Here is a 56801-nt window from a genome sequence, read left to right on the forward strand (position 1 = left end):
GACCCCGACTGCGGACCGGTCACCGGTGTCCATGAACAGTCCCAGTAGTGACTCGGGAATCGTGGCGTAGACCAGTGCGACGACGCCGGCGACGCATGCGCCCTGCCCGTAGGCCAACCATGCGACCATGCGGGTCCGCGCCGTTTCGCCGAGTTCGACCAGCCGGCTGACCAGAATGGATGCGGCGTGCGAGATGCCGACCGAGACCTGGAACACGATGTAGCTCAATTGGTTCACCACCACGTGGGCAGCCAGGGCGGGCGCCCCGAATGTCCCGATCACGATCGCGGTGACCGAGAACAGACCCGCTTCGCTGCCGTACGTGCCCGCGATCGGGAAACCCAGCCGCAGGATCCGGCGGACTGCGGCCGCAGGGGCGCGGTGCATCGCGATGCTGAAGTACGGCGACAGCTCGGGGTCGGAGCGCACCATCGCGGCGAACGCCACGAAGGTGAGGAGATAGACGACCGACGTTGCGAAGCCGATGCCCGGGAGCCCCAGCTCGGGAAGCGGACCCGGACCATAGGCGAAGGCCGCGTTGAGCACGATGTTGACCACGACCGACGCCAACGTGATCAGCAGAAGCGCCTTCGGCTTGCGCATCCCCACTGTGAACTGCCGAATGACCTGGAACCACAGGCACGGAACGAGCCCGGGCGCCAATGCCACGAGCATCGGCAGTGTGTCATCGAGGACCGCGGCATCCTGCCCGAACCACCGCAGCACGTACCCGAGCCCGACCAGAACCAGGCCGCCCACGGTTCCAGCGGCGGTGGCCACCAGGAGGCCGGCACGCACCAGATCACGGACATCGGCGACGGCCGCCTCACCCGTGGCTTGCTGCCGTTCGGCGCGGCCTGCGGCGGACGAGACCAGGTTGCCCACCGAGGTCAGAAGCCCGACGCCCATCGTGCGCAGCTGGTTGAACAGCGTGATCGACAGGCCGCCCGCGGCCAGTGCGGCGACGCCGAGCGGCCCCATCATCACCAGATCGGACGTGGTCAGTGCGACCTGTGCCAGTTGTGTCAACGCGATCGGCCCGGCCAGCCGGGTGAGTTCGCGTCCTGTCGCAGCGGCCGTCATCGAACACACCGTATCGCCCACCGTGGCGCCGGCGAATCACCCGATCCCCATGCGAAGGTTAGGCGAACCTTAAGCTGTTCAGCGTCGGGAGAAGGGGGCAACTCTGTGGCGGAGTTCAACCGAAGGATGTTCCTCGGGGGTTCGCTCGGCTTGGGCGCCGCCGCGGCTCTCGCTGCGTGCGGCGCCAACGACAGCGTTCCGGCAGCCGGCGGGGGAGAGCCGAAACCCGGCGGCACGTTGCGGGTGGGCGCGCTCGGTCAGGCATCCAACGTGGTGTCCGATCCGTTCGGGCTGCTCTCCAACGATTCCGACATGCTGATCATGTCGCTGGTCTACGACCCGCTCACGGTCCCCGCGAAATCGCCGAATGTGGCTCCCCGGCTGGCTGCTTCGTGGTCGGCCGACGCACGGCAGCAGACGTGGACCTTCACGCTCGTGGACGGCGCGACCTTCCACGACGGCAGTCCCGTTCGCCCCGCCGACGTCGTGTGGTCGCTCAAGACACTCGGCGGGCTCACGCCGTGGAAGGTGCCCGTCGACCTGGATTCGATCCGCCCGTCGGGGCCGAACGCGGTGACCCTGCGGACCCCGACCCCCAACAGTCAGTTGCCGTTGTTGCTGCGCCTGATGACCTTCACCGTCAAGGAAGGCAGCACCGACCGTTCGGGTTTCGTCGGGACCGGGCCGTTCCGGATGGAACGCGACAGCTACCGCGACGGCAGTGCCACGCTGGTGCGCAACGACAACTGGCACGGCGGTAAACCGCTGCTGGATCGCGTCATCGTGACAAGGTTCGAGTCCACCGATGCGATGGCCAACGCCATCCTGAGTGGTCAGATCGACGTGGCGTCGAGCGTCGGTCCACTGGCTGCCCGCAGTGCCTCCGGCAGAGGCGATCTCATCCTCGTCCGCCGCCCCAACGACCTGTCGATGCCGATCGCGATCCGAACGTCCGACGGACCGTTCACCGACCCAAGGGTGCGGGAGGCCATCCGGCTCGGTGTCGACCGCCAGGCGATGGTCGAGCAGATCCTGTCGGGCTACGGCAGCGTCGGCAATGACGTCCTTGGCACCGGCGACCCCACGTATGCGCAACGACCGCAGCGGAACCGGGATGTCAGCCGCGCGCGGAAGCTGTTGACCGAGTCCGGTTTCGATACGGGCCGAAGCTATCCGCTGATCACCAAGCGGGAGGTGTTCAACGAAGTCGAGGCCGCCCAGTTGTTCGCCGCCCAGTTGCGGGACATCGGATTGCAGATCGCCGTCGAGATCAAGGAATCGGCGGATTTCTACGACAACTACTGGGCGAAGCCGTCGGCGCCGCTGGCGACCGCGAGCTGGCCGACCAACGATTCGGTGATGTTCTTCGCCAGCAAGGTGCTGAACTCCGAATCCACCAGCAACGAAACCGCGTTCAAGCATCCCGGATTCGACGTCGCCTACCGGGCCGGTCTCGCGGCCGCTCCCGACTCTGCCGCCTACCGCGATGCCAGCGCGGATCTTCAGCAGATCCAGTTCGACGAGGGCGGTTACGTGCTGTGGGGGATGGCCGACGGGCTCGATGTCGCCCGGTCAACCGTCCGTAACCTCCCGGAACTCCCGGGATGGGGCCGGGCCCAACTCGAGCGCACGTGGATCGAATCGTGAAGCGCGGCGGCCGGATGGCCGCCGACCTGCTCAACCGTGTCGCCATGCTTCTGGTGGTGTTGTTCGGGGTGACGGCGGCCATGGCGCTGCTGCCGGGCAACGGTGTGCGCGCTGTGCTGGGCCGCGACGCCACCGAAGCCGAGGTGCATGCCCGCACGCAGGAACTCGGACTGGACCGGGCGGTCCCGTTCCGATTCTGGGAGTGGCTGTCCGGACTTGCGCAGGGCGATTTCGGCACCACTCTGCGTGGTGAGCCCGTCGGCGCCCTGCTCGCGGCCAAACTTCCGAACTCGTTGATCCTCATGGGTGTTTCGATGCTCGTCACCGTGGTCGGCGCGAGCGCGCTTGCCGTGTGGTGGAGCAGCGGCGGCCCGCCGGGCGTGCAACGCGTCTTGTCGGTGGCCACGATTGTCGTGATCGCGCTGCCCGAATTCGTCGTCGCGACGCTCGCGATCCTGGTGTTCGCGCTCGTACTGGACGTGCTGCCCGCGGTGACTGTGCAGGATTCCTCCGGTGCCCCGCGCAATGCCTCGATGTACGTGTTGCCGGTAGTCGCCCTTGCATTACCTCAGATCGCCTGGAATGCACGGGTTTTCGTCGCGGCAATTGACGAGGCGCGGGCGACGCCGCATGTCCACGCCGCCGAGGTCGACGGCGTCGGTGAGACGGCGCTGTTTCTGCGGTACATCGTGCCACGGGCTCTGCCGACCATGATCGCTTCGCTGGCCACCACGGTGGGGATGATCGTCGGCGGGTCCGTGGTCGTGGAGTCGCTGTTCAATTTCCCAGGTGTCGGAGCTGTGCTGGCGGGATCGGTCGGAACCCGGGACGTCAACGTCGTCGCAGCGGTGGTCGCCGGTACGGGTGTGGTGATCCTGGTGCTGCTGTTCGTCGCCGACGTTGTGCGCGACTGGTCGAGGGCGCGCATCTCATGACCCGGCGCCGATGGTTGCCGGTAGTGCCCGCCGTCGTGGTGCTCGCGCTGGTGGCGCTCGGCCGGCTGGTGGCACCCGACGTGACGGGTGGGGGTGTGCCGTTCGCTGCCCCGTCCGCGTCGCATTGGCTCGGAACCGACGCGCGCAGCCAAGACGTGCTGGCCAAACTGGTCAGCGGCGGCTGGACCCTGGCGCTCGTCGCGGCGGTGATCGCCGTTGGGGTGACGGCGTTTTCGGCGGCACTCGGTGCCGTGGCCGCGCTGCGACCCAAACTCGCCGCCGCCGTCAGTTGGGCGACCGACGCCACCATGCTGGTGCCGCCGGTGCTGCTCATGCTGCTGGTGCTGGTGTCCTGGCCGGACGGTGGACTGTGGGCACTCATCGCGCTCGCGGTGCTGGTCGGCATCCCTTACACCACACGTGTGCTTGCCGGCGCGGCCGCGCCGGTGGTGGCCGGCGGGTACGTCCAGGTGGCGGAGGCGGCCGGGGAACGGCTGCCGTATCTGGTGTTCGCCGAAGTGCTGCCGAACTTGCGTGACACCATCGCGACCCAGTTGGGCCTGCGGTATGTCGAGGCGATCTACGTGGTGAGCACCGCGGCCTTCCTGCAACTCGTCCCGTCCGTCGGGTCGGCGAACTGGGCTGTGATGGTGCGCGAGAACGCGTCCGGAGTGCTGCTCAACCCGGCGGCCGTCGTAGGCCCCGGATTGGCGATCGCCATTCTTGCGGTGGCGGTCAACGTCGCGGTTCTCGGTGGTCGATCGGAACCCGGGGCGCCGCGATGAGTCGGGTCAGGGCTCGCGGTCTCACGGTCACCGCGGCATCGGGAAACGTGCTGGCGGGCCCGGTCGACCTCGACCTGGCGGGCGGGACGGTCACGGCGCTGGTCGCGCCGTCCGGCGGTGGCAAATCGCTGGTGTGCCGCAGCCTCGTGGGCGACCTGCCGACAGGGGTGAGGCTGTCTGGTGGCCCATACGTCGACGGCGTGGAGGTGGCGGCGCTCGGCCGCGGGCAACTTCGGCATTTCCGCCGGGATCGCGTGGCCTACGTCGGCCAGGATCCCGGGTCGGCGCTCAATCCCGCTGCGACAGTAAGCGATCTGCTGACCGAGCTGGCGCGACCCGGCGCGCCGTCGGTGCCCGCCCTTCTCGAGGTGATGCAACTGGACGGCGACCTGGCCAGGCGTCGCGCTGCCAGACTCTCGGGAGGACAGCAGCGGCGGGTCGCGCTGGCACGGGCCATGTCGCGACTGACACCGGTGTTGCTGCTCGACGAGCCGTTCGCGGGGCTGCATGCCGCGCTGCAACGCGACATCACCGAGATCATTCGGGGGTGGGCGGCCGAGCGAGATGTGGCGATCCTTGTCACGACCCACTCTGTCGAAGCCGCCGCGGCGGTCACGGACCGCATGATCGAACTCGGCGAACAAGTTTCGGCCACCCCCGCGCGTCTGAAGGCCGAGCGGCCTGACGAGGGTTCAGAGATCCTGCGCGTCAACGGGCTGACCGTGGCGTTCGGTGAGCACCGGGTTCTCGACGACGCGAGTTTGTCGTGTCGGGCGGGCACCGCGATCGCGCTCATGGGAAATTCGGGCGCGGGCAAGACGACGCTTGGTCGGGCCCTGACCGGGCAGGTGGAGGCCGCGTCTGGCGAAATCGTCGTCGGCGGAAGGGTTTTACCGCAGTCCCTCCACAAGCGTTCCCGTCGAGAAAAACTCGCGATCCAACTCGTACCGCAGAATCCGATGGCAACCCTGAACCCGCGACGCACGGTCGGCGCAACCCTGACCCGGGCCCCTCCGCACGGCCCACGACCGGCCGCCCGCCCGCAGCGTCGAGAGTCTGCTCAGCCGCGTCGGGCTCGGGGCCGACCATGCGCGGCACTATCCACACATGCTCTCGGGCGGCCAACGCCAACGTGTCGCGATCGCCCGCGCTCTCGCATACGGGCCCACGGTGCTGGTCTGCGACGAGATCACCTCGGCGCTCGACCCTGAGGCCGGCGAGGTGGTGATGGACGTGCTCCGCACCGAGATGCGTGAGCAGGGTCTCGGCGTAGTGTTGATCACCCACGACCCCGGCCTGGCCGAGCGCAATTGCGTCCGGACCCTCTACCTGGTGGACGGACGGCTCATCACAAGCGGGTGCGTTCCCTGATTGCGTTGACCACCCCGCGCACCGCGTTCTCGGCGGTCGCCAGTGGTGAGGCCACGGCCTCGCCGATGTCGACCATCGCCTCGACCCGGCTCACGATGTTCTCAAGGCGCTCGACCATGCTGATGAGCCGGGGCGCAAGTTCATCGATGCTGGTGATGGTGCTGTTGAACCGTTCGAGCGTGACGTCGAGGTCGCCGATCGACGAGTTGAGTTTGACCACCGTGCGGTCCAGGTCGATCAGCAGCGTCTCGACCTGTTCGACGGTGGCGTCGGCGTTGAGGGCCGCCTGCGTCAGGGTCTTGATCCGTCGAGCGGCCGGACGCCCGCCTCTGTCAGCCATTGGCCAATTATGTCCGGTCGGGAACCGATCGCCGTGCACCGGCGTCTGAATTGGTGTGGGGAAATTCTGCGGCTCGGGCTGGCGGTCGTGCCGCATCACGACCGACAGTCAGGCGGTCGCCGACTATCTGGCGGGATACGCCGAGGCGCTGGCCGACATTCGCGAACAGCACCCCGGCCCCGAGGATTGAGCGCCTACAGCTTGGCGGCCGCGGCCTCGTCGAGCAGCCACACCGTGCGCTCCTGGCCGACCGCACCCGCCGCGGGCACGTCGTCAGCCGAAGCGCCACCGATCGCCGCCGCCACCGCGTCGGCCTTCTCCGCGCCGGCCACCACGAGCCACACCTCGCGCGAACGTGCGACCGCGGGCAGCGTCAACGTGATGCGGCGTGGCGGCGGCTTGGGGGAGTCCGTCACACCGACCACCAGCCGGGTGGTTTCCCGCACGGCCGCGCTGTGCGGGAACAACGAATTGATGTGTCCCTCACCGCCCATGCCGAGCAGGTGTACGTCGAACTGCTCAGGCAACTCCTCGGCGTACGCGGCGGCCGCATCGTCGATGGCATCGCCGAACTCGCCGTCACTGGTGGCCATGCGGTGCACGTTGGCGGGTGGGATGTTGACCGACTCCAGCAGCGCGTCGTGCGCCTGCTGGTCGTTGCGGTCGGCGTCGCCCTGCGGGACGAAGCGGTCGTCGCCCCAGAACAGCTGAACCTTGGACCATTCGATCTCCGCGCCCGCGACGTGCCGCAGCAACGCGATGCCGACGGTGCCGCCGGTCAGCACGATGTGCGCCTCGCCGCGGGTGGCGATGGCCGACGTGATGGCCCCCACCAGGCGGGCCCCCGCGGCGGACGCCAATTGTGTTGCGTCGGCGTAAGTTTCGATCACTCGCTCAGACATATTTCACCTTGTCGATGCCCTGCAGGGCCGCCTGGTAGATCTCGTCGGCGTCGAGCCTGCGCATGTCCTCGGCCAGGCAGTCGCGGGCCTCCCTGCGGGCCAGCGGAATCGATGCTTCCGGTTTGCCGGTACGGGTCAGCTTCGCGGTGACGCCCGTCTGCGGGCGGCTCAACGTGATGGTTTCGCTGGGTCTGGTCAGTTCGACCTTGAGTTCGCCCACGGCACGCGTCACCGGACCGTCGATCCGGCTGGCCAGCCAACCGGCCAGGACGTCGAGCGCGGGCTCCTCTTTGAGCCCTGACACCAGGGCCGACGTGATCGGCTCGTATGGTGCCTGATCCACGGCTGCGGCGAGCAACGCGCGCCAATAGGTGACCCGGCTCCACGCCAGATCGGTGTCGCCCGGCGTATAGCCCTGCAGCCGGCTCTTGATGGTGGCCAGCGGATCCTCGACGTTGGTGGCGTCGGTGATCCGGCGAACCGCCAACCGGCCGAGGGGATCCTGCGCGGGCACGGCCGGTGCGATGTCCGGCCACCAGGTCACCACGGGCGTGTCCGGGAGCAGGAACGGCATCACGACGCTGCTCGCATGCCCGGCCAGCGGACCGGACAGCCGGAGCACCACCACCTCGTTGGATCCGGCGTCGCGGCCGACCCGCAACTGTGCGTCGAGTCGTGCCTCGGAGGCCAGCCGGTCACCAGGGATCACCACGATCACGCGACACGGGTGCTCACGGCTCGCGGCGTTGGCGGCCTCGATCGAATCCTCAAGCAGCGCTTCGGTGTCCGGTGCGATCACCAGGGTCAGCACGCGCCCCAGCGTGATGGCGCCGCCCTCTTCGCGCAGTGCGACGATCTTCTTGTTGATGGTCCCGGTATCGGTGTCGGGCAGATCGACGATCATAGTGTTCCGTTCCTCGCGCTAGCGCTCGTCACGGCCGCCTCCATTCCCGGCCTGTGCGGCGCAGCATCTCGAACGCCGAATCAGGGCCCCATGTTCCGGATTCGTACGGGTCGGGCTTGCCGTGGGTGGCCCAGTACTCCAGCGCGGGATCGAGGATCTTCCACGCCAATTCGACCTCGGCGTTGACGGGGAACAGCGATGGTTCGCCCAGCAGCACGTCGAGGATCAGCCGCTCGTAAGCCTCCGGCGACTCCTCGGCGAACGCCGAACCGTACGAGAAGTCCATGCTGACGTTCCGGACTTCCATGGCGTTGCCGGGTACCTTCGAGCCGAAGCGCAGCGTGATGCCCTCGTCCGGCTGTACCCGGATCACCAGCGCATTCTGGCCGAGCTCCTCGGTCATGGTCGCGTCGAACGGCAGGTGCGGTGCCCGCTTGAACACCAAGGCGATCTCGGTGACCCTGCGGCCCAGGCGTTTTCCGGTGCGCAGGTAGAACGGCACCCCGGCCCAGCGACGGGTGTCGACGTCGACCGTGATGGCCGCGAAGGTCTCGGTGGTCGACGTCTTCGAGAATCCTTCTTCGTCGAGCAGGCCCACGACCTTCTCGCCGCCCTGCCAGCCCGCGGCGTACTGACCGCGGGACGTGGTCTCGTCGAGCGGCTCGGCCAGGCGGCTGGCGGAGAGCACCTTGATCTTCTCGGCCTGCAGTTCGGCTGGGGAGAAGCTGACGGGCTCTTCCATGGCGGTCAGCGCGAGCAGCTGCAGCAGGTGGTTCTGGATGACGTCACGCGCTGCCCCGACCCCGTCGTAATAGCCTGCGCGGCCGCCCAATCCGATGTCCTCGGCCATCGTGATCTGCACGCTGTCGACGTAGTGCGAGTTCCACACCGGTTCGAACAGTTCGTTGGCGAACCGCAGCGCCAGGATGTTCTGGACGGTTTCCTTGCCGAGGTAGTGGTCGATGCGGAACACCGACGATTCCGGGAAAACGCTGTTGACCACGCCGTTGAGTTCCTCGGCGCTGGCGAGGTCGTGCCCGAACGGCTTCTCGATCACTACGCGGCTCCAGCAGCCCTCGGGCTTGTCGGCCAGGCCGGACTTCGAGAGCTGTTCGCACACCTGTGGGAACGCCTTGGGCGGAATCGACAGGTAGAACGCGTGATTGCCGCCCGTGCCGCGTTCCTCGTCGAGCTTGTGCAGGGTTTCCTTGAGCCGCTCGAACGACGCGTCGTCGTCGAAAGTGCCCTGTACGAACCGGAATCCCTCGGCGAGGCGGTCCCAGACCTCCTGCCGGAACGGCGTGCGCGCGTGTTGCTTGACCGCGTCGTAGACGATCTTGCCGAAGTCCTCGTCGGCCCAGTCACGCCGCGCGAAGCCGACGAGCGCGAAGCTCGGCGGCAGCAACCCGCGGTTGGCGAGGTCGTAGATCGCCGGCATCAGCTTCTTGCGGGCCAGGTCGCCGGTGACGCCGAAGATGACCACGGCACACGGACCCGCGATGCGGGGCATGCGCTTGTCGCGCTTGTCCCGCAGCGGGTTGACCCAGTCGACCGGCGTGCTGCTGCAGTCGCTCATTTCTTCGCGGCGTCGAGCTGGCCCTGTGTCGCGTCGAGCAGCTCCTGCCAGGACTTCTCGAACTTTTCCACGCCCTCGTCTTCGAGCACCTTGAACACGTCGGTCAGGTCGACGCCGATGGCCGCCAGCTTGTCGAACGTGTCCTGCGAGGCTGCGGCGGTGCCGCTGATGGTGTCACCGGTGATCACGCCATGGTCGGCCACCGCGTCGAGCGTCTTCTCCGGCATGGTGTTGACCGTGTTCGGCGCCACCAGCTCGGTGACGTACAGGGTGTCGGAGTACTCGGGGTTTTTGACGCCCGTCGAGGCCCACAGCGGCCGCTGCACGCGGGCGCCGTCGGCCTTGAGTGCGGCGTAGCGCTCGCCGCCGAACACCTCCTCGTAGGCGGCATAGGCCAGCCGCGCGTTGGCGACGCCGGCCTGGCCGCGCAGCGCGAGCGCGTCGGCCGAGCCGATCTTCTCCAGCCGCGCGTCGATCTCGGTGTCCACGCGGGACACGAAGAACGAAGCCACCGAATGGATCTTGGACAGGTCGTGGCCTGCCTCCTTGGCCTTCTCCAGACCGGCCAGGTAGGCGTCCATGACCGCGCGATGCCGCTCGACCGAGAAGATCAGGGTGACGTTGACCGAGATGCCCTCGGCGATCACCGCGGTGATCGCCGGCAGGCCCGCCAGCGTCGCCGGAATCTTGATCAGCAGGTTGGGCCGGTCGACGATCTTCCACAGCTCGATGGCCTGCAGGATCGTCTTGTCGGTGTCGTGGGCGAGCCGTGGGTCGACCTCGATGGACACGCGGCCGTCCACGCCGTCGGAGGCCTCGTACTGCTTGGCCAGTACGTCGCACGCGTTGCGGACGTCGTCGGTGGTGACGGTGCGGATCGTGGCATCCACGTCGGCGCCGCGTTCGGCGAGCTCTTTGACCTGAGCGTCGTAGGCCGTGCCCTTCGACAGCGCGGCCTGGAAGATCGACGGGTTGGTGGTGACACCGACCACGCTCTTGGTGGCGATCAGATCGGCCAGGTTCCCGGTCTGCAGCCGGTCACGAGACAGGTCGTCGAGCCATACGGATACACCAGCGGCACTCAGCGCCGCGAGGTTCGGGTTCTGAGTCATGAGGAAATCGCCTCTCCTGATTAGTTCTCTAGTGATCGTTGCGCGGCGGCGACGACGGCCTCCGCCGTGAAGCCGAACTCCCGGAACAGGGTCTTGTCGTCGGCCGAGGCCCCGTAGTGCTCGATCGACACGATCTCGCCGGTGTCGCCGACCAGCTTGTACCAACTCTGCGCCACGGCGGCCTCGACGGCCACGCGGGCCGACACCGACGGTGGCAACACCGAGTCGCGGTAGGACTGTGGCTGCGATTCGAACCATTCCACACAGGGCATGGAGACCACGCTCGCCTTAACGCCCTTGTCCGCCAGGATCTTCCGGGCTTCGACGGCCAACTGCAGTTCCGAGCCGGTGCCGATGATCACCACGTCGGGCGTCTCGTCCGGAGTACCGCCGAGCACGTAACCGCCACGGGCCACACCTTCTGCGCTGGTGCCTTCCAGTACCGGAATACCCTGCCGGGTCAGGATCAACCCCACCGGGCCGCTGGTCGCGCCGCGCTCCAGCACGGTCTTCCAGGCGTAGGTGGTCTCGTTGGGATCGCCCGGGCGCACCACCGCGAGGTTCGGGATGGCCCGCAGCGCCGCGAGGTGCTCGATCGGCTGGTGCGTCGGCCCGTCCTCACCCAGCCCGATCGAGTCGTGCGTCCACACGTAGATCGGGTCGATGTCCATGAGGGCCGCCAACCGCACCGCTGGCCGCATGTAGTCCGAGAACTGCAGGAACGTGCCGCCGTAGGCGCGCGTCGGACCGTGCAGCACGATGCCGGACAGGATCGAACCCATCGCGTGCTCGCGGATGCCGAAGTGCAGGGTGCGGCCGTACCAGCTCATGGTCCAGTCGTGCGTGGACTGCGACGGCGGCCCGAACGACAGCGCGCCCTTGATGGTCGTGTTGTTGCTGCCGGCAAGATCGGCCGAGCCACCCCACAATTCGGGCAGCTTCGGGCCGACGGCGGCCAGCACGGCACCCGACGCCGCGCGGGTGGCGACCGGCTTGGAATCCAGATCCCAGTGCGGCAGGTCGGCGTCCCAGCCCTCGGGCAGCTCGTGGGCCAACAGCCGGTCGAGCAGCTTCTTGCGCTCCGGTTCGCGCTCGGCCCAGGCATCGAACGAAACCTGCCACTCCTCGTGGGCCTTCTTGCCGCGGTCCACCAGTTGGCGGGTGTGTGCGATGACCTCGTCACGGACCTCGAAGCTCTTGTCCGGGTCGAAACCCAGCACCTTCTTGGTGGCGGCGACCTCGTCGGCGCCCAGCGCCGAGCCGTGCACCCCGCCGGTGTTCATCTTGGTGGGGGCGGGATAGCCGATGATCGTGCGCAACGCGATGAACGACGGCTTGTCGGTGACGGCCTTGGCGTTCGCGATGGCCTCCTCGATGCCGACCACGTTCTCGCCGCCCTCGACCTCCTGGACATGCCAGCCGTATGCGCGGTAGCGGGCCGGGGTGTCCTCGGTCAGGGCGATCTGGGTGTCGTGCTCGATCGAGATCTTGTTGTCGTCCCAGAACACGATCAGGTTGCCCAGCTCCTGCGTGCCCGCCAGCGACGACGCCTCGCTCGTGACGCCTTCCTCGATGTCACCGTCGGACGCGATCACGTAGATGTAGTGGTCGAAGGGGCTCTCCCCGGGCGCGGCGTCCGGATCGAACAGGCCCCGCTCGTAGCGGGCCGCCATGGCCATCCCGACCGCTGAGGCCAGGCCCTGTCCGAGCGGCCCGGTGGTGATCTCGACGCCCTTGGTGTGATGGAACTCCGGGTGGCCGGGGGTCTTGGAACCCCACGTGCGCAACGCCTCGATGTCGGCCAACTCCAGCCCGAACCCGCCCAGGTACAGCTGGAGGTACAGCGTCAGACTCGAATGGCCGCAGGACAGCACGAACCGGTCCCGACCGAGCCAGTGGGTGTCGCTCGGGTCGTGGCGCAGCACGCGCTGAAACAGCGTGTACGCCAGGGGAGCCAGGCTCATCGCGGTTCCCGGATGGCCGTTGCCGACCTTCTGCACGGCATCGGCAGCGAGCACCCGCACCGTGTCGACGGCCAGGCTGTCGACGTCGGTCCAGTCCGCCGGGTGATTCGGCCGCGTGAGAGCAGAAATGTCTTCGACGGTGGTCACTACCTCACTCCTAGGTTCTGCGATTGGATCGGGCGGCAGGCCGGGTTGGCGGGCTGCTCCTTCAAACACCCTAGTGCCGGGGAGTCATCCGGTGCAGGCTGGTCGCGCACGATTGGCGCACCGTTCACGCAGCGTCATTCACCCGATTCGACCCTGCGGTGCAGCGCCGGTTCGGCTGCGGTCTACCATCGTGTGTAGTAGAAGCCGCGTTGACGCCATCCCCGAGGAGTTATTTGCGTGAGCATTCGCGAGCGCCGTCTCAGCGGGGCGCCAAGCCGAATCCGCTCCACTCTTTTGGCGTATCTGGCGCTGACCAAGCCGCGTGTGATCGAGCTGTTGCTGGTCACAGCGATTCCGGCCATGCTGTTGGCCGATCGCGGCACCGTTGATCCACTGCTGATCCTCAACACGCTCATCGGCGGCATGATGGCCGCGGCCGGCGCCAACACGCTCAACTGCGTGGCCGACGCCGACATCGACAAGGTGATGAAGCGGACCGCGCGGCGACCGCTCGCCAAGGCCTCGGTGCCCACCCGGCACGCGCTGATCTTCGGCCTGGTGCTCACGGTCGCCTCGTTCGCGTGGTTGTGGTGGACGACGAATCTGCTGTCGGGCCTGCTGGGCCTGGCCACCATCGCGTTCTACGTGTTCGTCTACACCCTGTTGCTCAAACGCCGCACGTCGCAGAACGTCGTGTGGGGCGGCGCAGCCGGCTGCATGCCGGTGATGATCGGCTGGTCGGCCGTCACCGGCACCATCCAGTGGCCCGCGCTGGTGATGTTCCTGGTGATCTTCTTCTGGACACCGCCGCACACCTGGGCGCTCGCGATGCGCTACAAGGACGACTACAAGGCCGCCGGCGTGCCCATGCTGCCCGCGGTGGCGACCGAGCGGCAGGTCACCCGCCAGATCCTCATCTACACCTGGCTCACGGTCATCACCACTTTGGTGCTGGCGCTGGCCACGGGTTGGCTGTACGCGTCGGTGGCGCTGCTGGCCGGCGCCTGGTTCCTGGTGATGGCCCACCAGTTGTACTCCGGCGTCAAGCGCGGTGAGCCCGTCAAGCCGCTGCGGCTGTTCCTCCAGTCCAACAACTATCTGGCCGTGGTGTTCTGCGCGCTCGCCATCGATTCGGCATTGGCGCTTCCGACCCTGTTCTGAACCGGGCGCGTTAATTTATGGGCATGCCCCAATTGGTGAGCCCCGACAACTTCGCGCGCGCCGAATCCGACCTGTACTTCGCCAACCTCGTGCAGGACGGAGGGTTCGGGCAGTTCCTCCACATCCGGGAACTCACCCCGATCGATCACCAGGTGGTGATCCGGCAGAACCGCGACACCCTGTATTCGGCGGCGGTGTTCGACCTCGACGCCGGCCCGGTGACCGTAACCCTGCCCGACAGCGCGGGCCGCTTCATGGCGATCCAGGTCATCAGCGAGGACCACTACACGACGCAGGTCGCGTATGCGCCTGCCGAACTCACCCTGACCCGCGACGGCGTCGGCACCCGCTACGTGGTGGCGGCGGTCCGGACGCTCGTCGATCCCCGCGACGCCGCCGACCTGGCGGCCGTACACGGCCTGCAGGACGTCATTTCCGTCACGCAACGCCAGCAGGGCAGCTTCTCGGTGCCGGACTGGGATCCGGTCAGTCAGAAGACCGTGCGGGACGCGCTGGTCACCCTGGCCGGCACGCTGCCGGACACCAAGCGGATGTTCGGCACCCCCGCCGATACCGAGCCGGTGCGCCACCTGATCGGGTCCGCGAACGCCTGGGGCGGCAATCCTGAACACGACGCGCTGTATCTGACGGTGACGCCACCGGCGAACGACGGCTCGACCGTGCATCGGCTGACCGTGAAAGACGTTCCGGTGGACGGGTTCTGGTCGGTGACCGGGTACAACTCGGACGGCTACTTCACCCCGAACCCGCAGAACGCGTATTCGGTGAACAACATCACGGCGACCGCCGAACCGGACGGCACCGTGGTCATCCAGTTCGGCGGCGCCGACGCGGCCAACCTGCTGCCGATCACCGACGGCTGGAACTACGTCGTGCGGCTGTACCGTCCGCGGCCGGAGATCCTGGACGGTTCCTGGACGTTCCCGGCCGCGGAACCGGTCTAGGGCACCAACACGATCGACCCGACGGTCTTGCGGCCCTGCAGGTCGGTGTGCGCCTGTGCGGCTTCTGCCAGCGGGTAGCGGCCGCCCACGGTGATGGTGATCGTGCCGTCGGCGATCGCGTTGATCAGTTCACCTGCACGCCACGAGAATTCGTCGGGAGTGCGGGTGTAGTGGGCCAGTGTCGGGCGGGTCAGGAACACCGAGCCCGACGTGTTGAGCCGTTGCGGGTCGACCGGCGGCACCGGACCGCTGGCCGCACCGAACAGCGCCAGCGTGCCCCGCACCGCCAGGCTGGCCAGGCTCGCGTCGAACGTGGACTTGCCGACGCCGTCGTACACCGCGGCGACACCGACACCACCGGTCAGTTCACGGATCTTGTCGGCGAACTCGGCGGGGTCGTCCGGGTACTCGAGCACCTCGACCGCGCCGGCCTGCCGGGACAGTTCGGCTTTCTCGGGAGTGGACGCGGTGGTGATCACCCGGGTGCCGATACTGGTCGCCCATTGCGTGAGGATCAGTCCCACGCCGCCGGCGCCTGCGTGCAGCAACACCGTGTCCGACGGCTGCACCGGGTACGTGGACTTGATCAGGTACTGCGCCGTCATCCCCTTGAGCAGGGCAGAGGCGACCGCGTCGGCGGCCACGCCGTCGGGCACATAGGCCACGAAATCCGCTGGGGCGATGCAGTATTCGGCGTAGGCGCCGGTGGCGTTGGCGGTCACGACGCGGTCGCCGACGGCCAGGGCGGCCACGTCCTCACCGATGGCGGTGACGGTGCCGCAGACTTCGGTGCCGACAACGAAGGGTGTTTCTCTCGGATAGAGGCCCGACCGGAAATAGGTGTCGATGAAGTTGACGCCGATGGCTTCGGCCTTGATCAGTACTTCGCCGGGCCCAGGTGTGGGCTCCGGCCGTTCGACGTAGTTGAGAACTTCGGGTCCGCCGGTCTCGGCAACTTCGATGGCATGCACGCCACCTATCATCCACACGTGAAGCTCGCTCGTCCGGATGTATTCCATCCCCGCATCGTGTTCGCCGGTTGCTCGTCGATGCCGGAGGGCGACGGTGACGACGACGGGCTGGTGGCGGCACTGCGCACGCGCGGCCTCCATGTCCGGTGGTTGTCCTGGGACGATCCGGCCACCCGCGATGCCGATGTGGTGATTCTGCGGGCCACGTGGGACTACGCCGACCGCCTCGACGAGTTCCTGTCGTGGGTGCGCTCCATCCGTCACCTGATCAACTCGCCGGAACTGGTCGGTTGGAACACCGACAAGCGGTACCTCCACGACCTGCACCGCGCCGGGGTGCCGGTGGTGCCCACGCAGTACTTCGAGATCGGCCAGGCCGTCACCGTGCCGGACGGTGAAGTGGTGGTGAAGCCCGCCGTCGGGGCGGGCTCGGCCGGTGCACAACGATTCGTCGACCCCGCGGCGGCAGCCGCCCACGCCGCCACGCTGCAGGCACAGGGCCGGGCCGTGCTGGTGCAGCCCTACGACCCCAGGATCGCCGACGGCGAGACCGCGCTGGTGTTCCTGGGCGGCGAGGAATCCCATGCCTTCACCAAGGGCCCGATTCTGCCGCCCGCCGGACGGGCGCCTGAATTCGAGGCGACGGGAACCTATGCGACGGAGACGCTGTCGGAGGCCGATCCCGACGACGAGGTGTGGCAGGTCGGCCGCCAGGCGGTCGCCGCGGTGACCCGGATGTTCGGCATCGAACCCGAAGACCTGCTGTATGCGCGGGTGGACGTGATCGGGGGCGCCGAGGATCCGCGGCTGCTCGAACTCGAGCTGATCGAACCTTCGCTCGGGTTTCGGCAATTGTCCGCTGCGGACCGGGATGCTGCCGAGCGCCGGTTCGCCCTCGGCGTCGAATCAGCGCTTGAGCGGTTCGGCCTCGGCCCGTTCTCGCATCGACGCCCGTAGCGTTCAGTTCACGCGCGCGCCGGTCGCCGCGTCGAACCGGTGCACCTCGCGGGCCGACAGCGCAACGGCGGTGCCCACTGCGATTTCCGACAGTGCGGCAGCCTCCACGACGCTGGTCAACTGCGCATCGGCGGCACGCACCGTGACGATCGCGCGGGGCCCGAGCAGTTCGACCAGTTCCACGGTGGCGCAGGCACCTGCCGCTGGGGTGAGGATCAGATCATCGGGCCGCACGCCGACGGTGACTGTGCCGGTGTCGGGACCGTCGACGGTGATCGTGACGCCGGACGGCGTGCGGAGCTGTCCGGCGCTGACGGCGCCGTCGATGAGGTTCATCTTCGGGCTGCCGACGAACGTCGCCACAAACGTGTCCGCGGGCCGCCGGTAGACCTCCTCGGGCGGGCCGGCCTGCGCGATCCGGCCGTCACGCATCACCACGATGCGGTCGGACAGCGTCATCGCCTCTTCCTGGTCGTGGGTCACGTACAGCGAGGTGATACCGAGCTGGCGTTGCAACCGCAGCAGTTCGGTGCGCGTCTCCACGCGGAGCTTCGCGTCCAGGTTGCTCAGCGGTTCGTCGAACAGGAACACCGATGGTTCGCGGATGATCGCCCGGCCGATCGCAACCCGCTGCTGCTGGCCACCCGAGAGGTCTTTGGGCTTACGCCCGACGAGCGCGCCCAAGCCGAGGGACGTCGCGACCTCATCGGCGCGACGCAACGCGTCGGCGCGCGCGATCCGCTTGGCGCGCAACGGGAATGCGATGTTCTCCCGCACCGTGAGGTGCGGGTACAGCGCGTAGTTCTGGAACACCATCGCGATATCGCGTTCCTTGGGTTCCAGCGTGGTCACGTCGCGATCGCCGATGTGGATGGTGCCCGACGTCACCGGCTCAAGACCGGCGAGCATCCGCAGGGATGTGGTCTTGCCGCATCCCGACGGGCCGACCAGCACCGTCATACTGCCGTCGGTCAGCTCCAGGTCGAGGCCGGTCACCACGGGCGCAGCGCCGTAGGATTTGCCGACCTTGGAGAACGTCACCGCTGCCATATGTGTTCGAACCTCGCTTGACTAGTACTTGACCGCGCCGCCGCTGATCCCCTGGACCAGGCGTCGCTGGATGAAGAAGCTGGCGATCACGACGGGCACGATCGCGATCATGATGGCGGCGCTCATGGTCCCGATCTGGACACCGCGGAAGGTGTTGAAGTTCGAGATCGCCACCGGCAGGATCGCGGCGTTGCCGGGGGCCAGGATCAGGCCGTAGAACAGGTCGTTCCACGACAATGTGAACCCGAAGATGCCTGCGGCGCCGATGCCCGGGTAGACCTGCGGCAGCACCACCAGCCGGAAGGCCTGCCAGCGGCTGAACCCGTCGACCCTGGCCTGCTCCTCAAGCGACGCGGGCACCGCTTCGAAGAAGCCGATCAGAAACCAGGTCACCAGCGGCAGTACGAACGACAGGTGCGCGAAGATCACCGGCGCGAGGGTGTCTGTGAGGCGAAGTGCGTGCGCCATGGTGAGGAACGGGAACACCATCACCGCGGGCGGCACGACCTGTGCGGCCAGCATGCCGAACCGGGTGAGGGATCCACCCGCCCGGTATTTGGCGATCACGTATGCGCCCATGCTGCCGACCACGAGGCTGATCGACACCGTGACGATGCCGACCAGGGCGCTGCGGCCCGCGGCGGCGAAGATGCCGGATTCCAGCACCGCCTTCCAGTTCTCCATCGTCGGCGCGAAGGCCACCAGGAACGGTTCTGACATCTGGGCGGGCGTCTTGAAACTCGCCAGCGCAACCCAGCCGATGGGGAACAGTACGAAGACGAATGCCGCTGTGAGAACGGCGATCCGGACAGTCTCGAGCCCGCGTGGCCGGATCATCGGCTGATGCCCCTTTCCCGTTCGCGGCTGCGTTCCATCGTGCGGAACGCCACCACGATCAGCGCGAGCACCAGCACGAGCACGATGAACGCCATCGCACTGGCTTGCGCGAGCCGGAAGAACTGGATGCCTTCGAGGTACATGTAGTACTGCAGGGTCTGGGTCTCGGTGCCGGGACCGCCTCGCGTGGTGGCGTAGACGTACTCGAAAACCCGCAGCGCGTCGAGACCACGCAGCAGCACCGCGACCGTCAGCACGGGCGCCAGCATGGGGATCAGAACCCGGCGCAGCCGGTAGGCGGGGCTGGCACCGTCGACCCGTGCGGCCTCCATGGGCTGCTTGGGCATCGATTCCAAACCGGCCAGGATCAGCAGCACCATGAACGGCGTCCATTGCCAGATGTCGATGAAGGCCAGCGTGAGCAGTGCCCGACCGGACCCGAAGAAGTCGTAGTCGGCACCCACCGCGTGAAGTAACGCGGGGACGGCGCCGATCTGGTCGTTGAGCAGGAAACGGAAGATCAGCCCGACGGCGATGGGCGTGATGAACATCGGGGCCAGCACGATCGCTCGGGAAAGATCCTTGGCCCAGCGTTGCTGGTGGAGCGCGAGGGCGAGCGCGAAACCGATGACGAGTTCGCCGCACACCGCGATCACGACGTAGATCGAGGTGGTGGCGAAGGCTTCCCAGAAAGCCGGATTGGACAGTGCGCGAGCGAAGTTGGTGATGCCGACGAAACTCGGGGGTTCCCGGTCGGTCAGCTTGTAGTCGGTGACCGACAGGTACAGCGCGTAGCACAGCGGGAACCCGACGGCCACACCGAACAGGGCGAGCAGAGGCATGAGCATGCCGTACTTGAATCTCATCTGCGCACCCCGGTCGAGGTGGTCGCCGGATTCCCTGCCGTCACTGCTGGATCCGCTCCGCGGCCGCCTGGGCGTCACGCAGGGCGTCGGCGACGCTCTTGTTGCCTGCTGCGGCGTCGTTGAGTTCGGTGCCCACGGCCTGGATCATCTCCTCTCCACCTTTGCCCTCGGTGAGCGGGGCGGCGTCGGACAGGATCTCACCCACCGTCTTGTAGTAGTCGGCGCCGTAGCCCTCGGAGAGCACCTTCTGGTTGGTCAGTGAGCTCTGGCGGGTCACCGCACCGCCGTCGGCCACCCGCGTGGCGTCGACATCGGGGGAGGTGATCCACGAGATGAACGCCCACGCACCGTCGGAGGCAGCGGAGTTCGCGGGAATCGCCCAACTCCACAGGCCGAGTGCCGATTTGCCACCGGGGATGGGAGCGAGCGCGTACTGGCCGGCGCGCTCACCGGATGCTCCGGCCGGATCGTTGAGGGCGGGCAGGTTCCAGTTGTAACCGATCATCGACGCGGCCTTGCCGCTCGACACCGACCGGAACGCCTCGTCGAAGCCCCAGGCCAGGCTGTTCGGGGGCGCCGCGGTGCGGTAGGTGTCGATGTAGGCGTTGAGAGCGCGCGCCGCCTGCTCGGTGTTCAGTGTCGGCTTGCCGTCCTTGTCGTAGATGGACCCGCCCGCGGCGAACAGCCAGTTGGCCCACTCCTCGAAGATCTTGTAGCCGCGCTGCGGTTGCATGGCGATGCCGGCCCGGTCTGCGTTCTTGAGGCGCTGCGACGTGGACACGAGCGCATCGAGATCCGTCGGTACCGAGAGTCCGGCGCCGGCGAGGTCGCGGGTGTTGTAGATGTAACCCAGTGCGTAGTTGTAGAACGGCACACCGTAGGTGGTGCCGTCGACGTCGGTGATCGCGGTCAGCGACGGGAAGAAATCGTCGGGTCGATAGTCGGTGGTGTTGGCGATCCGGTCATTGAGGGGTTGCAGGAATCCGGCTGCGGCGAAATCGTCCATCCACGGGTTGTCCACCACGATGAGGTCATAAGTCGGTTCCGCGGCCTGGAACGAGGACACCAGGCGGTCGCGCATCTGATCGAACGTCATGGTCTCGATCTGCACCTTGACGTTCGGGTATTTCTGGTTGAACTGTCCGACAAGCTTTTTCACGATGTCGGTGTCGGGAACGTTTTCCATCAGTACCCGCACGGTCGCGGTGGTGTCGGTGGGCACGTCGCCGACACTCGATGACGCCTCATCACCTCCGGAGCCACCGGTTCCTGCACAACCGGCCAGTACGAGGCCGGCCGCCACGGCGATCGCCGGCAACCAACGGCGCCGGCGGAGTTGTGGAATCTTCATCTGTTCTCACTTTTCTGATGGGAGGGGATGGATCGAGCTTCTTGTCGGGGCGGATCGGCTCAATCCATGTACGCACCGCCGTTGACGGACAGTGCTTCTCCGGTGATGAACCGGGCATCGTCGGAGACCAGGAACGCCACCGCGCGGGCGACGTCGTCAGGGGTCTGCAGTCGGCCCAGCGGGGTGGCGTCGATCCACGACTGCCGGACACCGTCCGGGGTTGAGCCGGTGAGCCGGGCCTCCCACTCGAGCTCGCGGGACTGCATCGGCGTCGCGACGAAGCCGGGGCACACGCTGTTGACCGTGATGCCGTGCGCGGCAAGCTCATAGGCCATTGCCTGGGTGAGCCCGAGCACGCCGAACTTGGATGCCACATAGTCGGCGAGGAACGGTACCCGGCCTTGCTTGGCAGCCATCGACGCGGTGTTCACGATCGTGCCCTGCACGCCGGTGCGGATCATCGCGCGTGCCGCGGCCTGACCGCAGTAGAAGACGCCTTTGAGATTGACGTCCAGGCTTCGGTCGAGTTGTTCGGGTGACACGTCGACGAAGTTGGCCATCGCGGAGATCCCCGCGTTGCTGACCCAGGCCTGCAGGCCGAGGCGGTCCGCGATGTCTTCTGCGAGTGCGGATGCCTGAGCCGGGTCGGTGACGTCGAGCCCGTGGGCCTCATGCCCCTGGCCGGAAAGTTCCGCGGCGGTGTCCCCGGCGGCGGACGTATCGACGTCGGTGACCACGACGCGCCAGCCGCGGTTCGCCAGCGTGGCGGCGATCGCGCGGCCGATACCAGATCCGGCTCCCGTGACGACGACGGTGGCGTTGGCATTCTGGGTGGTCATGACCTGGCCTTTCGGGCGATGCGGTGGGATACGGGGGTGAGGATGTCGCCGAGGGTGCGCCACTCGGCGTAGGCCTCGGCGTAGCGGTCGACGTGACGGGGATCGGGTGTCACGGGGTCGCCGAGAGTGCGGAACCCTTCGGTGCTGTCCCAGTCGTCGAGCATGTCGATTCCGACGGCGGCGACGACCGCGGCGCCCAGGGACGCGCCGGGATGACCGATGATCGGGGTCAGCGGCGTGTCGAGGACGTCGGCGAGGATCTGTTTCCACAGCACCGAGCGGCTGCCGCCGTTGGTGACCATGGCGCGTCGGAGCCCGACACCGATCGAGCTGAAGACTTCGGTGTGGTGCTTGAACCCGAAGGCGATGGCCTCGAGCACCGACCGGTACATGTCGGCGCGTGTGTGCGCGAGGTCCAGCCCCACGAAGGCGCCGCGCAGGTCGGGGTCGTGCAGAGGGCTTTTCTCACCGAGAAAGTAGGGGAGACAGAGCACTTCGGCAGGCGCCCGCGTTTCGGCCTCGGCGTCGAGTGCCATCAGGTCGACACCCCCGGACAGGGTCTGGAACCACCGGATCAGGCTGCCGCTGGTGGCCATGCATCCGTTGGGCAGCCAGCGTCCGGGCACCGGGTGAGCATCGAGGTACAAGCGGGCGTCGACCACGGGATCGTCGCTCGCCGCGAGGATGTCCCCGGCGCCGCCGAGTTTGACCAGCCAGTCGCCCGGGCTGTTCACCCCTGCCGCGTAGGCGGACAGCACGTGATCGGCCCCGCCGACGATCAGCGGCAGTCCAGTGGGCAGTCCCGTCGCGGCGGCTGCCTCGGAACCGAGCTCACCGGCCTGCATGCCAGGCGAGAGAACTTGTGGCACAAGGTCTGCGGCCAGACCTGCCGCGGCGAACATCGGGCCGAAGAGGCCGGCCTCGATGGTGGCCAGTCCCGATTCGATGGCCCAGTTGAGTTCCACGTGCGGTCGGGCGCCGAGCGCCATGAGCACCCAGTCATAGGAGCCGACGAGGTGGGCGGTGCGGGCCCACGTCTCGGGTTCGTGATCGCGCAGCCACATCGCTGTCGGGGCCACCGATTGCTGCGTGATCGCCGACCCGGTCGCGGCCAGGGCATCGACGTCGAGGGCGTTCTTCAGCTGATCGATCTGTGTGGTCGCGCGAGCGTCGTTCTGCAGCATCGCGCGCCGGACCGGCGTCCCGTTGCGGTCTACCGGCACGACCGCCGGAACCATTCCGGTCGTGGCGAGCGCGCCGACGCGTTCGGGTGCCACGCGGGACTCGGCGAGCACCGCGCGAACACCCGTGTGCACGTTGTCGAGCCACTGCGCCGGATCAGCTTCGGCCTGGCCGGGTGCGTCGGCGTAGAGACGGCTGTCGCTCGAGGCCTGCGCGACTATGCGGGCCTGCCCGACATCGACGAGCACGGTTTTGGTGCCCGTGGTGCCGATGTCGACGCCGATGGTGAACTCCGGCATGCCGTCCTCTCTGTCGGTCGTTGTGGGTGGCATTACAGTACCTCGCGGCTGTTAGATTCTCACAGGTTATGTGTGACAGTCACGTAAAGTCACGCGAATCTGTACGCTATCTGTGATTTAGTAACAGCACCTTCGGCTTGCCGATGACGAACTCGAGAGGCTTCTTCCATGACCAGTTGGCTCGATGAGGTATTCGCGGTGCGAAAGCCCGTGATCGCGATGCTGCACCTGTCGGCGTTGCCAGGGGATCCTGGATTCGATTCGGTCGCGGGCATTCGCGCGGTCGTCGACCGCGCCAGGGGCGAGCTCGCGGCACTGCAGGAGGGTGGCGTCGACGGCGTCATGATCTCCAACGAGTTCAGCCTGCCCTACCTGACCCAGACCGAACCGATCACCGCGATCACGATGGCCAGGGTGATCGGCGAGCTGCTGGGCGACTTCGCGGTGCCCTACGGCGTCAACGTGCTGTGGGACGGGCGCGCATCGATCGATCTCGCGGTGGCCACCGGCGCGCAATGGGTGCGGGAGATCTTCACCGGGGTGTATGCCAGCGACTTCGGGTTGTGGGACACCAATGTGGGCGCCGTGGCGCGCCACCGGCACCGGGTCGGCGGGAGCGGCGTGAAGCTGCTGTTCAACATCGTTCCGGAGTCGGCGGTGTACCTGGCCGAGCGCGACCTGGCTTCGGTGACCGCCACCACCGTGTTCGCCACCCGGCCGGACGCCATCTGCGTCTCTGGTCTCACGGCGGGAGCGTCCACCGACTCGCAGGCGCTGCAGGTGGTCAAGAACTCGGCAGGCGATGTGCCGGTGTTCGTCAACACCGGGGTGCGCGCCGACAACGCCGCCGCACAGTTGTCGATCGCCGACGGGGCAATCGTCGGAACGTATTTCAAAGAGGACGGCGTGTTCGAGAACCGGGCGGTGGCGCCGCGCGTGGCCGAGCTGATGAGTGTCGTCCGAGAATTCCGTCAGACGTTGTGACCGAGGAATTGCGCCTGCTCGCCGTTCGGGCGGCCCGGCACGGCGCGGATGTGTGCCTACGGCAGTTGGGCGCCGCCGTCGATGTCGAGACGAAAAGCGCACCAGGCGATGTGGTGACCGCGGTCGATCATGCCGCCGAGGAGGCGGTGCGCGCCGTGCTGCTCGAAGCCCGGCCGGACGATTCGGTGCTCGGTGAGGAAATCGCCGAACGGGTGGGCTCCGGACCGTTGCAGTGGGTGGTCGACCCGCTCGACGGAACCACCAACTTCACCAGGCGGATTCCGTACTTCGGTACCTCGGTGGCCGTGCGCTCCTTGTCCGACGGCACCTGGTTGGCGGGCGCGGTGTGCGCACCCGCGCTCGCCGTCACCTGGAGTGCGGCGAAAGGGCTTGGCGCGCAACTGGACAGCGGGACCGGCCGGGACCGGCTGCCGCTCGAACTGCTCGACACCACGGCGCGGGTGGTGGGCACCGGGCTGTCGTACGATCCGGGCCACCGTCGCAGGCAACTGCGTCAACTCGGGGCGATGATGACCGAGTACACCGACATGCGGCGATTCGGGGCCGCGGCCGTCGATCTGTGTCTGGTGGCGCAGGGGAGTCTCGACGCGTTCGTGGAGGATGACCTCGCCGTACACGACTGGGCGGCAGGGGCGTTGATAGCCGAGGAGGCCGGTGCGGTGGTGACCCGCCCGGCCCGGCCCGGCGGTGGCGTCTCAGCGTGGTGGCGTTGAGCGCGCGGCGTTGACGCACACCACCTCGACGCCGGCGGCTTCGAGCGCCTCGACCGTCGGGTGGTTCGGCGCCCCGTCGGTCACCAGCACCGAGATGCCCGAGACCGGCGCCACGTTGATCAACTGGACGCGGCCGAGCTTGGTCGCATCGGCGGCAACTATCACGCGGTCGGCCGAGCGCATCGCGGCCTGCTTCACGTTGCCCTCTTCGCGGTGGTACTCCGATGCCCCGCGTTTGCCGTCCACTCCCGCGATACCCATGACATAGGTGTCGCAGTTGTACCGCAGATAGAAGTCTTCGGCTTCGGCGCCGATCAGGCTCAACTCGCCGGGACGTACCTTGCCGCCGGTCAACAGGATCGTGGTGTCCGGCTCGTCGGCGAGTTCCACCGCGACCAGCACGCTCGGCGTGATGACGGTGAGCCCCAGGTCGCGACCTTTCAGTGCGCGAGCCACTGCCAGCACCGTGCTTCCGCTGTCGAGGATGACGGTCTCCTGTGGGGTGAGCAGATCGGCCACGGCGCGGGCGATGTGAAGCTTCTCGTCCGCCGAATCGGCGGCCCTGGCGGCGAAGGACGGTTCAGTTGACTTGCCGCCGAACGCAATCGCTCCACCGAGAACCCGGCGGGCGATGCCCTGATCCTCGAGTCGCTCGATGTCGCGCCGAATGGTCATGGCCGAAACGCCGAACTCGTCGGCGAGCGTCGTGAAGTCAACCTCACGATCGGTGTGGATGCGAGCGGCGATGGCCGCACGTCGAGCGTGGGCGCTCAGGCCAGGTGCCATGGGCACCAGCGTAGGCGACTATTGTGAATTTCTCACAGCGATCACAAGATCGGCAGCTGCGCGCGTCTCAATTGTGATCAGGCAACAGCGCAGTGGTCCGTTCTCGCATCGACGCCCATAGTGCTGCGGTGGCCGCGGTGCACAGCGCCGCTCCCGCCACGTGGACGGCGACCAGGGCCGCGGGAACCCCGGTGTAGAACTGCACGATGCCGACGAGCCCCTGGCTGCACACGAGCGCCAGCAGCACGGCCAGCCGCACCATGATCGGCCGGGGCGCCCGGACCGCGGTCAGGGCGAAACCCAGCGCGATGAGCAGCGACAGGTACGCGACGAGCAGCGACGAATGGATGTGCACCAGCGTGGTGATCTCGACCTGCAGCCGGGGTACCACGCGGTCGAGGCTCTTGTCGCCTGCGTGCGGGCCCGCCCCGGTGACCAGGGTTCCGGTCACCAGGATGGCCGCCAGCACCACGGCGCTGAGAACGGTCAACTGGCGCAACGGTTTGGCCACCAGCTCGGTCGGCGCCCCGTCGTCGGGCTGGCCGATCTTCACGTACAGCAGCACCGAGAGCCACACCATGGTCATGGACGCGACCAGGTGGATCGCGACGGTCCACCACAGCAGGCCTGTGAGCACTGTGATGCCGCCGATCACCGCCTGCGCGACGGTCGAGGCAGGCATCAGCCACGCGTACATCAGCACTTCGCGACGGCGGCGCGCCCGGGTGACGGCGAGAACCGCTGCCGCGGCGGTGAGCACGACCAGGAAAGTGACCATGCGGTTGCCGAACTCGACCACCTGGTGCACCACGGCCACCTCGGCGTGCGGCACGGGGGTGAAGCTGCCCGGAAAGCACTGCGGCCAGGTCGGGCATCCCAGGCCGGACGCGGTGACGCGGACGATGGAACCGGTGACGGCGATGCCGCCTTGGGTGAGGATCACCAGGAACGCGATGATCCGCTGGATGCGCAGGCTCGGCATGGGCAGCAGGTCGACCAGTCGCAGAAACAGTCGTCCGACGGGCACGGCCTGATCGTAGAGGATGGGCAACTACGTCCCGTAGTAGGGCTGGCCCGGGGCGGTCAGGTGAACTTGAACCAGCGCATCGCGCACCCGGCCGCGACGCCGCCCCACACCACCAGCACGGCCACGCCGAACCAGTCCACCGAGAGGCTCATCGCACGCGTCAGCGCCTCGGTGAGCGCGCCGGACGGGGTCAGTCGGGCCACCCACCGCAGTGCCGACGGCACCAGGCCACCCTCGAGCGTGAGCGCGCCGAGGCCCGCGAAGACGAACCACAAGAGGTTTGCCAGTGCCAGCACGATCTCGGCCTTGAGGGTGCCGCCCAGCAGCAGGCCCAACGCGGCGAACCCCGCCGTGCCGAGCGCGATGACCACGGCGCCCAGCGCGAGGCCCGCAGGCTGCGGCCGCCAACCCAACGCAAAACCGATGGCGCCCAACAGGATCGCCTGCAGGAACACGACGGTGACCACGGCCAGCGCCTTGCCCGCGATGATGCCCCACACCGGCAACGCCGTCGCGCCGAGGCGTTTGAGCGCACCGTAGCGGCGATCGAACGCCACGGCGATGGCCTGGCCCGTGAACGCTGTCGAGATCACCGCGAGCGCCATGATGGGCGGGGTGAACGTGGCTGCGCGGTGTTCACCGAACGAACCAAGCGGCAGCAGCGTCATCCCGATCAGCAGTGTGATCGGGATGAACATCGTGAGCAGCAGCTGCTCGCCGTTGCGCAGCAAAAGCTTGAGATCCAACGCGTACTGCGCGGCCAGCATCTTCTGGACGCTGGCCGGCCGCGGGTCCGGCGTGAAGGTGCCGGGCGCGAATCGGTTGGTCGTCATGAGCGCAACTCCCGTCCCGTCAGATCCAGGAACACGTCTTCGAGGCTGCGTTGCTCGACCCGCATGTCGGTGGCGAGCACGTCGAGCCGCGCGCACCAGGCCGTGACGGTCGCCAGCACCTGCGGGCCGATGTCGCCCTCGACGAGGTACTCGCCGGGCGCTGCCTCGGTGACCTTGTACTTTTCCGGAAGCGCCGAGACCAGCAGGGACAGGTCGAGCTTGCGCGGGGCGGTGAACCGCAACTGGTTCTCGGCGCCGCTGCGCATCAGTTCGGCTGGGGTTCCGTTGGCCACCGGCACGCCGTGGTCGATGATCACGATTCGGTCGGCGAGCTCCTCGGCCTCGGTGAGCTGGTGCGTGGTCAGCACCACGGTCACGCCGTCGCGGCGCAACGCATCGATCAACTCCCACACCACGATTCGCGCATGCGCGTCCATGCCGGCGGTGGGTTCGTCGAGGAAGACCAGTTCCGGGCGGCCCACCACCGCACACGCCAGGGCGAGCCGCTGCTGCTGTCCGCCGGACAGGCGCCGGTAGGTGGTGCGGGCGGATTCGGTCAGGCCGAGGGTGTCCATGAGCCACGCCGGATCCAGGGGATCGGCCGCGTACGACGCAACCAGGTTGAGCATCTCACCGGCACGTGCCGCCGGGTACCCGCCGCCGCCCTGCAGCATCACGCCGATGCGCTCACGCAACCGGGCATTGTCGGCGACCGGGTCGAGGCCGAGAATCTCGATGGTGCCGGCATCGGGGCGGATGAAGCCCTCGCACATCTCGACGGTGGTGGTCTTGCCTGCGCCGTTGGGGCCCAGCAAGGCCAGCACTTCGGCGCGCTGCACGTCGAGGTCGAGTCCGGACACCGCCGCTGTGGAGCCGTAGTGCTTGGTGACGCCCCGCAGCAGCACGGGGACTTCCGACGAAGTTCCCGACGAGCGCTTGCGCGGGGGGTCGTTGGGTTCCGACGAGGCGGTGTCGTCGGGTCCGGAACGCGAGGTCACGGGGACTCAGCGTAGGCGTCGTCGCGGGCGATCGGTTCTTCCGGTGGCGGTGCGGCAGGCTCGGGCAACTTGCGCCATGGCAGGCGGTAATAGGTGAGCCCGATCAAGATCAACACGATCACGGTGCTCGCCAACGTCGCCAGCACGATCTGGAACAGTGCGAACCGGTCGCCGTTCGCGGTCGGTCCGAAAATGCCCACGACCAGCGTCAATGCAATGGTCGCGCCGCGGAACCCGGGGCGGGTGGCCCAGGTCGCCAGCGGCACGATCGCCCACAACAGGTACCACGGCTGCACCACGGGGAACAGCAGTACCGTCGCTCCCAGCGCGACGCCGAGCCCGCCCACGGGATGCAGGCGCCCGCGCAGCACCGCGAGCAGCAGCCACGTGACCAGGATCGCGATGATCGTCACACCGATGGCGCGGGTCAGCCCCAGCACGGCGGTGGTGTGGTCGCCGAGCCCCAGCAGGATGCCGACCTGTCCGGTGCCCAGCGCCAGCAGCGTCGGTGGTGACATCCAGCTGCGCACGACGTTGGCGGTGCCGAGCGTGAAGACCCAGCCGAATCCGAGGCCGCTGGCCCATCCGATGATCGCCATCACGGCCAGGGACAGCGCACCCATCGAAAGGCTCGCGGCGAAGAAGGCCTTGATCGTACCGCCCCAACGCCAGGCCAGCGCCATCGCCACGAAACCGAGCGCGAGCAGCGACGGCAGTTTGACCTGCGAAGACAGGCTGATCAGGGTGGCGCCGAGGACCAGCATGGCCATCGGTTGCCAGCCGGCCCACTCGGCGCGGGTGTGCGGCCAGTGCACGGGGCGCGGCAGCAGCGGCGCTGCGGCGTCGATCCCGCGCAGCGCGAATTCGGTACCGGCCAGCATGAGGCCGAGCATGAGTGCCTCGTTGTGGATTCCTGCGACGAGATGCATGAACAGCAGGGGATTGCACGGCCCCAGCCACAGCGCGCTGACCTCGGCGACGCCGCAGCGCCGCGCCAACCGTGGTGTCGCCCACACGATCAGTCCGACCCCGAGCAGCACCACCAGCCGATGGCACAGCACGGCCGCGACGATGTTCTCGCCGGTCAACGCGGATATGCCCTGGCCGATCCAGAGGAAGAGCGGCCCGTACGGCGCGGGAGTCTCGCGCCACAGGCTGGGCACCGACAACGTGAACACGTGGTCGAGCCCGAGGCCGGTCGCGGGGCCGACGCGGTACGGGTCGAGCCCGATCAGTGAGATCTCGCTCTGCGCGAGATAGGAGTAGACGTCCTTGCTGTACATCGGCGGGGCGATGAGCAGGGGCAGCGCCCACAGCAGCAGCGTGCGGTCGGACTGGCTGCGCGACATGCGCCGCGGCCCCAGTGCGAAACGGCCCAGCATGAGCCAGGCCAGAGCCATCATCACCGCGCCCGTGGTGGTCATGGTCAGTGACACGGTCTGGATGCGCGACGGCAGGTTGAGCAGCCGCACGCCGAATGTCGGATCCTGCACGACCGGGCGGGCGCCCGCACCGAGTGCGCCGATGGCCATCAGCACGGTTCCGGTAGCCCCGAACAGCCGGGTGCGCTTGAGCGCGACGACTTCTGCGTCGTTGAGCGGGGATCCCACCACGCCTTCGTCGCCGTGCCACCGGGCGATCGACGAGCTGATGGACGACAGGCGGGTGGCCATCACAGCAGAGTAACCGGCGCGGGATGGCGTCCCGACGCGGTCAGGGGCCCGCGCGGGTGGCCCAGGTCACGTAAGGGTGCCCTTGCTAGAACCGCGCCGGCAATTCCGTCACAATGGTGTTGTGAAATTCCGCCAGGAGTCCGAGCACGCGGCTGCCGCCAGTGTGTCGACGACGCCTGGGGACGTAGTCACAGCCACTGACGGGCAGACCCGACGTGCCATCATCCAGATGCTGTTGGAAGGTCCGATCACGGCCGGGCAGATCAGCGAGCGGCTCGGCATCTCGGCCGCAGGCGTTCGGCGCCACCTCGACGTCCTGATCGAGGCGGGCGATGCGCAGGCGAGCGCGGCTGCAGCGTGGCAGCACAGCGGGCGGGGCCGTCCGGCCAAGCGGTACCGGCTGACTGCCGCGGGGCGGGCCAAGCTCGGCCACACGTACGACGATCTGGCGGTGGCGGCCATTCGGCAGCTGCGCGAGATCGGCGGCAAGGAAGCGGTGCGAACCTTCGCGCGGCGGCGCGTCGACACCATCCTGGCCGGCGTCACCGAGGAACCCGGCGATGTGCCTGCGACGGCCGAGCGGGTCGCCGCGGCGCTGACCAAGGCCGGCTACGCGACCACCACCACGCCGGTGAGCGGCCCGATCCACGGCGTGCAGATCTGCCAGCACCACTGCCCGATATCGCACGTCGCCGAGGAATTCCCGGAGCTGTGCGAAGCCGAGAGTGAGGCCTTCGCCGACATCCTCGGCACCCACGTGCAGCGGCTGGCCACCATCGTCAACGGTGACTGTGCCTGTACCACGCACGTCCCGCTGGACACCGAGAACAGCACAGCAACCGTCGGGAGCACAGCCCGCGCCCGCACGACCACCACCACAAGCAACCAAGGAGCGTCGAAATGACCATCACGCCCGACACGCCACTCACCCAAGAAGAGACCATCGCCTCGCTGGGTAAGTACGGATACGGCTGGTCGGACTCCGACGTTGCCGGCGCCGCGGCTCAGCGCGGGCTCAACGAGGCCGTCGTGCGGGACATCTCGGCGAAGAAGAACGAGCCGGAGTGGATGCTCGACATCCGGCTGAAGGCGCTGCGCACGTTCGACAAGAAGCCGATGCCCAAGTGGGGCTCCAACCTCGACGACATCGACTTCGACAACATCAAGTACTTCGTGCGGTCGACCGAGAAGCAGGCGGCTTCCTGGGAGGAACTGCCCGAGGACATCCGCAACACCTATGACCGCCTGGGCATCCCGGAAGCCGAGAAGCAGCGCCTGGTGGCAGGCGTCGCCGCACAGTACGAGTCCGAGGTGGTGTACCACCAGATCCGCGAGGATCTCGAGGCGCTCGGGGTGATCTTCCTCGACACCGATACGGGCCTGCGTGAACACCCGGAGATCTTCAAGAAGTACTTCGGCACGGTCATCCCCGCGGGCGACAACAAGTTCTCGGCGCTCAACACCGCGGTGTGGTCGGGTGGGTCGTTCATCTACGTGCCGCCGGGTGTGCACGTCGACATCCCGCTGCAGGCCTACTTCCGGATCAACACCGAGAACATGGGCCAGTTCGAGCGCACGCTGATCATCGCCGACGAGGGCTCCTACGTGCACTACGTGGAGGGTTGTACAGCGCCGATCTACAAGTCGGACTCGCTGCACTCCGCCGTGGTGGAGATCATCGTCAAGCCCGGTGCCCGCGTCCGGTACACGACCATCCAGAACTGGTCCAACAACGTCTTCAACCTGGTCACCAAGCGGGCCCGCGCCGAGGCAGGCGCCACCATGGAGTGGATCGACGGCAACATCGGGTCCAAGGTCACCATGAAGTACCCGGCCGTGTGGATGACCGGTGAGCATGCCAAGGGTGAGGTGCTCTCGGTGGCGTTCGCCGGTGAGGGCCAGCACCAGGACACCGGTGCCAAGATGCTGCACCTGGCACCCAACACGTCGTCCAACATCGTGTCCAAGTCCGTCGCGCGGGGCGGCGGCCGGGCGTCCTACCGTGGGCTGGTCCAGGTCAACAAGGGCGCCCACGGATCGCGCTCGAGCGTGAAATGCGATGCGCTGCTGGTCGACAACGTCAGCCGTTCCGACACCTACCCGTACGTCGACATCCGCGAGGACGACGTCACGATGGGCCACGAGGCCACGGTGTCCAAGGTCAGCGAGGATCAGCTGTTCTACCTCATGAGCCGCGGCCTCACCGAGGACGAGGCCATGGCGATGGTGGTCCGTGGCTTCGTCGAGCCGATCGCCAAGGAACTGCCGATGGAGTACGCACTCGAACTCAACCGGCTCATTGAACTGCAGATGGAAGGCGCGGTCGGCTAAGTGGCACAGAATCTGACAGAGGCGGTGGAAGGCATCGCCCTCAACAAGGGCGAGTTGTTTGCCTCCTTCGACGTCAACGCGTTCGAAGTACCGGGTGGCCGCGACGAGATCTGGCGGTTCACGCCGCTGCGCCGGCTGCGTGGCCTGCACGACGGCTCGGCCACCCCGACCGGTGATGCGACCATCACCGTGTCCGAGCGCCCCGGGGTGACGGTAGAGACCGTCGAGCGTGGCGACGAGCGCCTGGGTCAAGGCGGCGTGCCCACCGATCGTGTTGCCGCTCAGGCCTTCTCGTCGTTCAACACGGCGACCGTGGTGACCGTGAAGCGCGACACCGAAGTGGCCGAGCCCATCGAGATCGTCGTCGACGGCCCCGGCAAGGATCAGGTCGCATACGGGCACCTGCAGATCCGGGTCGAGGAACTCTCGCGCGCCATCGTCGTGGTCGACCTGCGCGGCAGCGGCATCTACGCCGACAACGTCGAGATCATCGTGGGCGACTCGGCCGGGCTCGGGGTCATCTGGATCGCCGACTGGGCCGACGACACGGTCCACGTCAGCGCGCATCACGCCAAACTGGGCAAGGACGCCGTGCTCGGGCACGTCAACGTGACGCTCGGCGGCGACGTCGTGCGAACCGCGGCGACCGTGCGGTTCACCGGACCTGGAGGCGATGCGAAGCTGCTCGGCACCTACTTCGCAGACGACGGTCAGTTCTTCGAGTCGCGGTTGCTGGTCGACCACGCGTACCCGAACTGTAAGTCCGATGTCCTCTACAAGGGCGCGCTGCAGGGTGACCCGGAGTCGAATCTGCCCGACGCCCATACCGTTTGGGTCGGCGACGTGCTGATCCGGGCCGAGGCCACCGGCACCGACACGTTCGAGGTGAACCGCAACCTGGTGCTGACCGACGGTGCGCGCGCCGACTCGGTGCCCAACCTGGAGATCGAGACCGGCGAGATCGTCGGTGCCGGGCACGCCAGCGCCACCGGTCGTTTCGACGACGAGCAGCTGTTCTACCTGCGTGCCCGCGGCATCCCCGAAGACCAGGCCCGCCGACTGGTGGTGCGTGGCTTCTTCAACGAGATCATCGCCAAGATCACCGTCTCCGAGGTGCGCGAGCGTCTGACCGCCGCCATCGAACGAGAACTCGCCATCACCGAATCGAAAGCATCGCACTCATGACCACTCTGGAAATCAAAGATCTGCACGTGTCGGTGACCAGCCCCGAAGAGGCTGAGATCCCGATTCTCAAGGGCGTCGACCTCACCGTGAAGTCGGGGGAGACCCATGCTGTCATGGGCCCCAACGGCTCCGGCAAGTCGACGCTGTCCTACGCGATCGCGGGGCATCCCAAGTACACCGTCACCTCCGGGTCCATCACGCTCGACGGTCAGGACGTGCTCGAGATGAGCGTCGACGAGCGCGCCCGTGCCGGCTTGTTCCTGGCGATGCAGTATCCGGTCGAGGTGCCCGGGGTTTCGATGTCGAACTTCCTGCGCACGGCGGCGACCGCGGTGCGCGGCGAGGCACCCAAGCTGCGGCACTGGGTCAAAGAGGTCAAGGGCGCGATGGCCGACCTGGAGATCGACCCGGCGTTCAGCGAGCGCAGTGTCAACGAGGGTTTCTCGGGTGGTGAGAAGAAGCGCCATGAGATCCTTCAGCTTTCGCTGCTCAAGCCGAAGATCGCGATCCTCGACGAGACCGACTCCGGCCTCGACGTCGACGCGCTGCGCATCGTGAGCGAGGGAGTCAACCGCTACGCCGAGGCAGAGCACGGCGGCGTCCTGCTGATCACGCACTACACCCGGATCCTGCGGTACATCCGGCCCGAGTTCGTGCACGTGTTCGTGGGCGGCCGCATCGTGGAATCGGGCGGCCCCGAACTCGCCGACGAACTCGAAGAGAACGGGTACGTGCGCTTCACGCAGGCGGTTGGTGCCTGACATAGCGCGGACGCGAGGAGCAAGACAGTGACCGTCGCACGGACTTTGGACCCCACCGTGCTGGCCGAGGTCAGGGCGGACTTCCCGATCCTGAACCGGGTCATGCGCGGCGGGAACCAGTTGGCCTACCTGGATTCCGGTGCGACGTCGCAGAAGCCGTTGCAGGTTCTCGATGCCGAGCGGACCTTCCTGCTCAATTCGAACGGTGCGGTGCATCGCGGCGCGCACCAGCTCATGGAGGAGTCCACCGACGCCTACGAGCAGGGCCGCGCCGACATCGCGGCGTTCGTCGGCGCGGACGACGACGAACTCGTGTTCACCAAGAACGCCACCGAGGCCATCAACCTCGTGGCATACGTGTTGGGGGACAAGCGCTTCGACCGCGCCGTCGGGCCCGGTGACGTCATCGTCACCACCGAGCTCGAGCATCACGCCAACCTGATCCCGTGGCAGGAACTGGCCGAGCGCACGGGCGCGACGCTGCGCTGGTACGGCGTGACCGACGACGGCCGGATCGACCTGGACTCGTTGCGGTTGGATGAAAGCGTCAAACTGGTTGCCTTCAGCCATCATTCGAATGTCACGGGCGCGGTGGCCCCGGTCGCCGAGCTGGTGAACCGCGCGAAGGCCGTCGGTGCTCTGACCGTGCTCGATGCCTGCCAGTCGGTGCCGCACCAGCCGGTCGACTTCCACGCCCTCGACGTCGACTTCGCCGCGTTCTCGGGTCACAAGATGCTGGGCCCCACCGGGATCGGCGTGCTGTACGGGCGGCGTGAGTTGCTCAATGCCATGCCACCGTTCATCACGGGCGGCTCGATGATCGAGACCGTCACGATGGAGAAGACCACCTACGCGCCTGCCCCGCAACGCTTCGAGGCAGGCACCCCGATGACATCGCAGGTGGTCGGACTGGCCGCCGCGGCACGGTATCTGAATGCTCTCGGGATGGACGCAGTCGAGGCGCACGAGGCGGAGTTGGTTGCGGCCGCGCTGGACGGATTGTCCGGTCTCCCGCAAGTCCGGGTGATCGGACCCACGACCATGGCACACCGGGGGTCGCCCGTCAGCTTCGTCGTCGACGGCATCCACGCCCACGACGTCGGGCAGGTGCTCGACGACGACGGTGTCGCGGTCCGCGTCGGGCACCACTGCGCCTGGCCGCTGCATCGGCGTTTCGGGATCGCCGCGACCGCCCGGGCATCGTTCGCCGTGTACAACACGCTCGACGAGGTGGACCGGCTGGTCGCCGGGGTGAAACGGGCTGTGGAGTTCTTCGCGTGAGAATCGACCAGATGTACCAGGAAGTGATCCTGGATCACTACAAGCATCCGCACCACCGCGGGCTTCGGGAGCCGTTCGGCGCCGAGGTTCATCACGTCAACCCGACGTGTGGCGACGAAGTGACGTTGCGGGTCGCGCTGTCCGAGGACGGCGAGACCGTCGACGACATCTCGTACGACGGCCAGGGCTGTTCGATCAGCCAGGCCGCCACGTCGGTGCTCACCGACCAGGTCATCGGCCAGAGCGTCGGTGACGCGCTCAAGACGGTCGAGGCCTTCACCGAGATGATTTCCTCGCGCGGCAACGTCGAGGGGGACGAAGATGTACTCGGTGACGGCATTGCGTTCGCGGGTGTCGCCAAGTACCCGGCACGCGTGAAGTGCGCGCTGCTGGGCTGGATGGCTTTCAAAGATGCGCTGGCCCGGGCCAGCGAGGATGTGGAGGAACAGCGATGAGCGAGACCACCTCTGACGAACTGCTGGCCGACGTCGAAGAAGCCATGCGCGACGTGGTGGATCCTGAACTCGGCATCAACGTCGTCGACCTGGGTTTGGTGTACGGCCTCAATGTCGAACAGGGCGACGAGGGCGCGGTAGCGCTCATCGACATGACGCTGACGTCGGCGGCCTGCCCGCTCACCGATGTGATCGAGGATCAGTCCCGCACCGCCTTGGTGGGCGCAGGCCTGGTCAACGAGATCAAGATCAACTGGGTGTGGAACCCGCCGTGGGGTCCGGACAAGATCACCGAGGACGGCCGTGAGCAACTGCGTGCGCTCGGTTTCACCGTCTAGCTGACCCCGTCCCGTCACAATGACCGTGTGGTCACCATTCCGGCGTTCGTGTGGCGGGGCGGTTTCTTTTTCCGCGCCCTGATCGTCGGCGGCGGTGTCGGCCTGTGCCTGGGCGCCCTGGCCTGGCTCGATTCGGGGCTGCTGATCGCCGGGATCGCGGTGCTGGTGATCGTCGGGTTCTGCTACGGCATCTGGTCGGCCCGTCGGATGTCCCGATATTGGCCCGCCGCAACCGAACTCGACGTTGCCGACCGCGTCGCCGTGGCACGCGCGGCCCGAGCGGGCGAACACGTCGTCGACCCACGACTCGCGCAGGCCGCCATGGGCTACCGCGACGGCATGCACGCCGCGGCAGACGCGGCGCGGCCGTTCCGCTGGTTGCTGCCGCTGGTGCTGATGGTGGCCGTCGCCACCGCGGTGTTCGATGCGATCTTCGGCTCGTGGGGCAACGCCGTGGTATCGGTGATCTACCTGGCAGCGCTGGTGGTCGAAGTGTTCTGGTGGCCGAGACGACAGGCGCAACTGCTCGAAAATGCCGATCGATCCTGTGGATAACTTCCGATTCTGAGGCGTCTCTGGCGTGGTGCTGTCGGGTGCCCTCGTTAGCTTCGGCGCGACGGGGACGGCAGGCGTTCCCGCGTGACGGGAAGGCATCACGATGAGCACCGATATCGAGCAATTGCGCGCTGCTTGCGAACGGGATCTGGGGGATCCGGCGCTGTGGCCCGAACCTACGAGTTATCCGGAATCGTTGGCGCTGTGCATTGTTGACGCGATCTACGTGACGGGCGCGCGCCATCTGACCGTCGACAGGATCGTCGAGCGTTACCGCAGTTATCGCGCCGGACAGGGCGGTGACGCCGACGCCGACGGCGCCCGAGAGCTGCTGGCCACGGTCGACGAGCTCGGTGGCGCCGAGCAGTGGGCATCGCAGATCGGCAACCGCCGCCCGACGTCCACGACGAAGAACGCGCCGCTGCGCGCGGTGGCGCTCGTCGAGGCCGCCCAGGCGCTCGTTGCGCTGGGCGTGCGGACAGCCGAGGAACTGCGCACAGTTGTCCGGGATGGCGAACGTGCCGAAGCGGCCAGGGCTGCGTGGTGCGCGGTCCCTGGCCAACGCTCAGGCTTCACGTGGGCCTACCTCGGGTTGCTGGCACAGGTGCCCGGTGCGACCGTCGCCCCGGCGGTGGCCGGGTACGTCGCGCGCGAGACGGCCGGCTCGGAGGACGCGGCCCTGTTGCTGAGGTCGGTGGCGCAGCAGTCCGGCTGGGACGTCACGGCGCTGCACCACGCGATCTGGCGGTTCGAATCCGGGCGCCGGCGGGATCTGCCGTCTACCGCCTGACGCCACCATCACGGCGGAAAGTTCTTCGCGGGCCAGAATTATCTGACTAAGGTCAGAGGTATGTCCGTGGAAATGGTCGCCCAGGTCCGTCGGTTCAACCGCGTCGTGACCCGCAGTGCGGGGGTGCTCAACGAGAACTACCTGGCCAGTGGCAGATCGCTCGGCCAGGACCGGCTGTTGTGGGAGATCGGTGTCCAGGGGTGCGATGTCCGTGATCTGCGGTCGCGGCTCGGCCTGGATTCGGGCTACCTCAGCCGGCTGCTGCGGGCACTGCAGCGTGAAGGCCTGATCATGGTTGTGCCGAGCGCTACGGATCGGCGCGTTCGCACCGCGGAGCTCACCGCGGCGGGGCTTCGCGAACTCGAGACGCTGAACAACCGCTCCGACGACATGGCCGCGAGCATCCTCACGCCGCTCACCGTGAGCCAACAGGAGCGCCTGGTATCGGCGATGGCGCAGGTGGAGCGGCTGCTCACGGCATCGGCCGTGCGGGTCGAGCAGTGCGATCCCCGCCATCCCGACGCCCGGTACTGCCTGGCGACCTACTACACCGAGTTGGCGCAACGCTTTCACGACGGCTACGACCCGGCGGTGAGTCCCGTCGCCGACGACGAGATGACACCACCTGCGGGGTTGCTTCTGGTCGCGTCGTTGCACGGTCAACCCGTGGGCTGCGGCGCGGTGATCTGGTATCCGGACGGCGTTGCATTGGTCAAACGCATGTGGGTGGCGGCGAGTGTGCGTGGCCTCGGGCTCGGCAGGCGCCTGCTCACCGAGCTCGAGGCCCGCGCCGAGCAGCACGGGGCCGGCCTCATGCGCCTGGAGACCAAGGCCGAACTGGTCGAGGCACAGCAGATGTACCGCGCTTGTGGATATCGGGAGGTGGCGCCGTTCAACGACGAGTTCTACGCCGACCATTGGTTCGAAAAGCCGCTGTCGGAGATCCGGGTGGGCCGCCGAGACTGAAGCCGGGGACGGCATGTGCGCCGGTCTTGTCCCTGAGTACAGCATCGAACCGGCTCATGCTGAAAGAGTGTCGGTCGGCTTGCATCGCCCATAGGGTGGGGAACAGGTCGACCCATCCGCGACGTTAGGAAAAGCGTGAGTACGCAAGACATCACCGCAGATCAGTTCAACGACACCATCAACGGGAACGACATCGTGTTGGTCGATTTCTGGGCGTCCTGGTGCGGGCCGTGTCGCGCGTTCGCCCCGACGTTCAAGGCCGCCTCGGAGAAGCACCCCGACGTGGTGTTCGCCAAGGTGGACACCGAGGCTGAGCAGGCGCTGGCCGCCGCCGCCGAGATCAGGTCCATCCCGACATTGATGGCGTTCAAGAAGGGCAAGCTGGTCTTCAACCAGGCCGGCGCGCTGCCGCCGGCAGCCCTCGAGGATCTGGTGCAGAAGGTCAAGGAATTCGACATCGACGCGGCCATCGCGGCCCAGGGCGACGCCGAGCAGGCCTAGGCCGATCGGGCTTCGGCCAGGCACGCGATAACGTGCTTGGTCGTGACCGATCACAACACATACGTCCTGGTCGATCGTCCGCGTCCGGGCATCGCGCTGGTGACCCTCAACCGGCCCGAGCGCATGAACTCGATGGCGTTCGACGTCATGGTGCCGCTCAAGCAGACACTCGAAGAGTTGCGGTACGACAACTCGGTGCGTGTGGTGGTGCTCACGGGCGCCGGGCGAGGCTTCTCGTCGGGAGCCGACCACAAGTCCGCGGGCTCGGTGCCGCACGTCGACGGCCTGACCCGGCCGACGTACGCACTGCGCTCGATGGAGCTGCTCGACGACGTGATCCTGGCGCTGCGCCGGTTGCACCAGCCGGTGATCGCCGCGGTCAACGGCGCCGCGATCGGCGGCGGCCTGTGCCTGGCGCTGGCGTGCGACATCCGGGTGGCCGCGGAAGGCGCATACTTCCGCGCCGCCGGAATCAACAACGGTCTCACCGCCAGTGAGCTGGGCCTGTCCTATCTGCTTCCGCGCGCCATCGGGTCGTCGCGGGCGTTCGAGATCATGCTGACGGGCCGTGACGTCGACGCCGAGGAAGCACAGCGCATCGGTCTGGTGTCGCGATCCGTGCCCGACAGCGAGTTGCTCGACACCTGCTATCAGCTCGCCGAGGGCATCGCGAGGTTCTCGCGCCCGGGAACTGAGTTGACCAAGCGCACACTTTGGAGTGGACTGGACGCCGCTAGCCTGGAGGGGCACATGCAGGCTGAAGGCCTGGGACAACTCTTCGTGCGCCTGCTCACCGCAAACTTCGAAGAAGCGGTGGCTGCGCGTGCGGAAAAGCGGCCCCCGGTTTTCACCGACGAGCGCTAGCGCGTCGGGGTACCGCCCGCTTGCGGGGGAGAGTCGACCGGCACCGACAACACATACGAGATCGACCAGTAGGAGGACAGCAGCGTGATCACCGCAACGGACCTGGAGGTCCGCGCCGGCGCGCGTACGTTGCTGTCCACGGAAGGCGCGGCACTGCGCGTGCAGCCGGGCGACCGGATCGGCCTGGTGGGCCGCAACGGCGCAGGCAAGACCACGACCATGCGGATTCTGGCGGGTGAGGGTGAACCGTACGCCGGCAGTGTGTCGCGCACCGGTGAGATCGGTTACCTGCCGCAAGATCCCAAACAGGGTGATCTGGACGTGCTGGCCCGCGACCGGGTGCTGTCTGCGCGGGGTCTCGACACGCTGCTGGCCGATCTGGAAAAGCAGCAGGCGTTGATGGCGGAGGTGGCCGACGACACCGCCCGGGACAAGGCCGTGCGGCGCTACGGACAGCTCGAGGAACGGTTCTCGGCGCTGGGCGGGTACGCGGCCGAGAGCGAAGCGGGCCGCATCTGCGCGAGCCTCGGTCTGCCCGACCGCGTGCTCGTGCAGCCGCTGCGCACGCTGTCCGGCGGTCAGCGCCGCCGGATCGAGCTGGCCCGGATTCTGTTCGCCGCATCGGACACCGGCTCGGGTTCGGCCACCACGCTGCTGCTCGATGAGCCGACCAACCACCTCGACGCCGACTCGATCGGCTGGCTGCGGGATTTCCTGCACAACCACACCGGCGGCCTGGTGGTCATCAGCCACAACGTCGAGCTGCTCGCCGAAGTGGTGAACCGGGTGTGGTTCCTCGACGCTGTGCGCGGCGAGGTCGATGTCTACAACATGGGCTGGCAGAAGTATCTCGACGCCCGCGCGACCGACGAGCAGCGGCGCAGGCGCGAACGCGCCAATGCCGAGCGCAAGGCGTCCGCGCTGCGTGCGCAGGCCGCGAAGATGGGCGCGAAGGCCACCAAAGCCGTTGCTGCACAGAACATGTTGCGCCGTGCCGACCGCATGATCGCCGCGCTCGACGAAGAACGGGTGGCCGACAAGGTGGCCCGGATCAAGTTCCCGACGCCGGCCCCGTGCGGCAAGACCCCGCTCGTGGCCAAGGGCCTGACCAAGAACTACGGGTCGCTCGAGGTGTTCACCGGGGTCGACCTCGCCATCGACCGCGGTTCGCGCGTCGTCGTGCTCGGGCTCAACGGCGCTGGTAAGACCACACTGCTGCGCCTGCTCGCGGGCACCGAAACGCCCGACGCCGGCGGGCTGGAACCGGGTCACGGTCTCAAGCTCGGCTACTTCGCGCAGGAACACGACACGCTCGACGACCACGCCACGGTGTGGGAGAACATCCGGCACGCGGCCCCGGACACGGGTGAGCAGGATCTGCGAGGCCTGCTGGGCGCCTTCATGTTCACCGGGCCCCAGCTCGATCAGCCGGCGGGCACGCTGTCCGGCGGCGAGAAAACCCGGTTGGCGTTGGCCGGTTTGGTTGCCTCGACGGCCAACGTGTTGTTGCTCGACGAACCCACCAACAACCTCGATCCCGCGTCGCGTGAGCAGGTGCTCGACGCACTGCGCAGTTACGTCGGTGCGGTGGTGCTGGTGACGCACGATCCGGGGGCGGCCGAGGCGCTCGACCCGCAGCGGGTGGTGCTGCTGCCGGACGGCACCGAGGACTTCTGGTCCAACGACTATCGCGACCTCATCGAACTCGCCTGACGCGAAACATCAAGACCCGCCGGATTTTCGGGCGCGTAAATCTAAGACGTTCTTCAATTTCGCCCACCAGCGTGTGAGCTGTTTCTAGGCTGGGTATGCGTCGGGACATCGAGAGCGGGGAGATGTCGATGAAGGAAACGAAGAAGAGCAGAGATGAGTTGCTCACCGAGCTGCGCAGCGCCTATGAGGGGGGCGCCAGCATCCGCTCGCTGGTGGCGACGACCGGGCGTTCCTATGGCTCGATACACAGCTTGCTGAGAGAGTCGGGAACCACCATGCGCAGCCGTGGTGGGCCCAACCACAGAACCCGATCGCGGGTGAGCTAGTCCTCGGGCGCCTGCGGGCTTTCCGCAGCGCCCACCGAGTGTTGTTGGCGCACTGAGGCTTCGACGAGATCGAGGACTGCGCTGAGATTCTTCGGATCCTCGCCCGAGGCCAACCGCGCCACCAGGCCGTCCAGCACCAGATCCAGATAGATGTGCAGGACGGCGCTGGGCACGTCGTCGCGCAGCCGGCCGGCCTGCTTCTGACGGCGCAGGCGCTCGGTGGTGGCTGCCGACAGCTCCGCGGAGCGTTCCGCCCAGCCCTGGTGAAATGCCGGGTCGTTACGCAGTTTTCGCGCGATCTCCAGCCGCGTGGCCAGCCAGTCGAACTGCTCAGGTGCGGCGAGCATATTGCGCATCACCTGGATCAGGCCTTCCCTGGCGGCCACGTCGGCCATGCGTTCGGCGTCCTCGCGGGCCAGTTCGAAGAACAAGGTGTCCTTGTCCTTGAAATGGTGAAAGATTGCGCCGCGCGACAGCCCGATGGTGTGTTCGAGCCGTCGCACGGTCGCACTCTCGTACCCGTACTGCGCGAAGCAGCGCCGGGCGCCGTCGAGTATCTGGCGACGCCGGGCCGCGAGGTGGTCGTCGGTTACCCGGGGCACTGCTGTCCCTTACCTGCGTACCTTGCCTGCCTCGTCAGGATTACTTCGACTTCAGCATGTTGCGCAGCACGTACTGCAGGATGCCGCCGTTACGGTAGTAGTCGGCCTCACCGGGCGTGTCGATGCGGACCACCGCGTCGAACTCCACCTTGGAGCCGTCCTCCTTCGTCGCCGTGACGTGCACGGTCTTGGGCGTCTTGCCGTTGTTGAGTTCCTCGATACCGGTGATGTCGAAGGTCTCGGTGCCGTCGAGCTTGAGGCTCGCGGCCGACTCGCCGGCTGGGAACTGCAGCGGGATGACACCCATACCGATGAGGTTCGACCGGTGGATGCGCTCGAAGGACTCAGTGATCACGGCCTTCACGCCGAGCAGCACCGTGCCCTTGGCCGCCCAGTCACGTGAGCTGCCCGAGCCGTACTCCTTGCCGCCCAGCACGACCAGGGGGATGCCGGCCTTCTTGTAGTTGACCGACGCGTCGTAGATGAACGACTGCGGACCACCGGGCTGGGTGAAGTCACGCGTGTAGCCACCGGAGACATCGTCGAGCAGTTGGTTGCGCAGCCGGATGTTGGCGAACGTGCCGCGGATCATCACCTCGTGGTTGCCGCGCCGCGACCCCAGCGAGTTGTAATCCTTGCGTTCGACACCATTTGCGTCGAGGTATTGCGCGGCGGGGGTGCCGGGCTTGATCGAGCCGGCCGGGCTGATGTGGTCGGTGGTCACCGAATCGCCCAGCAGCGCAAGGACTCTGGCGCCCTTGATGTCGCTGACCGGCTCCGGCTCGGCGGGCATGCCGTCGAAGTACGGCGCCTTGCGCACATAGGTGGAGGCTTCGTCCCACTCGAAGGTGTTGCCCTCGGGCGTGGACAGCGAACGCCAGCGGTCGTCGCCCTTGAACACGTCGGCGTAGGAGTCGGTGAACATGTCGCGGTTGATCGAGGATGCGATGGTCTCCTCGATTTCCTGGGCAGACGGCCAAATGTCCTTGAGGAACACATCGTTGCCCTCGCCGTCCTGACCGAGCGGGTCGGTCTCGAAGTCGAAGTCCATGGTGCCCGCGATGCCGTAGGCGATGACCAACGGCGGGGAGGCCAGGTAGTTCATCTTGACGTCGGGCGAGATGCGGCCTTCGAAGTTGCGGTTGCCCGAGAGCACCGCGGTGACCGAAAGGTCGTTGTCGTTGATGGCCTTGGAGATCTCGTCGGGCAGCGGACCGGTGTTGCCGATGCACGTGGTGCAGCCGTAGCCGCCCAGGTAGTACCCGAGCTTCTCCAGGTACGGCCACAGGCCGGCCTTGTTGTAGTAGTCGGTGACCACCTGCGAGCCCGGCGCCATGTTGGTCTTGACCCACGGCTTGGTGGTCAGGCCCTTCTCGACGGCCTTCTTGGCGAGCAGTGCCGCCCCCAGCATGACCGAGGGGTTCGACGTGTTGGTGCACGAGGTGATGCCTGCGACGACGACCGCGCCGTGATCGAGCACGAACTCACCGCGCTCCTCGGACTGCACGGTGATGGGCTTGGACGGCCGGCCCTCGGCACCGTTGGCGGCCGACGGGCGCACGTCGACGGCACCGTCGTCGGCGAACGACAGCTTGGCCGGGTCGGAGGCCGGGAACGATTCTTCGACCGCCTCGTCGAGCTGAGTGTGCGGCGTCGGGAGGTTCTCCTCGACGTAGTTGTGGATGTCCTTGCGGAACGCGTTCTTGGCATCGGACAGCTCGATGCGGTCCTGCGGGCGCTTGGGGCCCGAGATCGACGGCACCACGGTGGACAGGTCGAGCTCGAGGTACTCGGAGAACGCCGGCTCGTGGTCAGGGTTGTGCCACATGCCCTGCGTCTTGGCGTAGGCCTCGACGAGCGCCAGCTGCTGCTCGCTGCGCCCGGTCAGCCGCAGGTAGTTGATGGTCTCTTCGTCGATCGGGAAAATCGCTGCGGTGGAACCGAATTCGGGGCTCATGTTGCCCAGGGTGGCGCGGTTGGCCAGCGGCACCTCGGCCACGCCCTTGCCATAGAACTCGACGAACTTGCCGACCACGCCGTGGCGGCGCAGCATGTCGGTGACGGTGAGCACGACGTCGGTGGCGGTCACGCCGGGCTTGATCTCACCGGTCAGCTTGAAGCCGACGACGCGGGGGATGAGCATCGAGACGGGCTGGCCCAGCATGGCGGCCTCGGCCTCGATACCGCCGACGCCCCAGCCCAGCACGCCGAGGCCGTTCTCCATGGTGGTGTGGCTGTCGGTGCCAACACAGGTGTCGGGGTAGGCCTTGCCGTCACGGACCATGACGACGCGGGCCAGGTACTCGATGTTGACCTGGTGCACGATGCCGGTGCCCGGGGGGACGACCTTGAAGTCGTCGAACGCGCCCTGGCCCCAGCGCAGGAACTGGTAGCGCTCGGAGTTGCGCTCGTATTCGAGTTCGACGTTGCGCTCGAAGGCGCCAGCATTGCCGAACACGTCGAGGATGACGGAGTGGTCGATGACCATCTCGGCCGGCGACAGCGGGTTGACCTTGTTCGGGTCGCCGCCGAGGGCGGCCACGGCCTCGCGCATGGTCGCCAGGTCGACGATGCACGGCACGCCGGTGAAGTCCTGCATCAGCACGCGGGCCGGCGTGAACTGGATCTCGATGCTCGGCTCGGCCGACGGATCCCAGTTGGCGATGGCCTGGATATGGTCCTTGGTGATGTTGGCGCCGTCTTCGGTGCGCAGCAGGTTCTCGGCCAGCACCTTCAGGCTGTAGGGCAGCTTCTCGGTGCCGGGTACCGCGTCGAGGCGGTAAATCTCGTAGCTGTCGTCCCCGACGGTCAGGGTGTCGCGGGCACCAAATGAGTTCAAGGACGAATTGGCTGTATTCTCGCTGCTCACATCAACTCCCGGCTAGATCTCGCCGCGACGGGCTGTGTCGGCGGCGCTGCTGATCCTAACAGTACGCTTGTCCTGCATATGACTCCAGGGCGGGGTCCAGTCTTGTCGAGTTGCCCGCGCACTGCCACCGGGTTGGCTCGACCGGTTCGCATCACGGCAACGTGTCGATCCGGCGACGCAGTTCGTGTCGCTTGGCATCGCGGTATCGGCACGGCGTACCGTTCCCCTGTGACTGGACCGCACGTCATCCCGTTTCTGCCTGCCTTCATCCCGGTCGAGGTGTGCGACACCGTCGGGATGGATCCGGCACAACCCGACGGGGTCAGTCAATGCATGGCCGCCGTGCAGGCCGATGTGCGTGACGACGGTGTCAGTGCTCCGGCCGCCGATGTCGATGCCCTGCGGCAGGTGGTCAGTGACGCCCGCCAGGAAGGCATCGACCTCAAGATCATCGTGCTGCCCAAGAATCCTGTGATCGACACTCCGCTGCGGGACATCGCCACCGAGGTCGGCCAGGCGAATCCGGGCGCCACCGTGCTTGCGATCAGCCCGTCTTTTGCGGGCACTTACAGCCCGACGATCGATCGCGTGACCCTGGAGGCCGGCCAGGACATGGCCAAGACGGGTAACCCGGTGCAGTCGTCGAAGAATTTCGTCCAGCAGATAACGACGCCTGATTTCCCATGGACCGCGTGGACCATTTCTCTTGTCGCCGGAGTCGCGGCGGCCGCGGTTCTCACCAGGGTTCTGCAGGTGCGTAGCAAACGTCGCGCGGTGGCGGAACCTGTTGCGGGAGTTGGCCCGCGGCAAGAAACATAATTCGAACGCCAGTTCGGAACAATCTCGCAATATCACTAAATGGTCACACTCTCTGCAATTACAAGAATGTAGTTTGTGACTAAAGTTTCTTTGGCGTCAGATGTGACGTACGGTGCATTCGGTACCCATTGTTGTAGTTGTGCTTCGTGTGACTTCTGCGCAAAGGCTCCGAGCAAACTAGCCGGTACGCCGCTGAGCCCAAGGAGACTTGAGTCGAATGAGACGCACCATTCGCGCTTCGCGGAGGCGGGGCGCTGATCGTGTCTCGCGCACGCGGCTGGGCGGGCGCGTGTGCGCTTTCGGGCTGACCGCCGGCCTGCTGGTCGCGACGGCGCTGTCGGGTGGCGGCCCCGCGCTGGCCGAACCCGCGAGCACCGAAAGTGTCGCGTCGCTCGTCGCCGCGGTGGCCAACGCCAACCAGAAGTTGCAGGAGCTCGGCGCATCCATCCAGGCTCAACAGGAGAGCGTCAACAAGGCCATCGTCGACGTGCAGAACGCGCGCGACGCCGCGGCCGCGGCTCAGCGCGAACTCGACGCGAGCAAGCAGGGCATCGACGACGCCAACGCCGCAATCGCCGCTGCACAGAAGCGATTCGACAATTTCGCGGCCGCCACCTATGTCAACGGCCCGTCCAGTTCCTATCTCACGGCCACCGACCCTGCGGACATCATCGACACCGCCGCCACGGGCCAGGCCCTGGCCGAGAGTTCCGAGCAGGTGATGGCCGGACTTCAACGGGCCCGTACCGAGCAGGTCAACCGGGAGTCCACGGCCCGGCTGGCCAAGCAGAAGGCCGATCAGGCCGCGGCTGATGCGCAGAGCAGTCAGGACACCGCTGTCGCGGCGCTCACGCAGGCGCAACAGACCTTCGGCACCCAGCAGGCCGAACTGACGCGGCTCACCGCGGAGCGCACCGCCGCGCAGGCCAAGCTCGATCAGGCTCGCGCGTCGGCGCCACCGGCGGCTCCGCAAGCCGCGGCGCCTCAGGCCGCGGCAGGCGACTGGGATCGTGCACCCGGCCCGCAGGCGCAGAACCCCGGAAACTGGGACACGCAGTGGGATCCGACGCTGCCCGCGATCCCGAGCGCGTTCGTGAGCGGCGACCCGGTGGCGATCATCAACACCGTCCTGGGCATCTCGTCCACCTCGGCGCAGGTGACCCAGAACATGGGCAGGCAGTTCCTGCAGAAACTCGGCATCCTGCCGACCCCGACGGGCTACACCAACGGCGCGATTCCGCGCGTGTACGGACGACAGGCTTCCGAATACGTCATCCAGCGTGCGGGTTCGCAGATCGGTGTGCCGTATTCGTGGGGCGGCGGCAACGCGGCCGGCCCGAGCACCGGCATCGATTCGGGCTCGAACACGGTCGGTTTCGACTGCTCCGGGCTGATCCTCTACGCGTTCGCCGGCGTCGGCATCAAGCTGCCGCACTACTCGGGGTCGCAGTACAACGCCGGCCGCAAGATCCCGTCGTCGCAGATGCGCCGCGGCGACGTGATCTTCTACGGCCCCGGCGGCAGCCAGCACGTGACCCTCTATCTCGGAAACGGCCAGATGCTTGAAGCGCCCTACACCGGGTCGCACGTCAAGGTCTCGCCCGTACGTACCAGCGGCATGACGCCGTATGTCGTCCGCTACATCGAATACTGATGGGATTACCTTGCGTTCCTTCGTCATACGCTGCCTGACCGTCGCCGCGGTACTCGCCGCAGGCGTGTTCGGGCTGGTGGCTCCGGCCGCTGCCGCACCCGACGACGGGCAGTGGGATCCGACCCTGCCGAAGATCGTCAGCTCGGGCGCGCCCGGGGATCCGGTCGCCATCGCCAACGCGTCGTTCCAGGTCAGCCAGATCGCCCTGCAGACCACGCAGAACCTCGGCCAGCAGTTCCTGCAGACCATCGGCCTCGCGCCGAAACAGGCCGCCACGGCCTTTCCCGGCGGGCGCGTACGTGGCCCGCAAGCCATCGAATACGTGATCCGGCGCGGCGGATCGCAGATGGGCGTGCCCTACTCGTGGGGTGGCGGCACGCTGACCGGGCCGGGCCCCGGTGTCGACTACGACGCGGGCAAGGTCGGCTACGACTGCTCGGGATTCACGCGGTACGCGTTTGCCGGCGTGGGGGTTCAGATCCCGAAGTACTCGGGCGACCAGTACAACACCGGGCGCAAGGTTCCGGTGAATCAGGCAAAGCGCGGCGACCTCCTGTTCTGGGGGCCGGGCGGCAGCCAGCACGTGGCGATGTACCTCGGCGGCGGCAAGATGCTCGAAGCGTCGGGCAGCGCCGGCAAAGTGACCGTCAGCCCGGTGCGCACCTCGGGCCTGCAGCCATACGCGGCGCGCATCATCGAATCCTGAGCAAAACCTGAAGTCTTCCGGGCAGCGTCGACGGATTCCGGAGTGCCTGGAATAGTTGACCACGGGCACCTGACTGCCCGGCTACGACCAGCGTGGCAGACGCACGTTGCAGAGCATCTGCAGACAGTACGCAGAAGAACACTGTGGGAGGAAGTTGATGACGTCACCGAGTGGACCGCCGCAGGGCGCCGGAGGATATCCCGGTTCGAGCCCCGCGCCCGGTTATCCTCCCGGTTCCCCGACCGCCCCTGCCGCACCGCAACCGGCCACCAACGGCGGCCTGCAGGCTGAGGTGCACACCCTGGAGCGCGCGATCTTCGAGGTCAAGCGCATCATCGTCGGCCAGGATCAGCTCGTCGAACGCATGCTGGTCGGCCTCCTTTCCAAGGGGCACGTGCTGCTCGAAGGTGTGCCCGGCGTCGCGAAGACCCTCGCGGTCGAGACGTTCGCGAAGGTCGTCGGCGGCACGTTCGCCCGCATCCAGTTCACGCCCGACCTGGTGCCCACCGACATCATCGGTACGCGCATCTACCGCCAGGGCAAGGAAGACTTCGACATCGAGCTCGGGCCCGTGGTGGTCAACTTCCTGCTCGCCGACGAGATCAACCGTGCGCCCGCCAAGGTGCAGTCGGCCTTGCTCGAGGTGATGGCCGAGCGCAAGATCTCGATCGGCGGCAAGACCTTCCCGCTGCCCAGCCCGTTCCTGGTGATGGCCACGCAGAACCCGATCGAGCAGGAAGGTGTGTACGCGCTTCCCGAGGCGCAGCGCGACCGCTTCCTGTTCAAGCTCAACGTCGGCTACCCGTCGCCCGAGGAAGAGCGCGAGATCATCTACCGGATGGGCGTCAAGCCGCCGGAGCCCAAGCAGATCCTCGACACCGGCGACCTGCTGCGCCTGCAGGAGGTCGCGGCGAACAACTTCGTCCACCACGCGCTGGTCGACTACGTCGTTCGCATCGTCACCGCGACGCGTGAGCCGGAGAAGTTCGGCATGCCCGACGCCAAGGCCTGGATCGCCTACGGCGCCTCGCCGCGTGCCTCGCTCGGCATCATCGCGGCATCGCGGGCCCTCGCGCTCGTGCGTGGTCGCGACTACGTGATCCCGCAGGACGTCGTCGAGGTCATTCCCGACGTGCTGCGGCACCGGCTCGTGCTGACCTATGACGCACTGGCCGACGAGATCTCCTCGGAGACCGTGATCAACCGGATCCTGCAGACCGTGGCCTTGCCGCAGGTGAATGCGATTCCGCAGCAAGGACATTCGGTTCAGCCCGTCGTTCCCGCCGCAGCTGCCGCGGCCGCCGGGCGGTGACCGACAGCCCACGCCGCACGGTCGACCTGCCGTCGCTGCAGCGTGGTGAGATCCGTGACCCCGCGCTCTCCGCGGCGTTGCGCAAACTCGAGCTGACGGTGCGGCGCAAGCTGGACGGCGTCCTGCACGGCGATCACCTCGGTCTGCTGCCCGGCCCCGGTTCGGAACCGGGGGAGTCGCGGATCTACGAGCCGGGCGACGACGTTCGCCGCATGGACTGGTCGGTGACCGCCAGGACGATGGTGCCGCACGTGCGGCAGATGATCGCCGATCGTGAGTTGGAGACGTGGCTCGTGGTCGACATGTCGGCGAGCCTCGACTTCGGCACCGCGGGATGCGAGAAGCGGGATCTCGCGGTGGCAGCCGCCGCGGCGATCACGTTCCTCAACAGCGGCGGTGGCAACCGGATCGGCGCGATCATCGCCAACGGTGACACGGTGCGCCGGGTACCGGCCCTCTCGGGCCGGGTTCACGAGCAGGAGATGCTGCGCACCATCGCGACCATGCCCAAGGCTCCGACGGGCGTGCGCGGCGATCTGGCCGCGGCCATCGACGCGTTGCGGCGTCCGGAACGCCGGCGCGGCATGGCGGTGATCATCAGCGACTTCCTCGGTCCGATCAACTGGATGCGTCCGCTGCGGGCGATCTCCGGCCGCCACGAGGTGCTCGGCATCGAGGTGCTCGATCCGCGCGACGTGGAACTGCCGGAAGTCGGCGACGTGGTCCTGCAGGACACCGAGACCGGCGTCACGCGGGAGTTCACCATCGACGAGCGGCTCCGCCACGACTTCGAGCAGGCCGCGACGGCACACCGGGAAGAGGTCGCGCGCACGCTGCGCCGGTGTGATGCTCCGCTGCTCAGCCTGCGCACCGACCGGGACTGGATCGCCGACGTGGTGCGGTTCGTCGCGAACCGGCGCCGCGGCGCGCTTGCGGGCCGATGAGTCTCCGGTGACGACATACAATACTGAAATGATAAGTGGCACATGACTTTACCGTTACTGGGGCCGATGAGCCTGAGCGGCTTCGCGCACGCGTGGTGGTTCCTGTTCCTGTTCGTGGTGATCGGCCTCGTCGCGCTGTACATCGTCATGCAGCTCAGGCGCAAGCAGCGCATGCTGCGGTTCGCGAACATGGAGTTGCTGGAAAGCGTTGCGCCCAAACAGCCCACCCGATGGCGCCACCTACCGGCGATCCTGTTGGTGTCGTCGCTGCTGCTGTTCACGGTCGCGATGGCCGGGCCGACGCACGACGTGCGGATCCCGCGCAACCGCGCGGTGGTGATGCTGGTGATCGACGTATCGCAGTCGATGCGCGCAACCGACGTGGCACCCAGCCGGTTGGTGGCGGCCCAGGAGGCCGCCAAGCAGTTCGCCGACCAGTTGACCCCGGGCATCAATCTCGGGCTGATCGCCTACGCGGGCACGGCCACGGTGCTGGTGCAACCCACCACGAACCGGGATGCCACCAAGGCCGCGCTCGACAAGCTGCAGCTCGCCGACCGCACCGCGACAGGCGAGGGCATCTTCACGGCGTTGCAGGCCATCGCCACCGTGGGCGCGGTGATCGGTGGCGGCGACGAGCCGCCGCCGGCCCGCATCGTGCTGATGTCCGACGGCAAGGAGACCGTGCCGTCGAACCCGGACAACCCCAAGGGCGCCTTCACCGCGGCCCGTACCGCCAAGGATCAGAACGTGCCGATCTCCACGGTGTCGTTCGGTACCCCGTACGGCTACGTCGAGATCAACGACCAGCGCCAGCCGGTGCCGGTCGACGACGAGATGCTCAAGAAGATCGCGCAGCTCTCGGGCGGTGACGCGTTCACCGCGTCAAGCCTCGAACAGCTCAAACAGGTGTTCACGTCGCTGCAGCAGCAGATCGGCTACGAGACCATCAGGGGCGACGCGAGCGTGGGTTGGCTGCGTCTCGGTGCGTTGGTGCTGGCGCTGGCCGGGCTGGCCGCGCTACTCATCAACCGCAGGCTGCCCAGCTGATCGCGCCGGTGAGGGTGTGCTTCGCGTCGGTGGGTGTCGATTTCGGCGAACGATGCCGGGGGCGATAAGTTGGCGGGCATGACTGCGGATGCGAGGAGCGACCAGACAACTGCTGCCACCGAATCCCCTGGAGCCGGGCGCCCGGCTTTCGTGTCCCGTTCCGTGCTGGTCACGGGCGGTAACCGGGGGATCGGCCTGGCGATCGCGCAGCGGCTGGCCGCCGACGGGCACAAGGTGGCCGTGACCCACCGCGGGTCGGGCGCACCCGAAGGGCTGTTCGGTGTCGTGTGTGACGTCACCGACAGCGCCGCCGTCGACCGCGCGTTCAAGGAGGTCGAAGAACACCAGGGCCCGGTCGAGGTGCTGGTGTCCAACGCGGGCATCTCCCAGGACGCGTTCCTCATGCGGATGACCGAGGAGCGGTTCGAGAACGTCATCAACGCCAACCTCACCGGGGCGTTCCGGGTCGCGCAGCGGGCCTCGCGCAGCATGCAGCGCAAGCGTTTCGGCCGGATCATCTTCATCGGCTCGGTCTCGGGTATGTGGGGCATCGGCAACCAGGCCAACTACGCCGCCGCCAAGGCCGGGCTGATCGGCATGGCCCGCTCGATCTCCCGCGAGCTGTCCAAGGCGGGTGTGACCGCCAACGTCGTCGCCCCCGGTTACATCGACACCGAGATGACCCGCGCGCTCGACGAGCGGATCCAGGCCGGTGCGCTTGAGTTCATCCCGGCCAAGCGGGTCGGCACCGCCGAGGAGGTCGCGGGTGCGGTCAGCTTCCTGGCGTCCGAGGACGCGAGCTACATCGCAGGCGCGGTGATCCCGGTCGACGGTGGCATGGGCATGGGTCACTGATCAAAACCTCTGGTCGACAACAACTTTCGCTCAAAAGGGAGTCAGCACAATGGCAGGTTTGCTCGAAGGCAAGCGGATCCTCGTCACCGGGATCATCACCGATTCGTCGATCGCGTTCCACATCGCGCGCGTGGCCCAGGAACAGGGCGCCGAGTTGGTGCTCACCGGTTTCGACCGGATGAAGCTCATCCAGCGCATCGCCGACCGGTTGCCCAACCCGGCGCCGCTGCTCGAGCTCGACGTGCAGAACGAAGAGCACCTCGCCACGCTGGCCGACCGGGTCACCGAGGTGATCGGCGCGGGCAACAAGCTCGACGGCGTCGTGCACTCGATCGGTTTCATGCCGCAGAGCGGCATGGGCATCAACCCGTTCTTCGACGCGCCGTACGAGGACGTCGCGAAGGGCATCCACATCTCCGCGTACTCGTACGCGTCGCTCGCCAAGGCGCTGCTGCCGATCATGAACCCGGGTGGCGGCATCGTCGGCATGGACTTCGACCCGACTCGCGCGATGCCCGCCTACAACTGGATGACGGTCGCCAAGAGCGCGCTCGAATCGGTCAACCGGTTCGTCGCGCGCGAGGCAGGCAAGGTCGGTGTCCGCTCGAATCTCGTTGCCGCGGGCCCCATCCGGACCCTGGCCATGAGTGCCATCGTCGGTGGCGCGCTCGGCGACGAGGCCGGCCAGCAGATGCAGCTGCTCGAAGAGGGCTGGGATCAGCGGGCGCCGATCGGCTGGAACATGAAGGATCCCACCCCGGTCGCCAAGACCGTGTGTGCCCTGCTGTCGGAATGGCTGCCTGCCACCACCGGTTCGATCATCTACGCCGACGGCGGCGCCAGCACTCAGCTGCTCTGATGGAGTTCGACGCTGTCCTGCTGCTGTCGTTCGGCGGGCCGGAAGGCCCCGACGAGGTGCGGCCGTTCCTCGAGAACGTCACACGTGGTCGCGGGGTACCGCCGGAACGCCTCGACGAGGTCGCCGAGCACTACCTGCATTTCGGGGGAGTGTCGCCGATCAACGGCATCAACCGTGCGCTCGTCGAGCAGCTGCGCGCCGAAATGCCCGATTTGCCGGTCTATTTCGGCAACCGCAACTGGGCGCCGTACGTCGAGGACACCGTCGCGGCGATGCGCGACGACGGCATTCGCCGTGCCGCGGTGTTCACCACGTCGGCCTGGGGCGGGTACTCCAGCTGCAGGCAGTACGTCGAGGACATCGCGAGGGCCAGGGCCGTGGTGGGCGACGGCGCACCTGAATTGGTGAAGCTGCGGCAGTATTTCGACCACCCGCTGTTGGTGGAGATGTATGCCGAGGCCATCGGCGCCGCGGCGGCGACGCTGCCGGCCGAGTTGCGTGACGACGCGCGGCTCGTGTTCACCGCGCACTCGATTCCGATCGCCGCGGACGAGCGGCACGGCCCGCGGCTCTACAGCCGCCAGGTCGGCTACGCCACCCGCCTGGTGGCGGCCGCGGCAGGCTATCCCGAATTCGACCAGGTGTGGCAGTCCCGGTCCGGACCGCCGCAGATCCCGTGGCTCGAGCCGGATATCGCCGACCACCTCACCGCGCTGACCGAACGGGGCACGCGTGCCGTCATCGTGTGCCCGATCGGCTTCGTCGCCGACCACATCGAGGTGGTGTGGGATCTCGACGAGGAGCTCCGCGTTCAGGCCGACGCGGCGGGGATCGCGTTGGCGCGGGCAGGCACGCCCAACTCGGATCGCCGGTATGCGCAGCTGGCCGCGGGGTTGATCGCCGAGCTGCGCGACGGGCTGGAACCGGCGCGGGCGACCGGCCCTGACCCGGCTCCCGGTTACGGGTGCAGCATCAACGGCGCACCGTGTTCCCTGAATTGCTGTGGGACAAGCTGACTTCCTAGCGCCGCCACGCCGCATGCTGGATGGCGTGGAGGGCCGCGAGCCGGGCTGACCGGACCACCTGGGATAGCGGCCGCAGCGTGTCACCGGCGATCTGGACCTCCGACGAGGTCTGCAGACCGATCGGCATCAGCCCGGAACTGACGGTCATGATCGCGTCCACGTGTGCGGCGGTCTCCAGCACCCGGATCGCCCGGGTGGGCGCGTGATCGGGCAGGCGATGCAGCCGGGTGGCGTCGAGCACCTGCTCCACCATGCCGCGTGGATCCTCGACGTCGAACCCGCCGCCGGCCTGCAGCGCACTGAGCGTCTCGGCGGCCGAGCGCACCGCGCTACGCAACTCGTACTCCGCCTCGCCGAGGTCGGGATGTGCAACGGCAGGCAGCACGGGCACCGAGTACACCGTCCACGACAGCGCGCGAGGTTCGGGTTCGAACGTCGAAACCTCTTCGGCCTCATCGAGTTCGAAGTACTCGAACTCCGGGACCAGGCCGACGCCGCCGAGTTGGTCGTGGCTGACGATCACGGCCTCACCGACCGTGATCGCATCACGCTGGAACTGTGTGCCCGCGGGCAGGCCGCGGACGTCACCGGGGACCGGCTGGGCGACCGTGATCGACGGCGCCGAATGGGATCTGCCCACCGCGGTGCGCAGGGTCTGCAGCAACGACACCGAACCGGAGTCCTCCAGCTCGGGCCAGGGCAGACCCGTGCGGACCGCGGCGGCCGAATCGTAGGCGGTCACAGAATGCGTTGGAGCCCATTGCGATAAGGCGTCCAAGACGTCGTCGGGCGCGGCCGCACCGGCGAGCCACGCGTTGACCCACATAGCGAGCGTTGCACTTGGACACCACATAATGCAGGCAGTGTAGTTGTGCACCGCCGATCGGGCGGGATTCGCTAGGGTGGGCCCATGCCTGTCTGGCTGATCTGGCTCATTGCCGCGCTGGCGCTGGCCGGCGCGGAGGCGTTGACCGGTGACATGTTCCTGCTGATGCTGGCAGGCGGAGCGCTGGCGGCAACGGGTTCCAGCGCCCTTTTGGACTGGCCGATCTGGGCCGACGGCGTGGTGTTTCTCGCGGTCTCGGTGTTGCTGTTGGTGGTTGTCAGGCCCGCGCTGCGGCGCCGGTTCGCCGCGGGCGTCGGCCTGCCCGAACCCGCCAAGGCCCTGGAAGGCAAACCCGCGCTGGTTCTCGATCGTGTTGCGCGCCACGAAGGTCAGGTGAAGTTGGACGGCGAGGTCTGGACGGCCCGCCCGCTCAACGACAACGATGTGTACGAACCGGGCGACCACGTCACGGTGGTTCGGATAGACGGTGCGACGGCAGTCGTATTCAAGGCAATCTGAGTCGGGGAAGGGTAGAACCACATGGAAGGTGCCGTGTTCGGGCTGGTCTTTCTGATCGCCCTCGTGGTGTTCGCAATCATCGTGGTGGCCAAATCGGTTGCCCTGATACCGCAGGCCGAAGCGGCCGTGATCGAGCGGTTGGGCCGGTACAGCCGCACGGTCAGCGGCCAGCTGACGCTGCTGGTGCCGTTCATCGACCGCATCCGGGCGCGGGTCGATCTGCGCGAGCGGGTGGTGTCCTTCCCGCCGCAGCCGGTGATCACCGAGGACAACCTGACGCTGAACATCGACACGGTGGTCTACTTTCAGGTGACCAACCCGCAGGCCGCGGTGTACCAGATCAGCAACTACATCGTGGGCGTGGAACAGCTGACCACCACCACGCTGCGCAACGTCGTCGGCGGCATGACCCTGGA

The 56801-nt window shown here is 67.4% G+C and carries 57 protein-coding genes and 2 pseudogenes (2 of these 59 running past the window's edge); 37 read left to right on the forward strand and 22 right to left on the reverse strand.

Going from position 1 to position 56801, the window contains the following annotated elements; genetic code table 11:
* On the reverse strand, nucleotides 1-1083 hold the 5' portion of the coding sequence (locus G6N67_RS30115; protein ID WP_036441547.1) for an MATE family efflux transporter. The gene continues 282 nt to the left of window position 1, outside the view; the window shows 1083 of its 1365 coding nt (coding positions 1-1083); its start codon is at nucleotides 1081-1083; its stop codon lies off the left edge, out of view.
* A gap of 105 nt (nucleotides 1084-1188) precedes the next feature.
* Between G6N67_RS30115 and G6N67_RS30120 the strand changes: the two genes are divergently transcribed.
* The 6 genes and pseudogenes from G6N67_RS30120 (at nucleotide 1189) to G6N67_RS38850 (ending at nucleotide 5821) form a co-directional block, all read left to right on the forward strand.
* Nucleotides 1189-2730 (forward strand): ABC transporter substrate-binding protein, encoded by a 1542-nt coding sequence (locus G6N67_RS30120; RefSeq protein WP_235684071.1) that lies wholly within the window; start codon nucleotides 1189-1191, stop codon nucleotides 2728-2730.
* On the forward strand, nucleotides 2715-3665 hold the full coding sequence (locus tag G6N67_RS30125) for an ABC transporter permease (protein WP_235684072.1): 951 nt from the start codon (nucleotides 2715-2717) through the stop codon (nucleotides 3663-3665). The genes G6N67_RS30120 and G6N67_RS30125 overlap by 16 nt, the downstream gene beginning before the upstream one ends.
* Nucleotides 3662-4450 (forward strand): ABC transporter permease subunit, encoded by a 789-nt coding sequence (locus G6N67_RS30130; RefSeq protein ID WP_036441553.1) that lies wholly within the window; start codon nucleotides 3662-3664, stop codon nucleotides 4448-4450. Before G6N67_RS30125 ends, G6N67_RS30130 begins: the two co-directional genes overlap by 4 nt.
* Nucleotides 4447-5475: pseudogene (locus G6N67_RS30135) on the forward strand (ATP-binding cassette domain-containing protein); the annotation flags it as partial. The gene G6N67_RS30130 and the pseudogene G6N67_RS30135, both read left to right, overlap by 4 nt.
* A gap of 31 nt (nucleotides 5476-5506) precedes the next feature.
* Nucleotides 5507-5587: pseudogene (gene glnQ / locus G6N67_RS39745) on the forward strand (glutamine ABC transporter ATP-binding protein GlnQ); the annotation flags it as partial.
* 33 nt (nucleotides 5588-5620) lie between these two features.
* Nucleotides 5621-5821, forward strand: coding sequence for an ATP-binding cassette domain-containing protein (locus G6N67_RS38850; RefSeq protein ID WP_051579257.1), 201 nt, complete (start codon nucleotides 5621-5623; stop codon nucleotides 5819-5821).
* Here the strand turns inward: G6N67_RS38850 and G6N67_RS30145 are convergent.
* Entirely contained in the window at nucleotides 5799-6161 is a 363-nt protein-coding gene (locus G6N67_RS30145; protein WP_036441556.1) for a hypothetical protein, read from the reverse strand. The genes G6N67_RS38850 and G6N67_RS30145 overlap by 23 nt on opposite strands.
* A gap of 55 nt (nucleotides 6162-6216) precedes the next feature.
* Here G6N67_RS30145 and G6N67_RS39550 point away from each other — a divergent pair, with 55 nt between their 5' ends.
* Nucleotides 6217-6351, forward strand: a complete 135-nt coding sequence (locus G6N67_RS39550) for a hypothetical protein (RefSeq protein ID WP_268951225.1) — start codon at nucleotides 6217-6219, stop codon at nucleotides 6349-6351.
* Nucleotides 6352-6355: 4 nt separating this feature from the next.
* Here G6N67_RS39550 and pgl read toward each other — a convergent pair whose 3' ends face one another.
* From pgl to tkt, 5 genes are read right to left on the reverse strand one after another with little or no spacing between them, the layout of a single operon-like run.
* Nucleotides 6356-7063: a 6-phosphogluconolactonase gene (gene pgl, locus G6N67_RS30150; protein WP_036441559.1), complete on the reverse strand. Its 708-nt coding sequence runs from the start codon at nucleotides 7061-7063 to the stop codon at nucleotides 6356-6358.
* Entirely contained in the window at nucleotides 7056-7967 is a 912-nt protein-coding gene (gene opcA, locus G6N67_RS30155) for a glucose-6-phosphate dehydrogenase assembly protein OpcA (RefSeq protein WP_036441562.1), read from the reverse strand. The genes pgl and opcA overlap by 8 nt, the downstream gene beginning before the upstream one ends.
* 28 nt (nucleotides 7968-7995) lie before the next feature.
* Nucleotides 7996-9543: a glucose-6-phosphate dehydrogenase gene (gene zwf / locus G6N67_RS30160; protein WP_036441563.1), complete on the reverse strand. Its 1548-nt coding sequence runs from the start codon at nucleotides 9541-9543 to the stop codon at nucleotides 7996-7998.
* Nucleotides 9540-10655, reverse strand: coding sequence for a transaldolase (tal, locus tag G6N67_RS30165; RefSeq protein WP_036441566.1), 1116 nt, complete (start codon nucleotides 10653-10655; stop codon nucleotides 9540-9542). Before tal ends, zwf begins: the two co-directional genes overlap by 4 nt.
* A 20-nt stretch (nucleotides 10656-10675) precedes the next feature.
* A complete protein-coding gene (gene tkt / locus G6N67_RS30170; RefSeq protein ID WP_036441569.1) occupies nucleotides 10676-12766 on the reverse strand; it encodes a transketolase in 2091 nt (696 codons plus the stop codon).
* 237 nt (nucleotides 12767-13003) lie between these two features.
* Here tkt and G6N67_RS30175 point away from each other — a divergent pair, with 237 nt between their 5' ends.
* Nucleotides 13004-13927: a heme o synthase gene (locus tag G6N67_RS30175; protein ID WP_036441571.1), complete on the forward strand. Its 924-nt coding sequence runs from the start codon at nucleotides 13004-13006 to the stop codon at nucleotides 13925-13927.
* Nucleotides 13928-13962: 35 nt separating this feature from the next.
* Nucleotides 13963-14892, forward strand: coding sequence for a DUF1254 domain-containing protein (locus tag G6N67_RS30180; protein WP_163642543.1), 930 nt, complete (start codon nucleotides 13963-13965; stop codon nucleotides 14890-14892).
* On the opposite strand, the gene G6N67_RS30185 is transcribed toward G6N67_RS30180, so the two are convergent.
* A complete protein-coding gene (locus tag G6N67_RS30185; RefSeq protein WP_036442252.1) occupies nucleotides 14889-15863 on the reverse strand; it encodes a quinone oxidoreductase family protein in 975 nt (324 codons plus the stop codon). The two genes, G6N67_RS30180 and G6N67_RS30185, sit on opposite strands and share 4 nt — an antisense overlap.
* A gap of 18 nt (nucleotides 15864-15881) precedes the next feature.
* Between G6N67_RS30185 and G6N67_RS30190 the strand changes: the two genes are divergently transcribed.
* Nucleotides 15882-16820 (forward strand): ATP-grasp domain-containing protein, encoded by a 939-nt coding sequence (locus G6N67_RS30190; protein WP_036441575.1) that lies wholly within the window; start codon nucleotides 15882-15884, stop codon nucleotides 16818-16820.
* Between the two features lie 3 nt (nucleotides 16821-16823).
* On the opposite strand, the gene G6N67_RS30195 is transcribed toward G6N67_RS30190, so the two are convergent.
* The 6 genes from G6N67_RS30195 to G6N67_RS30220 are packed head-to-tail and all read right to left on the reverse strand — an operon-like array spanning nucleotide 16824 to nucleotide 23244.
* Complete coding sequence (locus tag G6N67_RS30195; protein WP_036441578.1) at nucleotides 16824-17870, reverse strand: ABC transporter ATP-binding protein; 1047 nt, start codon at nucleotides 17868-17870, stop codon at nucleotides 16824-16826.
* A 21-nt stretch (nucleotides 17871-17891) separates the two neighbouring features.
* Nucleotides 17892-18707, reverse strand: coding sequence for a carbohydrate ABC transporter permease (locus tag G6N67_RS30200; RefSeq protein ID WP_036441581.1), 816 nt, complete (start codon nucleotides 18705-18707; stop codon nucleotides 17892-17894).
* Nucleotides 18704-19573: a carbohydrate ABC transporter permease gene (locus G6N67_RS30205; RefSeq protein WP_036442254.1), complete on the reverse strand. Its 870-nt coding sequence runs from the start codon at nucleotides 19571-19573 to the stop codon at nucleotides 18704-18706. The genes G6N67_RS30200 and G6N67_RS30205 overlap by 4 nt, the downstream gene beginning before the upstream one ends.
* A 40-nt stretch (nucleotides 19574-19613) precedes the next feature.
* Entirely contained in the window at nucleotides 19614-20924 is a 1311-nt protein-coding gene (locus tag G6N67_RS30210; protein WP_036441583.1) for an ABC transporter substrate-binding protein, read from the reverse strand.
* Between the two features lie 59 nt (nucleotides 20925-20983).
* Nucleotides 20984-21763 carry an SDR family NAD(P)-dependent oxidoreductase gene (locus G6N67_RS30215; protein ID WP_036441585.1) on the reverse strand — a complete coding sequence of 260 codons (780 nt, stop codon included), beginning with the start codon at nucleotides 21761-21763 and terminating at the stop codon, nucleotides 20984-20986.
* Entirely contained in the window at nucleotides 21760-23244 is a 1485-nt protein-coding gene (locus G6N67_RS30220; RefSeq protein ID WP_036441587.1) for an FGGY-family carbohydrate kinase, read from the reverse strand. Before G6N67_RS30220 ends, G6N67_RS30215 begins: the two co-directional genes overlap by 4 nt.
* Before the next feature lie 168 nt (nucleotides 23245-23412).
* Between G6N67_RS30220 and G6N67_RS30225 the strand changes: the two genes are divergently transcribed.
* Both G6N67_RS30225 and G6N67_RS30230 read left to right on the forward strand, forming a co-directional pair.
* Nucleotides 23413-24228 carry a BtpA/SgcQ family protein gene (locus tag G6N67_RS30225; protein WP_036441589.1) on the forward strand — a complete coding sequence of 272 codons (816 nt, stop codon included), beginning with the start codon at nucleotides 23413-23415 and terminating at the stop codon, nucleotides 24226-24228.
* On the forward strand, nucleotides 24225-24962 hold the full coding sequence (locus G6N67_RS30230) for an inositol monophosphatase family protein (RefSeq protein WP_081812829.1): 738 nt from the start codon (nucleotides 24225-24227) through the stop codon (nucleotides 24960-24962). Before G6N67_RS30225 ends, G6N67_RS30230 begins: the two co-directional genes overlap by 4 nt.
* Here the strand turns inward: G6N67_RS30230 and G6N67_RS30235 are convergent.
* The 5 genes from G6N67_RS30235 to mptB all read right to left on the reverse strand — a co-directional run bounded on the left by G6N67_RS30235 (nucleotide 24945) and on the right by mptB (nucleotide 30279).
* Nucleotides 24945-25748: a DeoR/GlpR family DNA-binding transcription regulator gene (locus G6N67_RS30235; protein WP_036441592.1), complete on the reverse strand. Its 804-nt coding sequence runs from the start codon at nucleotides 25746-25748 to the stop codon at nucleotides 24945-24947. The two genes, G6N67_RS30230 and G6N67_RS30235, sit on opposite strands and share 18 nt — an antisense overlap.
* Nucleotides 25749-25815: 67 nt before the next feature.
* A complete protein-coding gene (locus G6N67_RS30240) occupies nucleotides 25816-26775 on the reverse strand; it encodes a COX15/CtaA family protein (protein WP_036442258.1) in 960 nt (319 codons plus the stop codon).
* A 56-nt stretch (nucleotides 26776-26831) separates the two neighbouring features.
* Nucleotides 26832-27608, reverse strand: a complete 777-nt coding sequence (locus G6N67_RS30245; RefSeq protein ID WP_036441595.1) for an ABC transporter permease — start codon at nucleotides 27606-27608, stop codon at nucleotides 26832-26834.
* Complete coding sequence (locus G6N67_RS30250) at nucleotides 27605-28513, reverse strand: ABC transporter ATP-binding protein (RefSeq protein ID WP_036442260.1); 909 nt, start codon at nucleotides 28511-28513, stop codon at nucleotides 27605-27607. Before G6N67_RS30250 ends, G6N67_RS30245 begins: the two co-directional genes overlap by 4 nt.
* Nucleotides 28514-28602: 89 nt before the next feature.
* The gene (gene mptB, locus G6N67_RS30255) at nucleotides 28603-30279 is read right to left on the reverse strand and encodes a polyprenol phosphomannose-dependent alpha 1,6 mannosyltransferase MptB (protein WP_036441598.1); all 1677 of its coding nucleotides are present in this window, start codon (nucleotides 30277-30279) and stop codon (nucleotides 28603-28605) included.
* Between the two features lie 163 nt (nucleotides 30280-30442).
* Between mptB and G6N67_RS30260 the strand changes: the two genes are divergently transcribed.
* From G6N67_RS30260 to G6N67_RS30325, 14 genes are all read left to right on the forward strand, one after another.
* On the forward strand, nucleotides 30443-31183 hold the full coding sequence (locus G6N67_RS30260) for a helix-turn-helix transcriptional regulator (RefSeq protein ID WP_036442262.1): 741 nt from the start codon (nucleotides 30443-30445) through the stop codon (nucleotides 31181-31183).
* A complete protein-coding gene (sufB, locus tag G6N67_RS30265; protein ID WP_036441601.1) occupies nucleotides 31180-32610 on the forward strand; it encodes a Fe-S cluster assembly protein SufB in 1431 nt (476 codons plus the stop codon). Before G6N67_RS30260 ends, sufB begins: the two co-directional genes overlap by 4 nt.
* Entirely contained in the window at nucleotides 32611-33795 is a 1185-nt protein-coding gene (sufD, locus tag G6N67_RS30270; protein WP_036441605.1) for a Fe-S cluster assembly protein SufD, read from the forward strand.
* Complete coding sequence (gene sufC / locus G6N67_RS30275; protein WP_036441608.1) at nucleotides 33792-34556, forward strand: Fe-S cluster assembly ATPase SufC; 765 nt, start codon at nucleotides 33792-33794, stop codon at nucleotides 34554-34556. The genes sufD and sufC overlap by 4 nt, the downstream gene beginning before the upstream one ends.
* A gap of 27 nt (nucleotides 34557-34583) precedes the next feature.
* On the forward strand, nucleotides 34584-35837 hold the full coding sequence (locus G6N67_RS30280) for a cysteine desulfurase (RefSeq protein ID WP_036441611.1): 1254 nt from the start codon (nucleotides 34584-34586) through the stop codon (nucleotides 35835-35837).
* Nucleotides 35834-36292 (forward strand): Fe-S cluster assembly sulfur transfer protein SufU, encoded by a 459-nt coding sequence (gene sufU / locus G6N67_RS30285; protein ID WP_036441614.1) that lies wholly within the window; start codon nucleotides 35834-35836, stop codon nucleotides 36290-36292. Before G6N67_RS30280 ends, sufU begins: the two co-directional genes overlap by 4 nt.
* The gene (locus G6N67_RS30290; RefSeq protein WP_036441619.1) at nucleotides 36289-36630 is read left to right on the forward strand and encodes a metal-sulfur cluster assembly factor; all 342 of its coding nucleotides are present in this window, start codon (nucleotides 36289-36291) and stop codon (nucleotides 36628-36630) included. The genes sufU and G6N67_RS30290 overlap by 4 nt, the downstream gene beginning before the upstream one ends.
* Nucleotides 36631-36657: 27 nt before the next feature.
* Nucleotides 36658-37185, forward strand: a complete 528-nt coding sequence (locus G6N67_RS30295) for a hypothetical protein (protein ID WP_036441622.1) — start codon at nucleotides 36658-36660, stop codon at nucleotides 37183-37185.
* 103 nt (nucleotides 37186-37288) lie between these two features.
* The gene (locus tag G6N67_RS30300; protein WP_036441625.1) at nucleotides 37289-37975 is read left to right on the forward strand and encodes a DUF8548 family protein; all 687 of its coding nucleotides are present in this window, start codon (nucleotides 37289-37291) and stop codon (nucleotides 37973-37975) included.
* A 60-nt stretch (nucleotides 37976-38035) separates the two neighbouring features.
* Complete coding sequence (locus G6N67_RS30305) at nucleotides 38036-38941, forward strand: bifunctional helix-turn-helix transcriptional regulator/GNAT family N-acetyltransferase (protein ID WP_036441628.1); 906 nt, start codon at nucleotides 38036-38038, stop codon at nucleotides 38939-38941.
* A 135-nt stretch (nucleotides 38942-39076) separates the two neighbouring features.
* The gene (gene trxA, locus G6N67_RS30310; RefSeq protein ID WP_036441631.1) at nucleotides 39077-39442 is read left to right on the forward strand and encodes a thioredoxin; all 366 of its coding nucleotides are present in this window, start codon (nucleotides 39077-39079) and stop codon (nucleotides 39440-39442) included.
* Between the two features lie 36 nt (nucleotides 39443-39478).
* Nucleotides 39479-40306 carry an enoyl-CoA hydratase gene (locus tag G6N67_RS30315; RefSeq protein ID WP_036441634.1) on the forward strand — a complete coding sequence of 276 codons (828 nt, stop codon included), beginning with the start codon at nucleotides 39479-39481 and terminating at the stop codon, nucleotides 40304-40306.
* An 84-nt stretch (nucleotides 40307-40390) separates the two neighbouring features.
* Nucleotides 40391-42019, forward strand: a complete 1629-nt coding sequence (locus G6N67_RS30320; RefSeq protein WP_036441637.1) for an ABC-F family ATP-binding cassette domain-containing protein — start codon at nucleotides 40391-40393, stop codon at nucleotides 42017-42019.
* Nucleotides 42020-42147: 128 nt separating this feature from the next.
* A complete protein-coding gene (locus G6N67_RS30325; protein WP_036442264.1) occupies nucleotides 42148-42345 on the forward strand; it encodes a helix-turn-helix domain-containing protein in 198 nt (65 codons plus the stop codon).
* On the opposite strand, the gene G6N67_RS30330 is transcribed toward G6N67_RS30325, so the two are convergent.
* Nucleotides 42342-42947, reverse strand: a complete 606-nt coding sequence (locus G6N67_RS30330; RefSeq protein ID WP_036441640.1) for a TetR/AcrR family transcriptional regulator — start codon at nucleotides 42945-42947, stop codon at nucleotides 42342-42344. The two genes, G6N67_RS30325 and G6N67_RS30330, sit on opposite strands and share 4 nt — an antisense overlap.
* A gap of 40 nt (nucleotides 42948-42987) precedes the next feature.
* Nucleotides 42988-45816, reverse strand: coding sequence for an aconitate hydratase (locus tag G6N67_RS30335; protein WP_110798695.1), 2829 nt, complete (start codon nucleotides 45814-45816; stop codon nucleotides 42988-42990).
* 228 nt (nucleotides 45817-46044) lie between these two features.
* Between G6N67_RS30335 and G6N67_RS30340 the strand changes: the two genes are divergently transcribed.
* The 9 genes from G6N67_RS30340 to G6N67_RS30380 all read left to right on the forward strand — a co-directional run bounded on the left by G6N67_RS30340 (nucleotide 46045) and on the right by G6N67_RS30380 (nucleotide 55031).
* On the forward strand, nucleotides 46045-46635 hold the full coding sequence (locus G6N67_RS30340; protein ID WP_051579259.1) for an Rv1476 family membrane protein: 591 nt from the start codon (nucleotides 46045-46047) through the stop codon (nucleotides 46633-46635).
* A 217-nt stretch (nucleotides 46636-46852) separates the two neighbouring features.
* Nucleotides 46853-48289, forward strand: coding sequence for an NlpC/P60 family peptidoglycan endopeptidase RipA (ripA, locus tag G6N67_RS30345; RefSeq protein WP_036441647.1), 1437 nt, complete (start codon nucleotides 46853-46855; stop codon nucleotides 48287-48289).
* Between the two features lie 10 nt (nucleotides 48290-48299).
* Nucleotides 48300-48995 carry an NlpC/P60 family peptidoglycan endopeptidase RipB gene (gene ripB, locus G6N67_RS30350; protein WP_036441650.1) on the forward strand — a complete coding sequence of 232 codons (696 nt, stop codon included), beginning with the start codon at nucleotides 48300-48302 and terminating at the stop codon, nucleotides 48993-48995.
* A 157-nt stretch (nucleotides 48996-49152) separates the two neighbouring features.
* Nucleotides 49153-50307: a chaperone MoxR1 gene (moxR1, locus tag G6N67_RS30355; RefSeq protein ID WP_036441653.1), complete on the forward strand. Its 1155-nt coding sequence runs from the start codon at nucleotides 49153-49155 to the stop codon at nucleotides 50305-50307.
* A complete protein-coding gene (locus G6N67_RS30360) occupies nucleotides 50304-51251 on the forward strand; it encodes a DUF58 domain-containing protein (protein WP_036441656.1) in 948 nt (315 codons plus the stop codon). Before moxR1 ends, G6N67_RS30360 begins: the two co-directional genes overlap by 4 nt.
* A gap of 42 nt (nucleotides 51252-51293) precedes the next feature.
* Complete coding sequence (locus G6N67_RS30365) at nucleotides 51294-52301, forward strand: VWA domain-containing protein (RefSeq protein WP_036441659.1); 1008 nt, start codon at nucleotides 51294-51296, stop codon at nucleotides 52299-52301.
* Nucleotides 52302-52379: 78 nt separating this feature from the next.
* Complete coding sequence (gene fabG1, locus G6N67_RS30370; RefSeq protein ID WP_036442268.1) at nucleotides 52380-53156, forward strand: 3-oxoacyl-ACP reductase FabG1; 777 nt, start codon at nucleotides 52380-52382, stop codon at nucleotides 53154-53156.
* A 49-nt stretch (nucleotides 53157-53205) separates the two neighbouring features.
* The gene (inhA, locus tag G6N67_RS30375) at nucleotides 53206-54015 is read left to right on the forward strand and encodes an NADH-dependent enoyl-ACP reductase InhA (protein WP_036441664.1); all 810 of its coding nucleotides are present in this window, start codon (nucleotides 53206-53208) and stop codon (nucleotides 54013-54015) included.
* Nucleotides 54015-55031 carry a ferrochelatase gene (locus tag G6N67_RS30380; protein ID WP_036441666.1) on the forward strand — a complete coding sequence of 339 codons (1017 nt, stop codon included), beginning with the start codon at nucleotides 54015-54017 and terminating at the stop codon, nucleotides 55029-55031. Before inhA ends, G6N67_RS30380 begins: the two co-directional genes overlap by 1 nt.
* 4 nt (nucleotides 55032-55035) lie before the next feature.
* Here the strand turns inward: G6N67_RS30380 and G6N67_RS30385 are convergent, their stop codons facing one another.
* The gene (locus G6N67_RS30385; protein WP_036441670.1) at nucleotides 55036-55893 is read right to left on the reverse strand and encodes an Rv1486c family protein; all 858 of its coding nucleotides are present in this window, start codon (nucleotides 55891-55893) and stop codon (nucleotides 55036-55038) included.
* A gap of 57 nt (nucleotides 55894-55950) precedes the next feature.
* Here G6N67_RS30385 and G6N67_RS30390 point away from each other — a divergent pair, with 57 nt between their 5' ends.
* Together G6N67_RS30390 and G6N67_RS30395 are read left to right on the forward strand one after the other, a co-directional pair.
* On the forward strand, nucleotides 55951-56385 hold the full coding sequence (locus G6N67_RS30390; RefSeq protein WP_036441673.1) for an NfeD family protein: 435 nt from the start codon (nucleotides 55951-55953) through the stop codon (nucleotides 56383-56385).
* A 21-nt stretch (nucleotides 56386-56406) separates the two neighbouring features.
* On the forward strand, nucleotides 56407-56801 hold the beginning of the coding sequence (locus G6N67_RS30395) for an SPFH domain-containing protein (RefSeq protein WP_036441676.1). It continues 835 nt past the right edge of the window; 395 of the gene's 1230 nt are visible here — the first part of the coding sequence; its start codon is at nucleotides 56407-56409; its stop codon lies off the right edge, out of view.

Origin of the sequence: Mycolicibacterium mageritense, assembly GCF_010727475.1 — a bacterium.
Classification (GTDB): domain Bacteria; phylum Actinomycetota; class Actinomycetes; order Mycobacteriales; family Mycobacteriaceae; genus Mycobacterium; species Mycobacterium mageritense.

What these genes read in the sequence shown, in the direction of transcription:
- G6N67_RS30130 (WP_036441553.1), top strand. Translation starts at nt 3,662, where the DNA reads ATGACCCGGCGCCGATGGTTGCCGGTAGTGCCCGCCGTCGTGGTGCTC.
- G6N67_RS30145 (WP_036441556.1), bottom strand. Translation starts at nt 6,161, where the DNA reads ATGGCTGACAGAGGCGGGCGTCCGGCCGCTCGACGGATCAAGACCCTG.
- pgl (WP_036441559.1), bottom strand. Translation starts at nt 7,063, where the DNA reads ATGTCTGAGCGAGTGATCGAAACTTACGCCGACGCAACACAATTGGCG.
- opcA (WP_036441562.1), bottom strand. Translation starts at nt 7,967, where the DNA reads ATGATCGTCGATCTGCCCGACACCGATACCGGGACCATCAACAAGAAG.
- zwf (WP_036441563.1), bottom strand. Translation starts at nt 9,543, where the DNA reads ATGAGCGACTGCAGCAGCACGCCGGTCGACTGGGTCAACCCGCTGCGG.
- tal (WP_036441566.1), bottom strand. Translation starts at nt 10,655, where the DNA reads ATGACTCAGAACCCGAACCTCGCGGCGCTGAGTGCCGCTGGTGTATCC.
- G6N67_RS30195 (WP_036441578.1), bottom strand. Translation starts at nt 17,870, where the DNA reads ATGGCAGCGGTGACGTTCTCCAAGGTCGGCAAATCCTACGGCGCTGCG.
- G6N67_RS30200 (WP_036441581.1), bottom strand. Translation starts at nt 18,707, where the DNA reads ATGATCCGGCCACGCGGGCTCGAGACTGTCCGGATCGCCGTTCTCACA.
- G6N67_RS30205 (WP_036442254.1), bottom strand. Translation starts at nt 19,573, where the DNA reads ATGAGATTCAAGTACGGCATGCTCATGCCTCTGCTCGCCCTGTTCGGT.
- G6N67_RS30210 (WP_036441583.1), bottom strand. Translation starts at nt 20,924, where the DNA reads ATGAAGATTCCACAACTCCGCCGGCGCCGTTGGTTGCCGGCGATCGCC.
- G6N67_RS30215 (WP_036441585.1), bottom strand. Translation starts at nt 21,763, where the DNA reads ATGACCACCCAGAATGCCAACGCCACCGTCGTCGTCACGGGAGCCGGA.
- G6N67_RS30220 (WP_036441587.1), bottom strand. Translation starts at nt 23,244, where the DNA reads ATGCCGGAGTTCACCATCGGCGTCGACATCGGCACCACGGGCACCAAA.
- G6N67_RS30225 (WP_036441589.1), top strand. Translation starts at nt 23,413, where the DNA reads ATGACCAGTTGGCTCGATGAGGTATTCGCGGTGCGAAAGCCCGTGATC.
- G6N67_RS30235 (WP_036441592.1), bottom strand. Translation starts at nt 25,748, where the DNA reads ATGGCACCTGGCCTGAGCGCCCACGCTCGACGTGCGGCCATCGCCGCT.
- G6N67_RS30245 (WP_036441595.1), bottom strand. Translation starts at nt 27,608, where the DNA reads ATGACGACCAACCGATTCGCGCCCGGCACCTTCACGCCGGACCCGCGG.
- mptB (WP_036441598.1), bottom strand. Translation starts at nt 30,279, where the DNA reads ATGGCCACCCGCCTGTCGTCCATCAGCTCGTCGATCGCCCGGTGGCAC.
- sufB (WP_036441601.1), top strand. Translation starts at nt 31,180, where the DNA reads ATGACCATCACGCCCGACACGCCACTCACCCAAGAAGAGACCATCGCC.
- sufC (WP_036441608.1), top strand. Translation starts at nt 33,792, where the DNA reads ATGACCACTCTGGAAATCAAAGATCTGCACGTGTCGGTGACCAGCCCC.
- G6N67_RS30290 (WP_036441619.1), top strand. Translation starts at nt 36,289, where the DNA reads ATGAGCGAGACCACCTCTGACGAACTGCTGGCCGACGTCGAAGAAGCC.
- G6N67_RS30300 (WP_036441625.1), top strand. Translation starts at nt 37,289, where the DNA reads ATGAGCACCGATATCGAGCAATTGCGCGCTGCTTGCGAACGGGATCTG.
- G6N67_RS30305 (WP_036441628.1), top strand. Translation starts at nt 38,036, where the DNA reads ATGTCCGTGGAAATGGTCGCCCAGGTCCGTCGGTTCAACCGCGTCGTG.
- G6N67_RS30325 (WP_036442264.1), top strand. Translation starts at nt 42,148, where the DNA reads ATGAAGGAAACGAAGAAGAGCAGAGATGAGTTGCTCACCGAGCTGCGC.
- ripA (WP_036441647.1), top strand. Translation starts at nt 46,853, where the DNA reads ATGAGACGCACCATTCGCGCTTCGCGGAGGCGGGGCGCTGATCGTGTC.
- moxR1 (WP_036441653.1), top strand. Translation starts at nt 49,153, where the DNA reads ATGACGTCACCGAGTGGACCGCCGCAGGGCGCCGGAGGATATCCCGGT.
- G6N67_RS30365 (WP_036441659.1), top strand. Translation starts at nt 51,294, where the DNA reads ATGACTTTACCGTTACTGGGGCCGATGAGCCTGAGCGGCTTCGCGCAC.
- fabG1 (WP_036442268.1), top strand. Translation starts at nt 52,380, where the DNA reads ATGACTGCGGATGCGAGGAGCGACCAGACAACTGCTGCCACCGAATCC.
- inhA (WP_036441664.1), top strand. Translation starts at nt 53,206, where the DNA reads ATGGCAGGTTTGCTCGAAGGCAAGCGGATCCTCGTCACCGGGATCATC.
- G6N67_RS30380 (WP_036441666.1), top strand. Translation starts at nt 54,015, where the DNA reads ATGGAGTTCGACGCTGTCCTGCTGCTGTCGTTCGGCGGGCCGGAAGGC.
- G6N67_RS30385 (WP_036441670.1), bottom strand. Translation starts at nt 55,893, where the DNA reads ATGTGGTGTCCAAGTGCAACGCTCGCTATGTGGGTCAACGCGTGGCTC.
- G6N67_RS30390 (WP_036441673.1), top strand. Translation starts at nt 55,951, where the DNA reads ATGCCTGTCTGGCTGATCTGGCTCATTGCCGCGCTGGCGCTGGCCGGC.